48 protein-coding genes and 1 tRNA gene (1 of these 49 running past the window's edge) are annotated in these 57,000 nt (G+C 66.8%); 21 read left to right on the forward strand and 28 right to left on the reverse strand.

The window, feature by feature from the left end; all coding sequences use genetic code 11:
- Nucleotides 1-658 carry the 5' portion of an SDR family oxidoreductase gene (locus E3C22_RS20525; RefSeq protein ID WP_134763752.1) on the reverse strand. The gene continues 152 nt to the left of window position 1, outside the view, so only the first 658 of its 810 coding nucleotides appear in the window; it begins with the start codon at nt 656-658; the stop codon falls past the left edge of the window.
- Entirely contained in the window at nt 645-2,513 is a 1,869-nt protein-coding gene (locus tag E3C22_RS20530; RefSeq protein ID WP_245515111.1) for a glycoside hydrolase family 15 protein, read from the reverse strand. Before E3C22_RS20530 ends, E3C22_RS20525 begins: the two co-directional genes overlap by 14 nt.
- A 188-nt stretch (nt 2,514-2,701) precedes the next feature.
- Here E3C22_RS20530 and E3C22_RS20535 point away from each other — a divergent pair, with 188 nt between their 5' ends.
- The 8 genes from E3C22_RS20535 to phoB all read left to right on the forward strand — a co-directional run bounded on the left by E3C22_RS20535 (nt 2,702) and on the right by phoB (nt 11,738).
- Nucleotides 2,702-3,832, forward strand: a complete 1,131-nt coding sequence (locus tag E3C22_RS20535; protein WP_134763753.1) for a serine/threonine-protein kinase — start codon at nt 2,702-2,704, stop codon at nt 3,830-3,832.
- A gap of 143 nt (nt 3,833-3,975) precedes the next feature.
- A complete protein-coding gene (locus E3C22_RS20540; protein WP_134763754.1) occupies nt 3,976-5,235 on the forward strand; it encodes an ATP-binding protein in 1,260 nt (419 codons plus the stop codon).
- A 152-nt stretch (nt 5,236-5,387) separates the two neighbouring features.
- Nucleotides 5,388-6,440, forward strand: coding sequence for a PstS family phosphate ABC transporter substrate-binding protein (locus tag E3C22_RS20545; protein WP_134763755.1), 1,053 nt, complete (start codon nt 5,388-5,390; stop codon nt 6,438-6,440).
- 170 nt (nt 6,441-6,610) lie between these two features.
- Nucleotides 6,611-8,101: a phosphate ABC transporter permease subunit PstC gene (gene pstC / locus E3C22_RS20550; protein WP_134763756.1), complete on the forward strand. Its 1,491-nt coding sequence runs from the start codon at nt 6,611-6,613 to the stop codon at nt 8,099-8,101.
- Complete coding sequence (gene pstA, locus E3C22_RS20555) at nt 8,098-9,420, forward strand: phosphate ABC transporter permease PstA (RefSeq protein ID WP_134763757.1); 1,323 nt, start codon at nt 8,098-8,100, stop codon at nt 9,418-9,420. Before pstC ends, pstA begins: the two co-directional genes overlap by 4 nt.
- Before the next feature lie 9 nt (nt 9,421-9,429).
- Nucleotides 9,430-10,242 carry a phosphate ABC transporter ATP-binding protein PstB gene (gene pstB / locus E3C22_RS20560; protein ID WP_425364998.1) on the forward strand — a complete coding sequence of 271 codons (813 nt, stop codon included), beginning with the start codon at nt 9,430-9,432 and terminating at the stop codon, nt 10,240-10,242.
- A 25-nt stretch (nt 10,243-10,267) separates the two neighbouring features.
- Nucleotides 10,268-11,008, forward strand: a complete 741-nt coding sequence (gene phoU / locus E3C22_RS20565) for a phosphate signaling complex protein PhoU (RefSeq protein ID WP_134763759.1) — start codon at nt 10,268-10,270, stop codon at nt 11,006-11,008.
- Between the two features lie 4 nt (nt 11,009-11,012).
- Complete coding sequence (gene phoB, locus E3C22_RS20570) at nt 11,013-11,738, forward strand: phosphate regulon transcriptional regulator PhoB (RefSeq protein WP_134763760.1); 726 nt, start codon at nt 11,013-11,015, stop codon at nt 11,736-11,738.
- A gap of 20 nt (nt 11,739-11,758) precedes the next feature.
- Here phoB and E3C22_RS20575 read toward each other — a convergent pair whose 3' ends face one another.
- Nucleotides 11,759-13,426, reverse strand: coding sequence for an AMP-binding protein (locus E3C22_RS20575; protein ID WP_134763761.1), 1,668 nt, complete (start codon nt 13,424-13,426; stop codon nt 11,759-11,761).
- A gap of 210 nt (nt 13,427-13,636) precedes the next feature.
- Here E3C22_RS20575 and E3C22_RS24925 point away from each other — a divergent pair, with 210 nt between their 5' ends.
- Nucleotides 13,637-13,765, forward strand: coding sequence for a hypothetical protein (locus E3C22_RS24925; RefSeq protein ID WP_280988002.1), 129 nt, complete (start codon nt 13,637-13,639; stop codon nt 13,763-13,765).
- A 164-nt stretch (nt 13,766-13,929) separates the two neighbouring features.
- Nucleotides 13,930-14,175, forward strand: a complete 246-nt coding sequence (locus E3C22_RS20580; RefSeq protein WP_134763762.1) for a DUF2188 domain-containing protein — start codon at nt 13,930-13,932, stop codon at nt 14,173-14,175.
- A gap of 82 nt (nt 14,176-14,257) precedes the next feature.
- Here the strand turns inward: E3C22_RS20580 and E3C22_RS20585 are convergent, their stop codons facing one another.
- On the reverse strand, nt 14,258-14,968 hold the full coding sequence (locus E3C22_RS20585) for a P-loop NTPase family protein (RefSeq protein ID WP_134763763.1): 711 nt from the start codon (nt 14,966-14,968) through the stop codon (nt 14,258-14,260).
- Nucleotides 14,969-15,332: 364 nt separating this feature from the next.
- Between E3C22_RS20585 and E3C22_RS20590 the strand changes: the two genes are divergently transcribed.
- Nucleotides 15,333-17,240 (forward strand): ABC-F family ATP-binding cassette domain-containing protein, encoded by a 1,908-nt coding sequence (locus E3C22_RS20590; protein ID WP_134763764.1) that lies wholly within the window; start codon nt 15,333-15,335, stop codon nt 17,238-17,240.
- Nucleotides 17,241-17,304: 64 nt separating this feature from the next.
- On the opposite strand, the gene E3C22_RS20595 is transcribed toward E3C22_RS20590, so the two are convergent.
- From E3C22_RS20595 to tam, 8 genes are all read right to left on the reverse strand, one after another.
- Nucleotides 17,305-17,868: an NUDIX hydrolase gene (locus E3C22_RS20595; protein ID WP_134763765.1), complete on the reverse strand. Its 564-nt coding sequence runs from the start codon at nt 17,866-17,868 to the stop codon at nt 17,305-17,307.
- Between the two features lie 4 nt (nt 17,869-17,872).
- Nucleotides 17,873-18,166 carry a type II toxin-antitoxin system RelE/ParE family toxin gene (locus tag E3C22_RS20600; RefSeq protein ID WP_134763766.1) on the reverse strand — a complete coding sequence of 98 codons (294 nt, stop codon included), beginning with the start codon at nt 18,164-18,166 and terminating at the stop codon, nt 17,873-17,875.
- Nucleotides 18,163-18,420, reverse strand: coding sequence for a type II toxin-antitoxin system ParD family antitoxin (locus tag E3C22_RS20605; protein ID WP_134763767.1), 258 nt, complete (start codon nt 18,418-18,420; stop codon nt 18,163-18,165). Before E3C22_RS20605 ends, E3C22_RS20600 begins: the two co-directional genes overlap by 4 nt.
- Nucleotides 18,421-18,505: 85 nt before the next feature.
- Nucleotides 18,506-19,180 (reverse strand): DsbE family thiol:disulfide interchange protein, encoded by a 675-nt coding sequence (locus E3C22_RS20610; RefSeq protein WP_134763768.1) that lies wholly within the window; start codon nt 19,178-19,180, stop codon nt 18,506-18,508.
- Nucleotides 19,177-19,365, reverse strand: a complete 189-nt coding sequence (ccmD, locus tag E3C22_RS20615; RefSeq protein ID WP_134763769.1) for a heme exporter protein CcmD — start codon at nt 19,363-19,365, stop codon at nt 19,177-19,179. Before ccmD ends, E3C22_RS20610 begins: the two co-directional genes overlap by 4 nt.
- A gap of 20 nt (nt 19,366-19,385) precedes the next feature.
- Nucleotides 19,386-20,147 (reverse strand): heme ABC transporter permease, encoded by a 762-nt coding sequence (locus E3C22_RS20620; protein WP_134763770.1) that lies wholly within the window; start codon nt 20,145-20,147, stop codon nt 19,386-19,388.
- A 57-nt stretch (nt 20,148-20,204) separates the two neighbouring features.
- Nucleotides 20,205-20,660, reverse strand: a complete 456-nt coding sequence (locus E3C22_RS20625; protein ID WP_245515112.1) for a GNAT family N-acetyltransferase — start codon at nt 20,658-20,660, stop codon at nt 20,205-20,207.
- Between the two features lie 31 nt (nt 20,661-20,691).
- Nucleotides 20,692-21,465, reverse strand: coding sequence for a trans-aconitate 2-methyltransferase (gene tam / locus E3C22_RS20630; RefSeq protein ID WP_134763771.1), 774 nt, complete (start codon nt 21,463-21,465; stop codon nt 20,692-20,694).
- Between the two features lie 533 nt (nt 21,466-21,998).
- Between tam and E3C22_RS20635 the strand changes: the two genes are divergently transcribed.
- Together E3C22_RS20635 and E3C22_RS20640 are read left to right on the forward strand one after the other, a co-directional pair.
- Nucleotides 21,999-23,024, forward strand: coding sequence for a GGDEF domain-containing protein (locus tag E3C22_RS20635; protein ID WP_134763772.1), 1,026 nt, complete (start codon nt 21,999-22,001; stop codon nt 23,022-23,024).
- Nucleotides 23,025-23,196: 172 nt separating this feature from the next.
- Complete coding sequence (locus E3C22_RS20640) at nt 23,197-24,387, forward strand: APC family permease (RefSeq protein ID WP_134763773.1); 1,191 nt, start codon at nt 23,197-23,199, stop codon at nt 24,385-24,387.
- 364 nt (nt 24,388-24,751) lie between these two features.
- Here E3C22_RS20640 and ade read toward each other — a convergent pair whose 3' ends face one another.
- Together ade and E3C22_RS20650 are read right to left on the reverse strand one after the other, a co-directional pair.
- On the reverse strand, nt 24,752-26,566 hold the full coding sequence (ade, locus tag E3C22_RS20645; protein WP_134763774.1) for an adenine deaminase: 1,815 nt from the start codon (nt 26,564-26,566) through the stop codon (nt 24,752-24,754).
- 246 nt (nt 26,567-26,812) lie between these two features.
- Nucleotides 26,813-26,896, reverse strand: a tRNA-Leu gene (locus E3C22_RS20650).
- A gap of 160 nt (nt 26,897-27,056) precedes the next feature.
- Here E3C22_RS20650 and E3C22_RS20655 point away from each other — a divergent pair.
- Complete coding sequence (locus E3C22_RS20655) at nt 27,057-27,290, forward strand: hypothetical protein (RefSeq protein ID WP_134763775.1); 234 nt, start codon at nt 27,057-27,059, stop codon at nt 27,288-27,290.
- Nucleotides 27,291-27,617: 327 nt separating this feature from the next.
- Here E3C22_RS20655 and E3C22_RS20660 read toward each other — a convergent pair whose 3' ends face one another.
- Entirely contained in the window at nt 27,618-28,520 is a 903-nt protein-coding gene (locus E3C22_RS20660) for a class I SAM-dependent methyltransferase (protein ID WP_134763776.1), read from the reverse strand.
- Between the two features lie 14 nt (nt 28,521-28,534).
- Nucleotides 28,535-29,179, reverse strand: coding sequence for a pyroglutamyl-peptidase I (locus E3C22_RS20665; RefSeq protein ID WP_134763777.1), 645 nt, complete (start codon nt 29,177-29,179; stop codon nt 28,535-28,537).
- A gap of 291 nt (nt 29,180-29,470) precedes the next feature.
- Here E3C22_RS20665 and E3C22_RS20670 point away from each other — a divergent pair, with 291 nt between their 5' ends.
- Complete coding sequence (locus E3C22_RS20670) at nt 29,471-29,683, forward strand: cold-shock protein (RefSeq protein WP_134763778.1); 213 nt, start codon at nt 29,471-29,473, stop codon at nt 29,681-29,683.
- 525 nt (nt 29,684-30,208) lie between these two features.
- Here E3C22_RS20670 and E3C22_RS20675 read toward each other — a convergent pair.
- Entirely contained in the window at nt 30,209-31,342 is a 1,134-nt protein-coding gene (locus tag E3C22_RS20675; protein WP_134763779.1) for a site-specific DNA-methyltransferase, read from the reverse strand.
- A gap of 276 nt (nt 31,343-31,618) precedes the next feature.
- Here E3C22_RS20675 and E3C22_RS20680 point away from each other — a divergent pair, with 276 nt between their 5' ends.
- Both E3C22_RS20680 and E3C22_RS20685 read left to right on the forward strand, forming a co-directional pair.
- Nucleotides 31,619-32,299 (forward strand): HAD family hydrolase, encoded by a 681-nt coding sequence (locus E3C22_RS20680; protein WP_134763780.1) that lies wholly within the window; start codon nt 31,619-31,621, stop codon nt 32,297-32,299.
- Between the two features lie 238 nt (nt 32,300-32,537).
- Nucleotides 32,538-34,325 carry a methyl-accepting chemotaxis protein gene (locus E3C22_RS20685; protein WP_134763781.1) on the forward strand — a complete coding sequence of 596 codons (1,788 nt, stop codon included), beginning with the start codon at nt 32,538-32,540 and terminating at the stop codon, nt 34,323-34,325.
- A gap of 133 nt (nt 34,326-34,458) precedes the next feature.
- Here the strand turns inward: E3C22_RS20685 and E3C22_RS20690 are convergent, their stop codons facing one another.
- Nucleotides 34,459-35,031, reverse strand: a complete 573-nt coding sequence (locus E3C22_RS20690; RefSeq protein WP_134763782.1) for a hypothetical protein — start codon at nt 35,029-35,031, stop codon at nt 34,459-34,461.
- 129 nt (nt 35,032-35,160) lie between these two features.
- Between E3C22_RS20690 and thrC the strand changes: the two genes are divergently transcribed.
- The 4 genes from thrC (at nt 35,161) to E3C22_RS20710 (ending at nt 41,885) form a co-directional block, all read left to right on the forward strand.
- Complete coding sequence (gene thrC, locus E3C22_RS20695; RefSeq protein ID WP_134763783.1) at nt 35,161-36,582, forward strand: threonine synthase; 1,422 nt, start codon at nt 35,161-35,163, stop codon at nt 36,580-36,582.
- The gene (locus E3C22_RS20700) at nt 36,579-37,880 is read left to right on the forward strand and encodes a M16 family metallopeptidase (RefSeq protein ID WP_134763784.1); all 1,302 of its coding nucleotides are present in this window, start codon (nt 36,579-36,581) and stop codon (nt 37,878-37,880) included. The genes thrC and E3C22_RS20700 overlap by 4 nt, the downstream gene beginning before the upstream one ends.
- A gap of 330 nt (nt 37,881-38,210) precedes the next feature.
- Complete coding sequence (locus E3C22_RS20705; protein WP_134763785.1) at nt 38,211-38,855, forward strand: GNAT family N-acetyltransferase; 645 nt, start codon at nt 38,211-38,213, stop codon at nt 38,853-38,855.
- Between the two features lie 141 nt (nt 38,856-38,996).
- Complete coding sequence (locus E3C22_RS20710) at nt 38,997-41,885, forward strand: EAL domain-containing protein (RefSeq protein WP_134763786.1); 2,889 nt, start codon at nt 38,997-38,999, stop codon at nt 41,883-41,885.
- A 252-nt stretch (nt 41,886-42,137) separates the two neighbouring features.
- On the opposite strand, the gene E3C22_RS24590 is transcribed toward E3C22_RS20710, so the two are convergent.
- The 10 genes from E3C22_RS24590 to E3C22_RS20755 form a co-directional block, all read right to left on the reverse strand.
- The gene (locus tag E3C22_RS24590; RefSeq protein ID WP_167591848.1) at nt 42,138-42,314 is read right to left on the reverse strand and encodes a hypothetical protein; all 177 of its coding nucleotides are present in this window, start codon (nt 42,312-42,314) and stop codon (nt 42,138-42,140) included.
- A 304-nt stretch (nt 42,315-42,618) separates the two neighbouring features.
- Nucleotides 42,619-45,480 (reverse strand): DNA translocase FtsK, encoded by a 2,862-nt coding sequence (locus tag E3C22_RS20715; RefSeq protein ID WP_134763787.1) that lies wholly within the window; start codon nt 45,478-45,480, stop codon nt 42,619-42,621.
- Nucleotides 45,481-45,672: 192 nt separating this feature from the next.
- Nucleotides 45,673-46,950, reverse strand: coding sequence for an NAD(P)/FAD-dependent oxidoreductase (locus tag E3C22_RS20720; RefSeq protein WP_134763788.1), 1,278 nt, complete (start codon nt 46,948-46,950; stop codon nt 45,673-45,675).
- 2 nt (nt 46,951-46,952) lie between these two features.
- Entirely contained in the window at nt 46,953-47,105 is a 153-nt protein-coding gene (locus tag E3C22_RS20725; protein ID WP_134763789.1) for a DUF3096 domain-containing protein, read from the reverse strand.
- A gap of 297 nt (nt 47,106-47,402) precedes the next feature.
- A complete protein-coding gene (locus E3C22_RS20730; protein ID WP_245515113.1) occupies nt 47,403-49,319 on the reverse strand; it encodes a methyl-accepting chemotaxis protein in 1,917 nt (638 codons plus the stop codon).
- A gap of 29 nt (nt 49,320-49,348) precedes the next feature.
- The gene (locus E3C22_RS20735; protein ID WP_206026999.1) at nt 49,349-49,945 is read right to left on the reverse strand and encodes a hypothetical protein; all 597 of its coding nucleotides are present in this window, start codon (nt 49,943-49,945) and stop codon (nt 49,349-49,351) included.
- Nucleotides 49,946-50,174: 229 nt separating this feature from the next.
- Nucleotides 50,175-51,998, reverse strand: coding sequence for a methyl-accepting chemotaxis protein (locus E3C22_RS20740; RefSeq protein ID WP_245515114.1), 1,824 nt, complete (start codon nt 51,996-51,998; stop codon nt 50,175-50,177).
- A gap of 743 nt (nt 51,999-52,741) precedes the next feature.
- Nucleotides 52,742-53,521, reverse strand: coding sequence for a 3-hydroxybutyrate dehydrogenase (locus E3C22_RS20745; protein WP_134763790.1), 780 nt, complete (start codon nt 53,519-53,521; stop codon nt 52,742-52,744).
- 233 nt (nt 53,522-53,754) lie between these two features.
- Entirely contained in the window at nt 53,755-55,719 is a 1,965-nt protein-coding gene (locus tag E3C22_RS20750) for a methyl-accepting chemotaxis protein (protein WP_245515115.1), read from the reverse strand.
- 479 nt (nt 55,720-56,198) lie between these two features.
- The coding region (locus tag E3C22_RS20755; protein WP_245515116.1) for a methyl-accepting chemotaxis protein at nt 56,199-57,000 on the reverse strand (802 nt) is incomplete at its 5' end.

Consider the following 57,000-nt stretch of genomic DNA (forward strand, 5'->3'; position numbering starts at 1 on the left):
TCAGCATCTCCGCCTCGTTGTCCTTGCGCTCCTCGGCGTTGATCGCGGTGGCGATGGCGCCCGGCGCGACGGCATTCACCCGGATCCCCTCCTCGGCGACCTCCTGGGCGAGCGACTGCATCAGCATGTGGATGCCGCCCTTGGCGGCGGCGTAGTTGACGTGGAACGCCCAGGGAATGATCTGATGGACGGAAGAATCAAAGACCAGCTTGCCGAGCGCCCGGCTGACATCGGGCCGCCTCCCCTTGGCCCGGAAGCGCTTGATCGCCTCGCGGCCGACCAGAAAGCCGCCGGTGAGATTGACCGCGATGACGGCGTTCCAGTGGTCGAGGCTCATCTCGCCGATCCTGGCATCCTTCTGGATGCCGGCATTCGACATGACGATGTCGAGCGGCCCGAGCGCCTTCTCCGCCTCGTCGAACATCGCGGCGACCTCGTCTTCCTTCGAAACGTCGCCCTGCACCGCGACCGCCCGGCCGCCGGCCTTCTCGATCTCCGCGACCACGGCATCGGCCTCGTCGGGGCTGCCGCGATAGTTGACGGCGACGGCCGCGCCGGCGGCTGCGAACGCGATGGCCGAGGCCCGGCCGATGCCAGACGAGGCGCCGGTGACCAGCGCCGCCTGTCCGCCCAGCCGCGTCGGGTCAGTAGATGCCATCGGGATCCTCCATCATCTTGAACTCGAAATAGCCGGGATCGGCCTTGTCGCCGTTCAACGATCGATCGAGCCAGATGGCTGCAGAGATCAGCGAAAGATGGGTGAGCCCCTGGGGGAAGTTGCCGAGATGGTCGCCGGTCTCGGAGAGCTCCTCCGAGAACAGGCCGAGATGGTTGGCATAGGTGTGGAGCTTCTCGAACAGGAGCCGCGCGTCGGCGACGTAGCCGGTGCGCGCCAGCGCCTCGACATACCAGAAGGAGCAGATGGTGAAGGCCACCTCCTCACCGCCCAGCCCGTCGTCGTTCTCCGCGGTGTTGATGTAGCGCTTGACCAGGCAGTCGCGCACCAGATGGGTGCGCACCGCCTTCAGCGTCGAGGTCCACATCGGGTCGCGGGGGTTGATGAACTTGACCAGCGGCATCAGGAGGACGACCGCGTCGAGGGTCGAGGAGCCCTCGAACTGGGTGAAGGCGCCGACATCGGGGTTCCAGAAGTTCTCGAGGATGGTCTTCTGGATCTTGTCGCGCTCGCCCCGCCAGCGCAGGACGTCGGCCGGCAGCGAATGGACGTCGGCGATCCTCAGCGCGCGGTCGAGCGCCACCCAGCACATCAGCCGCGAGGAGAGATAGGCCCTCGGCTCGCCGCGGCTCTCCCAGATGCCGCGATCCTCAAGGTGCCAGTTGTGCGACAGCCAGTCGACGATGCGGGAGATCTTCTCCCAGACGGCATAGGCCGGCTTTCCCCGCGCCTTGGTCGAGATGTAGAGCGCGTCGAGGAACTCGCCGTAGATGTCCATCTGGCGCTGCTGGTACGCCGCATTGCCGACCCGCACCGGCTGCGAGCCGGCATAGCCCTCGAGGTGATCGAGGGAAGATTCCGGCATCTCGCCGCCGCCATCCATGCGGTACATGATCTGCAGGCCGGACTCGCCGGTCTCGACGGCCCTCTCCATCAGGAAATGGATGAAGGATTCCGCCTCGTCGTAGTAGCCGAGACGCGACAGCGAATAGAGCGTGAAGGCGGAATCGCGGACCCAGCAGTAGCGATAGTCCCAGTTGCGCTCGCCGCCGATGACTTCCGGCAGGCCGAAGGTCGCCGCCGCGGCGATCGAGCCGTATTGCGACGAGGTGAGCAGCTTCAGCGTCAGGGCGGAGCGCACCACCAGTTCGCGCCAGAAGGTCGGATAGCTGCCGCGGTTCACCCATTTGTGCCAGTAGTCGCGGGTCCGGTCGAAGGACCGGCGGACATATTTCGCCGACACCGCAGGCGCATCGGGGTGGCCCGGACACAGCACCACCCAGCACTCCTCGCCCTCGGCGAGCTCGATCTTCGCGTCGATGTCCTCGCCGACGATCGTCAGCGGCCGCGAGGCATAGAGGGTGACCTTCTGCTCGCTGCCGTCCTGGTCCGTCCAGGCGACGGCGACGCCGCCCTCGATCGGCGAGAGCGTCGGCCTGGCTCTCGCATAGTCCGGGCGGGGCGACACCGACAGGCGGAAGGTCTTCGTCCCGACGATCGCCTTGGCGCGCCGGACGATCCGCCCGAAGCCGTCGATCGGCATGTAGTCGCAGACTTCGCCGATGCCCTCGTCGCCGAGGAAGCGGCTGACCAGGATGTTGGTGTCGGGCAGATAGATCTGCCGGTAGGTGATCGTCCCGTCCTCGACATGGAAGGCGAAACGGCCGCCCCGCTCGGGATCGAGCAGCGCCGCAAACAGCGTCGGCGCGTCGATGTGCTGGTGGGACAGGAAGTCGATGGTCCCGTCCTGCGCCACCAGCGCGATGGTGTTCATGTCGCCGATCACGCCATGGGCGGATATTGGATTGGGCGGCTCGGGGGTCTGACGGTCGGGCATGAGCTTCCTGGCAGGGTGATCGGTCGTGCGAAGATTGGTCTTCGAGGCGGAAGGTGAAGGCCGGCGGCCGCCGGTGCAGCGCGCTCACCGCCCATCTGAACCATTTGCAACATCGCGTCCGACTGTTACATATCGCTGCAGTGCGGCGTAGCGGACGTGCGGCATCCGATTGAAAGGGATGGCAGTTTTTGGGAAGCGCGATCGAAAGGAGCCTGCGGCGTGCCCTTGCGAAAGGTGACGCCGCCGATCCGGACTTCCGCCTGCAGATCTATGAAGCCGCCGAACGGGCGCTGTTGCGCCTGGAAGCCGACAAGCAGACGCCGGAGGCTGCCAAGGAGGCCCATCGCCGTGAATTGATCGGCGCGATCGAAGCCATCGAGAACGACTTCGCCGAGGCCGGGCCGCCTGCGGAGGCTGAAGACGATGCGCCGCCGCTTGGCCCCGCCACGCCCGGCAAGACGCCGGCCGACGAGAGGCTGGAAGCCCCGGCGGCGGAGGACGAGGCGGCAGTGGAGGCGCAGGATGCCGGTCACGAGGCTCCCGAGCCGATGGCCGCCGACCTCCTCGAAGACAGATATTCAGACCGCGAGCCGCTGAACGCCGCAAGCGAGGACGAGGACGACGAGGCTCCCCGCCGGCGGTCGCGGGCGGGGCGCACGCTGGTCAGCCTGGTCATCGTTTTGCTTCTGCTGTTCCTGGTGGGCGCGGCCGTCTGGATCGTCCTGCCGATGCTGCCGTCCGACGACACGGCGTCGCGCGGCGCCCCCTCCACGGACGCCGGCGGCCTGTCGGTGGCGGAGGCGATCCGCGAAAATTCCGGCACGGCGCCGACGGCCGATGCGGCGCCGGAATGGGTCGAGGTCTACACGCCCGAGGCGTTGCGCGAATTTGCCGGCAGCGACGACGCCATCGAGGACGCGACGCCCGCCGGCGGCGAACCGGTCCTGAAGCTGATGCAGCCGGCGGATGCCGCCCAGCAGGATGGCAGCGGAGCGGGCGACGCCGGTTCCCGGGAGATCGAACTGCCGATCAGCGGCGATGTCGCACGGGGATTTGCCGGCAAGAAGGTCGAGGGCGAGATCGTCGTCGGCTCGCCGGACGGCAAGCCGCGGGAATTCTCGCTGCGCTGCCTGTTCGGCGGCGACAGCGCCTGCGGCCGCCAGCGCTTCACCACTTCGCTGCCGGAGGAGAATTTCCTCTTTCACCTGGAATTTCCGCCGGAGGCCGGCACCGGCGGCCAGATCGCCATCGATCCCTCCGTCGGGGCGGGCGGCAAGGACCTGATGTTCTACGGCCTGAAGCTGCGCCATGCCTCCTGAATCAAACCGGCAGAAGCCGCGTCCTGATCTTCACAATCGCATGGTAACGAGTTTCGAATAGGCCGTCTGATTCGCGTGTCGCAGCGGCATCTGCGGCGCGCCGGTCAAAGCCCCCGGCAACCCCGAACGGCGAAGAAGCCGCCATGCGCAGGAAACGCCTCACCTTCATCGCAGCCCTCGCGCTGCTGGCGCTCGCGGCATGGTATCCGCAGGCGGCCTTCGCCGCGGCCGGCGTCTTTGCGGTGATCGTGCTGGCGATCCTCTGGCCGAGCCGCGAGCGCACCAGGCGCAGCGAGGCGGACGGGCGCTCGGCCGACCAGATCTGGCCGGACCGCGGCATGAAGGCGGTCCTGGAAGCGCTGCAGGAGCCGGCGCTGATCGTCGATCGCGAACTCCTGATCCGCTACCGCAACCCGGTCTCGGCGGTCGCCTTCGGCAACATGGCGCTGGCCGATCCCCTGTCGCTGCGCTTCCGCTCGCCGGAGCTCCTCGCCTCGATCGAGGCGGCGATCGCCAATGCCGCGGCCACCACCGCGACCCTCGACGAGCGCCGGCCGATCGAGCGCCACTGGCTGATCGAGATCCTCCCCGTCCCGGCCTATCAGGGCATGCAGCCGAACTTCTTCCTGGTGCTGTTCCACGACCGGACGGCCGAGCGGCGGGTCGAGCGGATGCGCTCGGACTTCGTCGCCAACGCCTCCCATGAGCTGAGGACGCCGCTCGCCTCGCTCGCCGGCTTCATCGAGACGCTGCAGGGCCCGGCCCGCGACGATCCGCAGGCGCGCGACCGGTTCCTCGCCATCATGCGCGAGCAGGCGACGCGGATGTCGCGGCTGATCGACGACCTTTTGTCGCTGTCGCGGATCGAGATGCGCCGCCACGTGGCGCCTCAGGCCAGGGCCGATCTCGTTGCCGTCATCGCCAAGGTCCGCTCGCAGCTCGGGCCGCTCGCCGAGGATCTCGGCCTCAAGCTCGACTTCACCCCGCCCAACGAACGCTTCGTCGTCGTCGGCGACGAGGACGAGCTGATCCAGGTCTTCGCCAATCTGATTGAGAACGCCTGCAAATACGGCGCCGATGGCGGCAAGGTGGAAATCGCCCTCGAGCGATCGAGCGAACGCGGCGAGCCGGTCATCGACGCTTCGGTGCGCGATTTCGGGGCCGGCATCCCGGCCGAACACGTGCCGCGGCTGACCGAACGCTTCTACCGCGTCGATGTCGGCAATTCCCGGTCCAAACGCGGCACTGGGCTCGGCCTGTCGATCGTCCGCAACATCCTTCTGCGCCACAAAAGCCGCCTCATCGTCGACTCCGTCGTCGGCCGCGGCTCGACCTTCACGGTGCGCTTTCCCGCCCTGGCCCAAAATGACAAGGAATCTCCGAAGATTCTGGAAACGTCATAGTTTTCAATATCTTATACTGTCATACAACGGCAACAAGTTTGTCATAGAGCTTTCTTACGGAGCCTATAGCTAATGGACCCGAACCGCAGTCGCGCGTTGTGACTGAACAGCCAATGGTTCGTCCGAAAAACCTCCACAGGGAGAGCCAATCCATGAACAAGACCCTTCTTGCCGGCCTTGCGCTCGGCACCGCGACCGTGTTCGCCGGTCCGGCCTTCGCCCAGAGCAACCAGCAGATCCACGTCGCCGGTTCGTCGACGGTTCTGCCCTATGCGCAGATCGTTGCCGAGAACTTCGGCGAGACCTTCCCGGACTACCAGACGCCGATCATCGAGTCGGGCGGCTCGTCGGCCGGCCTGAAGCAGTTCTGCCAGGGCGTCGGCCCCGACACCATCGACGTCGCCGATGCCTCGCGCTCGATCCGCGAAAAGGAAATCAAGGCCTGCGCCGACGCCGGCGTGACCGAGATCTCGGAAGTCAAGTTCGGCTATGACGGCATCGTCTTCGCCTCTTCGGCTTCCGGCCCGGACTTCAAGCTGACCCCGGCGATGATCTTCACGGCGATGGCCGCCAAGGTCCCGCAGGACGGCAAGGTCGTCGACAACGCCGCCAAGTCGTGGAACGAGGTCGACTCCTCGCTGCCCGACCAGGAGATCACCGCCTTCATCCCGGCCTCCAACCACGGCACCCGCGAAGTGTTCGAGGAGAAGGTCCTGAAGCAGGGCTGTGAAGACTCCGGCGCGATGGAAGCCTTCACCAAGTCCGGCATGGACAAGGACGCGGCCGAAGAAGCTTGCATGAGCGTCCGCAACGACGGCTCGATCTCCGAGATCTCCGGCGACTACACCGAGACCCTCGCCCGCATCGAGGCCAACCAGAAGGCCATCGGCGTCTTCGGCCTGGCCTTCTACGAGCAGAACCAGGACAAGCTGAAGGTCGCCACGATCAACGACGTCGTCCCGTCGGCCGACACCATCGCCTCGGGCGAATATCCGGTCTCGCGTCCGCTGTTCTTCTACGTCAAGCGCGCTCACCTCGGCGTCGTTCCGGGCCTGTCGGAATACGTCCAGTTCTTCCTCTCCGAGCAGATGACCGGCGAAGGCTCGCCGACCGTCGAATACGGCCTGGTTCCGCTGCCGGCCGACGAGCGTGACGAGCAGGTCTCGAACTTCGAGAACGGCGTCACCCTCGGCTCGAAGTCGTAATCGACTTCGAAAGGCCCTTCTCTCCGGCCAAGGAGAGACACAGTCCGCCGACCGCTCACGCGGTCGGCGGCATCGCCGTACAAGAGCCCCTTGCCCGTCGCGTCCCCGTCGGCCACACGGCGACCTGACCGGCCCTTGTTCTCCCGAGCCCGGCGGCAGAAGTTTCCCCCGTGTCGACCTTCACGATCATCCTTGTCGTTCTCGCGATCGGCCTCGCCGGCGCGTTTCTCGGCTACCGGCACAGCCGGGCGCTGCAGGCGCCCGCGGGCGTCAAGCCGCATTCCCGGCCGGTCTACCATGCCTCCTACGTCGCTTCCTGGGCGATCATTCCGTCGCTGCTGCTGCTGGCGGTCTGGCTCATCGCCTCGCCGATCGTCATCGAGAGCCAGGTCCGCGGCAGCTTTCCCGAAGGCGTCCTCGCCGAGAGCCAGCTGACCGAGGACCTCGCCTACGGCATCGTCGAATCCCTCGGCAACGGCCTCTCGGTCCTGCCCGACGACGAGCGCGCGACCGTCACCGACGAGATGCCGGTCAAGGATCTCGCCGCCCTGTTGCGCAATCGCGGCCTGCCGGTCGCCTCTGCCAGCGCCGACTGGATGGTGCCGCTGGCGCTCGACATCGACACCATGCAGTTCTGGAGCCGGCTGGCGATGACGGTGGTCGTCATTGCCCTCGCTCTTGCCGGCGCCTACTGGGGCTACCGCCAGATCGCGCCGCGGCTGCGTGCCCGCAACAAGGTGGAGGGCGTCGTCAAGGGCGCGCTGATCGCGGCCTCCTCGATCGCCATCATGACCACCATCGGCATCGTCTTCTCGATGCTGTTCGAGACCATCGACTTCTTCTCGCGGATCTCGCCGGCGGAGTTCTTCTTCGGCACGGTCTGGGAGCCGCGCTTCTCCGCCGCGGGCTCGACCGGCAATGCCGGCAGCTTCGGCTTCATCCCGCTGCTCGCCGGCACGCTCTACATCAGCGCCGTCGCCATGCTGATCGCCGTGCCGATCGGCCTCTTCGCCGCGATCTACATGGCGGAATATGCCGACAACCGGACGCGGTCGGTGGTCAAGCCGCTGCTCGAGGTGCTGGCCGGTATCCCGACCATCGTCTACGGCTTCTTCGCCCTCGTCACGGTCGGGCCGTTCCTGCGCGACCTCTCGGCACAGATCAGCGGCATCGTCACCGGCGACTATGCCAGCTTCATCCAGGCCCAGAGCGTGCTGACCGCCGGCCTGGTGATGGCGATCATGCTGATCCCCTTCGTGTCGTCGCTGTCGGACGACATCATCACCTCGGTACCGCAGTCGCTGCGTGACGGCTCGCTCGGCCTCGGCGCGACCCGCTCCGAGACGGTGAAGCGGGTGATCCTACCGGCGGCGCTTCCGGGCATCGTCTCGGCGTTGCTGCTCACCGCATCGCGCGCCATCGGCGAGACGATGATCGTGGTGCTGGCGGCCGGCGTCGCCGCCAATCTCACCATCAACCCCTTCGATGCGATGACGACGATCACCGTGAAGATCGTCGCGCAGCTGACCGGCGACCTCGAATTCAATTCGCCGCAGACCCTCGTCGCCTTCGCGCTCGGCATGACGCTCTTCGTCATCACCTTGTGCCTCAACGTCTATGCGCTCTACATCGTGCGCAAATACAAGGAGCAGTACGAATGAGCGACGCCACCGCCAACGGCATCGCCGCAACGGCTGCCGAACGAAAGCCACGCCGCGACATCGGCATCGGCCGGCGCTATGCCGCCGAGCGCCGCTTCAAGGCCTATGGCATCATCGCCATCGCCATCGGCCTCGCCTTCCTGGTGATGCTGCTGACGAGCATCATCTCGAAGGGCTACACCGCCTTCTGGCAGACCGAGATCAAGGTGCCGATCACCTTCACGGAAAAGGTGCTCGGCACGCCGGAGCAGGCGGTCAAGAGCCAGACCAAGCTCTTGATGGCGAACTATCCGCAGCTCGCCCGCGACGGCCTCGTCCAGCTTCTCGGGATCAGCGCCGACGACAAGAAGGCGGTCTCCGCCGCCAACGGGCTGATCTCCTCCGGTACCCGCGTCACCCTGCGCGACATGGTGATGAACGACCTGTCGATCATCGGCACGACCGAGGACGTCTGGCTCTATGCGAGCTCCGAGCTCGACAGCGCCATGAAGGGGCAATACGACCTTTCGGTGCCTGAAAACCGGCGCCCGATCAGCGACCTGCAGCTGGAATATATCGACAAGCTGAAGTCGCAAGGGGCGATCGAGGAGCGCTTCAACTGGGGGCTCTTCACCTTCGGCGCCTCGTCCAGAGCCGAGACCGCCGGCCTCGGCGTCGCCATCATCGGCTCGTTCTACATGATGCTGATCGTGCTGGCTCTGGCGCTGCCGATCGGCGTCGCCGCCTCGATCTATCTCGAGGAGTTCGCGCCGAAGAACAAGTTCACCGACCTCATCGAGGTGAACATCAACAATCTCGCCGCCGTGCCGTCGATCGTCTTCGGCCTGCTCGGCCTTGCCGTCTTCATCAACTGGTTCGGTCTGCCGCGCTCGGCGCCGCTGGTCGGCGGCCTCGTCCTCACTTTGATGACGCTGCCGACGATCATCATCGCCACGCGGGCGGCGCTGCGCGCCGTGCCGCCGTCGATCCGCTGGGCCGCCCTTGGCCTCGGCGCCTCGCGCACCCAGACGATCTTCCACCACGTCCTGCCGCTGGCGGCGCCCGGCATCCTGACCGGCACGATCATCGGCCTCGCCCAGGCGCTCGGCGAAACCGCGCCGCTTCTGCTGATCGGCATGGTCGCCTTCGTCGCCGACTATCCGGCGACGCCGATGGAGCCGGCGACGGCGCTGCCGGTGCAGATCTACATGTGGGCCAACGAGGCCGAGCGCGCCTTCGTCGAGAGGACGTCCGGCGCGATCATCATTCTTCTCGCATTCCTGGCAATCATGAACCTCACGGCGATCTTCCTTCGCCGCCGCTTCGAACGCCGCTGGTAGGAGCCAGAGATGATGGAAAACATTCAAGCCACTCTGAACAGGGGCCCGGCCGTGCAAGCTGCCAAACCGATCAAGATGAAGACCAAGGACGTCACCGTCCATTACGGCGCCAAGCAGGCCCTCAACGGCGTCACGCTGAACATCCCCGAGAACCAGGTGACGGCGCTGATCGGCCCGTCGGGCTGCGGCAAGTCCACCTATCTGCGCTGCCTCAACCGGATGAACGACACGATCGACATCGCCAAGGTCGGCGGCGAGATCCTGCTCGACGGCGAGGACGTCTACGACCCGGACATCGACGTCGTGGAGCTCAGGGCCCGGGTCGGCATGGTCTTCCAGAAGCCGAACCCGTTTCCGAAGTCGATCTTCGACAATGTCGCCTACGGCCCGAAGATTCACGGCCTCGCCCGCTCCAAGCAGGAGCTCGACGAGATCGTCCATACCAGCCTGCGCCGCGCCGGCCTCTACAAGGAGGTTCACGACCGTCTCGACGAGCCGGGCACCGGGCTTTCCGGCGGCCAGCAGCAGCGCCTCTGCATCGCCAGAGCCATCGCCGTCTCGCCCGAGGTCATCCTGATGGACGAGCCCTGCTCGGCGCTCGACCCGATCGCCACGGCGACGGTCGAGGAGCTGATCGACGAGCTGCGCGAGAACTACACCATCGTCATCGTCACCCACTCCATGCAGCAGGCGGCGCGTGTCTCGCAGCTGACCGCCATGTTCCATCTCGGCGACCTCGCCGAGGTCGGCCCGACCGAGAAGATGTTCTCCAATCCGGACGACAAGCGGACCCAGGACTACATCACGGGCCGCTTCGGCTGACGGGAACCATCACGAGGAGACCAGAATGGCCGAACACATCGTCACGTCCTACGAGGACGAGCTGAAGTTCATCATCCGCCGCATTTCCGAAATGGGCGGCCAGGCCGAGCGCATGGTCGAACAGTCGGTCAGCGCCCTGATGCATTCCGACTGGGGGCTTGCCCAGTCGGTCGTCGCCGACGACGTGCTGCTCGACGCCGTGCAGCGCGAGATCGACGAACGGGCGATCCGCACCATCGCCAAGCGCCAGCCGATGGCCGTTGACCTGCGCGAGATCGTCGGCGCGATCCGCATTTCCAACGACCTCGAGCGCATCGGCGATCTCGCCAAGAACACCGCCAAGCGCGTCATCGCGGTTCACGAACACTCCCAGCCGATGCAGCTGGTGCGCGGCATCGAGCACCTCTCCGACCTCGCTCTGGCGCAGCTGAAGGAAGTCCTCGATGCCTATGCGACGCGGGACGAGAAGCAGGCGCTGGCGGTGCGCGACGGCGACGAGGCGATCGACGCGGTCTACACCTCGATCTTCCGCGAGCTCCTCACTTACATGATGGAAGATCCGCGCAACATCACCGCCTGCACGCATCTCCTGTTCAGCGCCAAGAACATCGAGCGCATCGGCGACCACGCCACGAACATCGCCGAGACCGTCTACTACATCAAGACTGGCGAGCAGATGGAAGCCGAGCGGCCGAAGGGCGACTCGACCCCCTCCCTCGCCCACACCGATCTGACGACGCCGCCGCCGGGCGGCCCGGGAGCCTGAGGGCATGAGCGCACGCATCGCGGTGGTCGAGGACGAGGAGGCGCTGGGCGTCCTCCTGCGCTACAACCTCGAATCCGAAGGTTATTCCGTCGACGTCATCGCCCGCGGCGACGAGGCGGACCTCCGGCTCAAGGAGGAGCTTCCCGACCTCCTGATCCTCGACTGGATGCTGCCAGGGCTTTCCGGCGTCGAACTCTGCCGACGGCTTCGCCAGCGCGAGGAATCGGAACGCCTGCCGATCATCATGCTGACGGCGCGGGGCGAGGAATCGGAGCGGGTGCGCGGCCTCTCGGTCGGCGCCGACGACTATGTGGTGAAGCCGTTCTCGACGCCGGAGCTGGTCGCGCGGGTGCGCGCCATGCTGCGGCGGGCCAAGCCGGAGAAGATCGCCACGCATCTGTCGGCCGGCGACATCGACCTCGACCGCGAGACCCATCGTGTCCGCCGCGCCGGCCGCGAGATCAAGCTCGGGCCGACGGAATTCCGGCTCCTGGAATTCTTCATGCAGTCGCCTGGCCGGGTGTTCTCCCGCGAGCAGCTGCTTGACGGCGTCTGGGGCCGCGACATCTATGTCGACGAGCGCACCGTCGACGTCCATGTCGGACGGCTGCGAAAGGCGATCAATCGCGGCCGCCAGCGCGATCCGATCCGCACCGTGCGCGGCGCCGGCTACGCCCTCGACGAGCAGTTCACCACGGCGAAGGCGGCGAAGGAAAAGGCGACGACCTGATCTTCGGCGCCCCCGCACCGTCAGCCGCGCAATTCGCGCCTCAGCACCTTGCCCACCGCCGATTTCGGCAGTTCCTCGCGGAACTCGATGATACGCGGGCGCTTGTAGCCGGTGAGGTTCTCCTTGCAGTAGGAGCGGATCGCCTCCTCGCCGAGCGCCTCGTCCTCGCGCACCACGAAGAGCTTGACCGCCTCGCCGGAGGCCTCGTCGGCGATGGCGATGGCCGCAGCCTCGACGACCCCGGGCATGCGCGTCACCACCTCCTCGATCTCGTTCGGATAGACGTTGAAGCCCGAGACGTTGATCATGTCCTTCTTGCGGTCGACGATCTTGAAGATGCCGTCGGGGCTCATCGTGCCGACATCGCCGGAGCGGAAGAAGCCGTCCGGCGTCATCACCGCGGCGGTCTCCTCGGGACGGTTCCAATAGCCGGCCATCACCTGCGGCCCGCGAATGGCGACCTCGCCGACCTCGCCCGCAGCAAGATGGCTGCCGTCCTCGGCGAGGATGGCCAGCTCGGTCGACGGCAGCGGCACGCCGATCATGCCGGTATATTCGGAGCGGTCGGTCGGGTTGCAGCAGGCTGAGGGGGAAGTCTCCGACAGGCCGTAGCCCTCGCAGATCGACACCCCGGTCAGCTTCTTCCAGCGCTCGGCCGTCGCCGCCTGCACCGCCATGCCGCCCCCCACGGAGAGTTTCAGCGACGACCAGTCGACGCTTTTCGCCTCCGGATGCAGCGCGATGGCGTTGAACAGCGTGTTGACGGCCGGGAAGGAGTGGAAGCGGAACGGCTTGATCGCCTTCAGCGTCGCCGGGATGTCGCGGGGATTGGGGATGAGTATCGCCGCACCGCCATTGCGCATCGACAGCATCAGATTCACCGTGAAGCCGAAGATGTGGTAGATCGGCAAGGCGCAGATCGTCACCGACTGCTCGCCGGCCGGGATGTTGTCGAGGGCCGGCGCATTCCACATCTGCGACTGCAGCACATTGGCGACGATGTTGGCATGGGAGAGCATCGCGCCCTTGGCGACGCCCGTGGTGCCGCCGGTATATTGCAGGACGGCGATGTCCCCCGGCGCGACGTCGACCTTTTCGAGCTTGCGCTTGCCGCCGATGGCGAGCGCCCGCTTGAACGTCACCGCGCCGGGCAGGTCGTAGGCCGGCACCATCTTCTTCACCCGCTTCAGGACGAAATTGACGATCGTGCCTTTGACGAAAGGCAGAAGGTCGCCGAGGCCGGTGACGACGACGTGCTCGACGTCGGTCTTCGTCCGGCAGGCGGCGAAGGTCGCTGCCATGTTCTCGAGGACGACGATGGCCTTGGCGCCGGAATCCTTCAGCTGATGGGCGAGTTCGCCTGGCGTGTAGAGCGGATTGGTGTTGACGATGGTGAGCCCGGCCTTGGCCGCGCCGGCAATCGCCACCGGATATTGCGGCACATTGGGCATCATCAGCGCGATGCGGTCGCCCTTCTTCAGCCCCAGCGACTGGAGATAGGCGGCGAAATCGCCTGCGAGCTCGCCGAAGCGGCGATAGCTGTAGGCTGCGCCCATGAAATGCAGGGCATTCAGATCGGCAAAGCTTTCGAAGGCATTGTCCAGAAGGTCGGCGAGCGATCGATAGCCGATCTCGCCGAGCTCGGACGGCACCCCTTTCGGGTAGTGCGCGAGCCAGGGTTTGTTCATGCAAAATTCCTCCCGTTTTGACGTTAGCGTAAAGGTCAGTCGCCGCCAAGCCGGCGCGTCCGATCCTCGCTCGCCTGCTGCCGGTCCCAGCCTGCACAGCCTGGAGGTGATGCTCGTCGCACCGTCCCGGGTCGAACGGCACGATGAGGCAGGGCATGCAATCGACGTCGCCGATCTACCGCTCGCTCGGCACAGCGGTGTTCTCCCGGCATGCTCGGCGTGACAGTGGTGGGGCTGTTCCCGAAGCCGGTCTTCTATGTCGAGATCCGCCGGGCCTTCAATCCGAGGAAGCTGGCATTGGAGGAGGTGCAGACCGGAAAAGTCGCGCCGGCGCCCTAAGCCGGGCGGGCGACTGCGACGGGCGGTGGGCGGTGGGCGGTGGGCGGTGGGCGGTGGGAAAGGCATTGCTCCCGGCGCGTTCGGTGACAATTGTCGGCGGCCGGTCTTTGCGAATCCCGCCGGCCGTTTATCTGCCGGACAAAAGCTCAACGATGGACGCTTCGATGGCCAAGATCACCTACCACATCGTCGAACATGACGGCGGCTTCGCCTACCGGCTGAACGACGTCTATTCGGAAACCTTCAGGACCCACGACGAGGCCTTCCTCGCTGCCAGGCGCGCCGCGGTGCGGCAGCAGCGCCCCGGCGAATCCGCCGGCATCGTCTGGGAGGATGCGGGCGGCCACTGGCATGCGGAGGTCTCCTCCGGCTCAGATCGCCCGCAGACGGAAATTTCCGACGACACCTGACAGGGTCTCGCCGGTTTCCATCGTCACGGGTCGGAGCTTCGCGAGGCGGGTTTCGCCCCGCGAAAAGAGTTTTGCGAGATCCTCAGGCAGCCTTCGGCAGGGTCTCGCGCGGCGCTGCAACCGGCGCGACGCTCTCGCTCCGGCGGCCGAGAATGCCGATCTCATAGGCAAGGCTGGCGGCTTCGGCCCGGGCCCGGTCGAGGCCGGGGGCGGCGGCGTCCTCGAGGGTGAAGATCGTGCCGCCGAACAGGAAGGGCGCCTCGTAGGCGGCCCGCTGGACGAGGCCGATAGGCAGGCGCGGCGTCTGGCTGGCCTCGATGATCGCCTCGACGCCGCGGGCAATGCGGCTCGGGATGGTTGCGACGGCGCTGGCGACGAAGCACCAGTCGCGGGCGCGGCGGCCGCGGCCGGCATCCTCGTTGAGCAGCCGGTCCGTCTCGACGGCGTAGAAGGCAGAGGCCGGCGAGAAGCGGACCGGGATCACCGCCCGGTCGGCCAGCCTGGCGCCGGCGCGGATCGTCGCGGCCTCGTCGCCGGCGTCGATGACCACGAGATCGCCCCGCCGACGGCCGGCACGCACCAGCTTTTCGATCGTCGCCTCGTCGCGGGCGCGCTCGACCCAGAGCTTGGTCGGGACGGCGTTGCGCGTCGCCCAGTCGGCGATGTCGCCGTCGCGGGCCGCGTCGATGAGAAGGACGGGAATGTCGGCGGCGGCGGCGACGCTCGCCAAGGTCAGCGCCATGGTCGAGGAGCCGGAGGTCTTGAGGGAGCCGACGGAAACGACGGAGATCATTGAAAAGCCTTTCTGCGGTCCCTGGCGGAGCGCGTGTTTGCGTTGGACGATGCCGGCGCCTCGTGAAAAGCGGGCGCGGCTGCGGTCGAGAGTCCTGCCTGCGCTGCCGCAGGTCGCGATCGAAACCGTCGCGACGGCGGTGCGGATCGTCCTCAGCATAGGGACAGCCAGCTTGGCCGAAGCTTAAGAGTTCGGTAACCAATTCGCTGAAGCCGCTGCAGGCGCCCTTGGGCAGCGACCGCGATGGAAAGCGCCGCTCCCGGCGCATGGCGGCGTCACGGGCAACGCTGACCCGCTCGCCAGCCGCGTCGATCGATCGACGCGGCCCCTTTCCCCAGATCGCGCCGCGTGGCAAAAGGCCGCCATGCTTCAGATCACCGACCTTACCGCGCGCGTTGCCGGGCGCCTGCTCATCGACCATGCGAGCCTCACCTTGCCGGCTGGCACCAAGGCCGGGCTCGTCGGGCGCAACGGCGCCGGCAAGTCGACGCTGTTCCGCGTCATCACCGGCGACCTCGCACCGGAGACCGGTTCGGTGTCCTTCCCGAAGAACACCCGGCTCGGCCAGGTCGCCCAGGAGGCGCCCGGTACCGAGGAGTCGCTGATCGAGATCGTGCTCAAGGCGGACACCGAGCGCCTTGCGCTGCTCGAAGAGGCCGAGACGGCGAGCGACCCGACGCGGATCGCCGACATCCATATGCGACTTGCCGACATCGAGTCCCATTCGGCCGAGGCGAGGGCCTCTTCGATCCTTTCCGGCCTCGGCTTCGACATGGCGGCGCAGGCGCGCCCCGCCTCGTCCTTTTCCGGCGGCTGGCGCATGCGCGTCGCGCTGGCGGCGGTCTTGTTCTCGCGGCCGGACCTCCTGCTCCTCGACGAGCCGACCAACTATCTCGACCTCGAAGGCACGCTGTGGCTGGAGAATTTCGTCCAGCGCTATCCCTACACCGTGCTGGTCATCTCCCATGACCGCGACGTGCTCAACAATGCGGTCTCGTCCATCGTCCATCTCGACCAGAAGAAGCTCAACTTCTACCGCGGCGACTACGACCAGTTCGCCCGCCAGCGGGCCGAGAAACTGGAGTTGCTTCAGAAGTCGATCGCCAAGCAAGACGCCCAGCGCAAGCACATGGAAGCCTTCGTCGAGCGCTTCCGCGCCAAGGCCTCGAAGGCGCGGCAGGCCCAGTCGCGGCTGAAGGCGCTGGAAAAGATGGGCCCGCTACAGTCGATCGTCGAAGAAAGCGTCACGCCCTTCTCCTTCCCGGCGCCGGAAAAGCAGCCGGCCTCGCCGATCATCCGGATGGAGAAAGTCTCGGTCGGCTACCAGCCCGGCCGCCCGATCCTGAAGAACCTCGATCTGCGGATCGACACCGACGACCGGATCGCGCTCCTCGGCCAGAACGGCAACGGCAAGTCGACCTTCGCCAAGCTTCTCGCCGAGCGGCTTGGCGCCGAGACCGGCGCGATCACCCGGGCGCCGGGGCTGAAGATCGCCTTCTTCGCCCAGCACCAGATCGACGATCTGCGCCCCGCCGAGAGCGCCGTCCAGCATGTCCGCCGGCAGATGCCCGATGCGCCGGAGGCCAAGGTCCGCGCGCGGGTCGCCCAGATGGGCCTGCCGACGGTGAAGATGGACACCGCGGCCGAGAAGCTCTCCGGCGGCGAGAAGGCGCGGCTGCTGATGGGTCTCGCCACCCTCGACGCGCCGAACCTTCTGATCCTCGACGAGCCGACCAACCATCTCGACATCGAGGCGCGCGAAAGCCTCGTCCATGCCCTCAACGACTTTCCGGGCGCGGTCATCCTGATCAGCCACGACCGCCACATGGTCGAGGCGACGATGGACCGGCTGTGGATCGTCGGCGAGGGCACCGTCTCGCGCTATGACGGCGACCTCGAGGACTACAAGAAGCTGATCCTTTCCGGCGCCCGCTCGGGCGGCGGCGCGGCGGGCGGGGCGGGCACAGAGCCCGTCGAGGCCGAGCCGCAGGTCTCCAAGGTCGACCAGCGCCGCCAGGCGGCGGAACGGCGCGAGGCGCTTAAACCGTTGAAGAAGAAGATCTCGCAGCTCGAGATCCAGATCTCCCGGTTGCAGAAGACGCTGGCGGAGTTCGACCAGAAGCTCGCCGACCCGGCGCTCTATACGAAGGAGCCGGCGAAGGCTTCGGCCCTTGCCAAGCAGCGCGCCGATGCGGCGAAGACGCTGGAATCCTGCGAGGAGGACTGGCTGGCGCTGACCGAGGAGCACGATTCGGCGATGGCCGCGGAATAGCCTGGCCTCCTCCCCGATCGCCCCGGCCGCTTTTCGACGGTAGGGGCTTGATCTCCCTCTCCGCTCAACCCTCGCCGGGCGCGATCGACCGCCCGTCCGGCATCCGGTTGCCGGTCTCGCCCGGCGGATTGGCGAAGGGGACCGGCGGCGCGCCGTTCTTCGCCTCGGCGTCATGGGCGAGCGCCCAGTGCACCGAGGGAAAGGCGAGTTCGCCATAGGGGATTTCGGCTGGCGCGAAGAGCGCGACATCGAGGCTTTCGGGGCCCGGCGCGAAATGCGAGGTCTTCAGCTGCGCCCGGTAGATCAGCTGCACCTGGCTGATCCGCGGCACCGAATAGACCGCCAGCAGACGCTCGATCGAAAGTTCCGCCTCGGCCTCTTCCCGCGCCTCGCGGCGGGCACCGTCCTCGGGGGTCTCGTTCAGTTCGAGATAGCCGGCGGGAATCGTCCAGAAGCCCCGGCGCGGCTCGATCGCCCGGCGACATAGCAGGATCCGCCCCTCGTGGCGCACGACGGAGCCGACGACGATCTTGGGATTCTCATAGGCGACAAAACCACAGCTGTCGCAGATCCTGCGGGGGATGTCGTCGTCCTCGGGCGTGCGGAGGGAGAAGGAAGGCTCGGCCATGGGCCTATAGATGGTCGTCGAGACGCATCCGGGAATGGAGGATGCGGACGACGAGGAGCTCGCCCCGACCGCTGTCGAGATGAAAAACGATGTGGCTTCCCGTCCGATGGCTCCTCAGACCCTTGCGATATCGCGAGGCGTCACGGCTCGGCAGCCGACCCGATGCGACCGCTTCACACCGCCGAACGATCTCGGTGACGTAGCGATCGGCCTGGGCCTGTCCGAAGCGGGCGTAGGAATAGATGTAGATGGCCGCCAGGTCGCGATCCGCCGCCGGGGTGAAATGAAGGCGGCTCACCGATCCCCGTTACCGACGCGCAGATGCATCCGATGCAGGAAATCATCGAGTTCGAACGGCAGGGGGTCGCCGCTGGCAAGCCCCTCCTCGATCGCCGCGCGGATCCGCGCCTCCTCGTCGGCATCCTCGCGCTCGAGCAGCGAGAGCCCTGCGCGGATCACCTCGTCGGCGCTGGCGAAATTGCCGGCTTCGACCTGGGCGTCGACGAAGGCGCCGAAATGGTCGCCGAGATCGATGGTCTTCATGGCGCTCATCGCCGATCTCCCGGGGTCGCTGGACTTGCCACAAAGCTAGGCCGTACCGGGCCTGACGGCAACCTGATCTGGCGGCTGCAGAGCCTCAGCTCGTCTTCGCCCGATCCTTCGGCTCGCGCTGCAACGCCTTTTCGACGGCCGGCATCAGGCCGTTCTCGATCGTCTCAGGCGTGAAGGGGCCGGTCTGCTTGTAGAGGATCTCGCCGTCGGGGGCGACGAGGAAGCTCTCGGGCACGCCGTAGACACCCCAGTCGATGGTCGCGGCGCCCTTCTCGTCGACGCCGATCGCCGCATAGGGATCGCCGAGATTGGAAAGGAAGGCGCGGGCGTTGCCCGGCTTGTCCTTGTAGTTGATCGCCACCAGCCGGAAGCGCTTGTCCTTCGCAAGCTGCATCAGCAGCGGATGCTCCTCGCGGCAGGGCGCGCACCAGGAGGCAAAGACGTTGACCAGCACCGGCCGGCCGTCGCCGGGGCCGGAAAGGTCGAGACCGGGCGTCGGCGAGCCGTCGGGGAGCGAAGCGCCCTGAAGCGCCGGCAGCACAGTCATCGGCGCGGTCTTGCCGACGAGGACGGAAGGGATCTCCTTCGGGTCGTGGCCGGAGACCAGCTGATAGAGGAAGACCGCCGCAAGGCCGAGGAAGAGGAGGAGCGGCAGGACGACGACGAGACGCACGCCGCCGCGCCGGCTGCCGGCCGCCGTCTGCGGCTCGTCTGTGGATGCGGTCGCAAGCAGCGTCTCGTCCCTCTCCTCGACGCTCATCGGGCGCTCTCCGCATTGCGCGGCGCAGCCACGTCGGAGCGCCGGCGCACGCCGCGGGCCTCGAGCCCCTTCAGGGCCTTTCGCTGCGCCCGCGCGTCGAAGAAGATCCAGACGAAGAGGGCAAGGATGGCGACTGCCGAAATGCCGTAGGCGGCAGCGATGAAGGCGGAATATTCGGCCTGCATGGTTCTCTCCGGTGACCGGCTCAGGCTTCCGCCCGCCGGGCGGCGAGCCGCGACAAGGCGGCGACGCGCCGGCGCAGGATCTCGGTCCGCATCGCCGTCAGATGCAGAGCGAAGAACAAGAGCGTGAAGCCGACCGCCGAGACGAGCAGCGGCGTCAGATAGGCCGCCGGCATCGCCGGCCCGCCCATCCGCATGACGCTCGCCGGCTGGTGCAGCGTGTTCCACCAGTCGACCGAGAACTTGATGATCGGGATGTTGACGAAGCCGACGAGAACGAGGATCGCGGCTGGCCTTGCCGCCTTGCCCGGCTCCTCCAGCGCGCGGGTGAGCGCGATCAGGCCGAGATACATCAGGAACAGCACGAAGACCGAGGTGAGCCGCGCATCCCAGACCCACCAGGTGCCCCACATCGGCCGGCCCCAGATCGAGCCGGTGATCAGGCAGAGGGCGGTAAACACCGCGCCGATGGGCGCCGCCGCCTTGATCGACACGTCGGCCAGCGGATGGCGCCAGACCAGCGTGCCGAGCGCCGAAAGGCTCATCACCGTCCAGATCATCATGGCGAGCCAGGCGAAGGGCACGTGGATGAACATGATCTCGACCGTCGCGCCCTGCTGATAGTCGGCCGGGGCGGTCAAGCCGAGAAAGACGCCGGCCGCCACCGCGACGAGCGCGACGCCGTAGAGCCAGGGCTGAACCTTCCCGGACAGGTCGAGGAACCGCGTCGGATTGGCGAGGAGGCTGAAGCGCGACGGCTTGGCGCTGGCGGAAAGGTCGGTCATGGCGGTCAACTTAGAGCCTCTCGAAGCCGGCCGCAAACGGATGATGCCGCGACCGGATCACCTTTTCGCCGGGTCGCCGCGATAGAACCGCGCCATGCCGATCGAGGCCGGCATCACCGGTTCGAAGCCGAACTTGGCGTAGAGATGCCTGGCGTCGCCGTCGGCGATCAGGCTGACATAGGCCGTGTCCGGCACCGTCCGCTGCAGCCAGGCCTCGAGCGCCGAAAAGATCGCCTTGCCGATGCCCCTGCCCTGGTGCTTCGGCTCGACCGCCATGTCGACGATCTGCATGTGGCAACCGCCGTCGCCGACCACCCGGCCCATGCCGACCGCCCGGCCGTCCTGCCGGACGACCACAGAATGAAGCGTGTTCGGCAGGGCGATCCGTGCCGCCTCCTCGCTCTTTTCCGACAGGCCCGAGACTTTCCGCAGCCAGCGGTAGTCGTCGAGCGTCGGGGTTTCTTCGGCCATGTCGTAGCCGGCAGGAATGGCGATCGGGCATGTGGGGGACATGGAAAGGCGAGATCCGTCTTCGAAAATGAATTCAGCGCCGAGCGACGATGAACAGGCGCGGGAAAGGCAGGATCACCCTTCCATCGATGCGCGGCGGATAGGCGGCGGTGATCTCCCGCTCATAAGCCGTCAGGAAGGCTGTGCGTTCGGCGTCGTCCAGAGGCTCGAGGAAGGGCCTGAGGCCCGTCGCGCGGACCCACTCGACGATCGCCGGCGCGTCGGCCAGGACGTGACAATAGGTCGTGCGCCAGATGTCGATCGACGACGCGAGGGGCGCAAGAAGGTCGTAATAGTGTTCGGCGGAGAGAATTTGCGCGCGGACCTTCTCCGCGGCGCCGATTTTGGCGACGAAATCCGGCCGGGAGGCGACCTCGCGCATCAGCCGGTGCGACGGCTGGTCGAGATTGTCCGGCATCTGCACCGCGAGGACGCCGCCCGGTGCGAGGCTCTCCATCAATCGCGGAAGCAGGCTCTCGTGATCCGGCAGCCATTGCAGGGCGGCATTGGCATAGAGAAGGTCGGCCGCAGGCTCGGCGCGAAAGTGCTCGATGTCGCCGAGAATGAAGGAAACGCCCGGCAGCCGCGCCTTCGCCTTTTCCAGCATGTCCGGCGAGGTGTCGACGCCGGCAAGGCTCGCAGCCGGATAGCGCCTGGCGATCAGCTCGGTCGAATTGCCGGGGCCGCAGCCGAGATCGACGGCGCGGCCGGGACTTTCGAGCGGCACCCGTGCGAGCAGCTCGGCGGCGGGCCGCGTCCGCTCCTCGGCGAAGCGGAGATAGAGGTCGGCGTTCCAGTCGGTGGTCATGGGAGGCCCTGCGTGATTCCTGTCGGCGCGATATAGCACCAAGCGGCGCCGACGGCTGCCCGGAACCTCAGCGCCCCGTCCCGAAATTCAACCCGAGGATCGGCGCCCGCGAGTTTGAGCAGCCGCTACGTCAAGAAGCAAACCAGCCTTTCGGCGACGAACAGATGTCGCCGCCGGCGATGGCAGTGAGTGCGGCCATCGCACTTGCCGGACGAAGATGTCGCAATGGTCCGGCGACGGACATCGCGCCCAGGAATGGACATCGCGCACAGGAATGGACGTCGGTGACGCAGCGAAGGCCCGCGGGATGCAACGCCGCCCACTCGCCCGGATGCCGGGGCTGGCGTGACCGTCGACCGCATGATTAAACCAGAATTCATAATTCACGCTTAAGAAAACCCTCAGTCAACGCAGCGAAGGCAATCTTGAGGCGGCTCGACCCCTGTCGTTCGATAGTCATGGCCCGACGGCCGGAGCATCGGCATTTCACAGGGCGCCGGACCGATTGAACCGTGAAGCATGAGCGTCGCATCTTGGCGAAGAAGACGAGCCCATTCGACAATGTCGACGCGTTCCGCCGCTCCGTCCTCATCGTCCTGTTGCTGTTCACCTCCAGCTTCGGCGCCAGCTTCGCCGTCCTCAACTACCTGAACGATAACTACAAGGCGATGTTCGGCGAGATCGCCATGGGGACCTTCGCGCTCGTCATCATCCCTCTCGTCAGGAAGACGCCGCATCTCATCCGCTGGTCGCTCGTCTATCTCGTCCTGTTCAATACGACGATGATGCTGATCCTCGCGACGCCGCAGTCGGCGCCATCGGTCTTCGCCTGGGTCCTGCTGATCCCCATCCTGTCGCATATGCTGCTCGGCCGGGCCCTGGGTGGCGGCGTCACCGTCGTCTTTCTGGTGACGGCCTTCCTCATCTACTACATGCGCTTTGCCGACAGTGCGGTCCACGGCAACGCCCGGGCTCTCCTGAACGTCGCCGGGGTCGCCCTCTGCATCTTCGGCTTTTCCTTCGTCTATGAGACGTCGCGCTCGCGCGCGGAAAAGGCCCTGCAGCGCCAGGCCCTGACGGATCCCCTCACCGGGCTCGGAAACCGCGCCTTGCTGCAGCTCAGAGCCGAAGAAGAGGAGGCGCGGCACGAGCGCTACGGGACGTCTCACGCCCTGCTGCTGCTCGACATCGACTACTTCAAGAAGATCAACGATTCCCATGGCCACGACGCCGGCGACAACGCGCTGAAGGCGATGTCCGCGCTGCTCAGCGACAACGTCCGCACCAATGACGACGTCTTTCGCTATGGCGGCGAGGAGTTCTGCCTGCTGCTGGCCAACGCCTCGGCAAGGGATGCGAGAGAGGCGGCGGAGAAGCTGCGCCACCTCATCGAGGCGTCATCCTTCGAGGATGCCGGCAAGACGCTGTCCTTCACCGCGAGCATCGGCGTTGCGGCCTGCCCCGAAGACGGCTGCGATCACCAGACGCTGCTGGGGATCGCCGACAGGCGCCTCTATGCGGCAAAGCTCGGCGGGCGCAACCGGGTGGAGTGGGCCTGAGCCGCCTCATCGCCGGCACGGCCGGCGCGGGCTGCATGAATCGGCGTTGAGGGGAGACGGCCGGCACCGGCTGCGGTAAGCCGGCAAAAGCCGACCGAAAAATGCGAATCGGACGGGCGTCGGCCCGAAACTCTCCCCGCCTCCTCCTCCGGGAAATCCAGCGAATATCCGCATGACTGATCTCATCGTCGTCGCCGCCGTCCTTGCCGCGGTCGCCGTGCTGCTCCTGCCGGCGGTGCGGCGAAGCACGCTCTGGCGGGCGACGGTGACGCCGCTCGCCTCGATCATCGGCAGCGGCTTTCTCGTCCTCGGGCCGATCCTGACCACGGAATATGGCGGCTACGCCCCCATGGTCATGGCGCTGCTGTGCCTCGCCGCCTACGGCTTCGGCGCCGCCGTCAGGGCGAACATCGCCGCAATCGAGGCGGCGGGCGACCGCTCACGGGCGGAACGCTGGCTGGAGGACGCGGCCTCCTGGGCGCTGGCCTTCGCCTATGTCGTCTCGGTCGCCTACTACCTGAACCTCTTCGGCGCCTTCGCCCTGCATCTGACGCCCTTCGACACGCCGTTCGAAGCCCGACTTTTGACCAGCGCCATGCTCATCCTGATCCTCCTCGTCGGCTGGGGCTGGGGCTTCAAGGCGCTGGAGCGGATGGAGACGGTATCGGTCAGCCTGAAGCTGGCGATCATCGCCGGCCTCCTCGTCGGGCTCGGCCTGTTCTTCTTCGGCCTGTGGCGGGGCGGCGCGCTCTACGACAATCCCGAGCCGACATCGGCCTGGCGCAGCATCACGCTGGCCTTCGGCCTGATCGTCACGGTGCAGGGTTTCGAGACCTCGCGCTATCTCGGCCGGAGCTATGACGCCCGGACCCGCATCGCCTCGATGCGCCTTGCCCAGTGGATCTCGGCGGCGATCTATCTCGTCTACATCCTGTTCCTGACGATGAGCTTTCCAGCCAGCGAAACGCATCTCAGCGAGACCGCGATCATCGACATGATGGGCGTCGTCGCGCCGATCCTGCCGGCGATGCTGGTGCTGGCGGCGCTTGCCGCGCAGTTCTCGGCGGCCATCGCCGATACCGGCGGAGCCGGCGGGCTGACCGTCGAACTGACCGGCGGCAGGCTGTCGCAGCGCCAGGCCTATGCGGTTCTGTGCTCGCTCGGCCTTGCCATCACCTGGACATCGGGGGTCTTCGAGATCATCGCCTACGCCTCGCGGGCCTTCGCTCTCTATTACGGGCTCCAGTCGGCGCTCGCAGCCGTCGCCGCGCACCGGGCCGGCCGGAACATCCGCGCCGCGCTGTTCCTGCTGATGGCCTGTCTCGGCGTCGCGATCGTCCTCTTCGGCGTTCCGGCCGAGTGAAAGAGGGGCGAAAAAGCCTGTTTCACCGATTTTCGCACTCAGTGAACATTGTCGAAACGGTGACGAAACATTGGCAAATCTTCACGCCATCGCGACGAAACATAGTCAGACTAACCTCTGACACATCGCAGCCACGGCACCGCAGACGGCGCCACCAAATGACTGAAAAGGCTGCCACAATCTACCCGGCTCACATGCCGCTGTGATCCGGGTTGGACGGCTCCGACGATCAACGCCCCAAATCGTCGGAGCCGCCGCCTTTCCGGCTTCCCCCACGCTCCCATCGATATTCTGCCGGCGCAGCGACGCTCTCGAGACCGTGCTCGTGTCCCGGCCTCGCGCGTCGGGATCCTGAAGCTTCGGCTCAGACGAAGAGGTCGACGATCCGGAAACCGGCGCTGTCGACGATGCCCTTGTCGGAGATCCTGAGAGCCGGGATGACGACGAGGGCCAGGAGCGAGTGCTGCATATAGGCATTGTTCAGCGTGCAGCCGCCCTCGCGCATCGCGGCGATCAGCCGGTCGGCCTTTTTGGCGACGATCTCGGCGCGCTCGTCCGACATCAGCCCGGCGATCGGCATCTCGATGAGGGCCTTCTCCTTGCCATCGGCGAAGAACACCACCCCGCCGCCGGCCTCGCCAAGCCGGTTGGCGGCGAGCGCCATGTCCGTTTCGCTGGTGCCGACGACGATCATGTGATGGCTGTCATGGGCGACGGTGGAGGCCATGGCGCAGGCGCCACGATAGCCGAAGCCCGAGACGAAGCCGTTGGTGACGTCGCCGCTCGCCCGGTGCCGCTCGACAAGGGCGATGCGGCAGATGTCGTTGTCGGGATCGGGCATGGCGACGCCGTCCTGCACCGGCACCCGCGCCGTCAGTGCCTTCGTCGGCGCCTGGTTCTCGACGACGCCGATCACCCGTGCCTCGACGCTGCCCTCTGCGCCGGCGGGGGCCGCGACGCGAAAATCCTCGGCGGTCAGCCGGCGGCCGAGCCGCACCGTGTTGCGCACGCTCTCCGGATAGGCATGGGCCGGCATGTCGGCCTCGAGACGGCCGCCTGACGCCAGACGCATGCCGCGGGCATAGACCGCGTCGATCGACAGTTCGGCAAGGTCGGAGACGATCAGGAAGTCGGCCCGCCGTCCCGGCGTGACCGAGCCGATCTCGCGCTCCATCTTGAAGTGTTCGGCGGTGTTGATCGTCGCCATCTGGATCGCCGTCATCGGCTTAAGTCCCTGCGCGATCGCATGGCGCACCACCCGGTTCATGTGGCCGTCGCGGACCAGCGTGCCGGAGTGGCAGTCGTCAGTGCAGAGGATGAAGTGGCGGGAATCGAGCCCCATCTCGGTGATCGCCTTCACCTGCTCCGCGACATCGTACCAGGCCGAGCCGAGCCGCAGCATCGCCTTCATGCCCTGGCGCACCCTGGCCGCTGCATCCTCCATCCGCGTGCCCTCGTGGTCGTCCTCGGGCCCGCCGGCGACATAGCCGTGGAAGGCAAGGCCGAGATCGGGGGAGGCATAGTGGCCACCGACCGTCTTGCCGGCGCCCCGCGTCGCGGCGATCTCGCCGACCATCGTCGGGTCGTTGGCGGCGACGCCCGGAAAGTTCATCACCTCGCCGAGCCCGACGATCTGCGGCCAGGTCATCGCTTCGGCGACGTCGGCCGGACCGAGTACCGCGCCGCCCTCTTCCAGCCCCGGCGCGGAAGGCACGCAGGACGGCATCTGCACGAAGACGCTGACCGGCTGCTTCACCGCCTCGTCATGCATCAGCCTGACCCCGGACAGGCCGAGGACATTGGCGATCTCGTGCGGATCGACGAACATCGAGGTGGTGCCGTGGGGGATGACCGCCCGGCAGAACTCGGTGACCGTCACCATGCCGCTCTCGACATGCATGTGGGCGTCGCAGAGGCCGGGCATGACGTAGCGCCCGACGGCGTCGACCACCTCGGTGCCAGGCCCGATCGCGTGGGAGGCGTCCGGCCCGCAATAGGCGAAGCGGCCGGCGGCGACGGCGATGTCGGTCGAAGGGATGATCTCGCCGGAGTGAACGTTCACCCACCGGGCGTTCCGCACCACGAGATCGGCCGCGGCGCGGCCCATGGCGACGTCGACGAGGCGGCTCGCCACCGCCTCGAAGGGCGCAATGCGCCATTGGTCGTTGGTTTCGGGCATGGCGCACTCCTCACTCCTGTCGGCGCGAATGTCGCATCTGGGCCCGGCAGGGGAAAGCCGCATTTTGCCGGAACGGCGCGGCGGGCGAAGCGGCCTGCCGATCGGCGATCGCCGGAAGGCGGCAGTTGAACCGGTGGACTCCATCCGGCGATCGGCTGCCGGCGCTTGGCGGATCGCTGCCGGGCATCAAGAGCCTCGGGCGTTTTGTCGCAGGCTGGCGGGTTTTAGGGCAAAGCTGTGCCGATCTGGTACGGGCGGCGGGACTCGAACCCGCACGGCCAAAGCCCAGGGATTTTAAGTCCCTTGCGTCTACCATTCCGCCACGCCCGCGCCCGGCGCGACCTGAGCGAAAGGCCGGCGTCCTGTCAAGTTTTGTTGAGGTCGTGCAACATCGGCAAGAAAAGCGCTTAGCAACGGCCCCGAAATGGGGTATTGTCCGATCGTGCCTTGGAAGTGCCGGATTCACAGATTTCGGACAGGAGGGTTAGCCGTGGCATTGAGGGGTTATGGCGATGTGCAGTCGGGCGAAAGGGCCGCTTGGTCCTGGGTCGATGCTCCCGATGTGCTTGAGGACGAAGGGCTTTTGCATCGTCTGCGTGCCAACAACGATGCTCTCGAAAGCCTACGGCAGGCCCTCGACGACGAAGGCCAAGTTTTCGCCCGATTCATCCGGCGCGACCCGGAGGCGAGCGTCACCGAAGAGCCGGAACCGGTCGGTTTCTGACCGACTGTTGCCTGGGAACAATCGCCGCCTTTACTGTTTCACAATGAATCAGTGCATCGCCCGCCGACGAGCCGATCGGCGGGTTTCGTTTATCGGTGCGGTTCCGCATCCCGGCAGGCAGGCATAAGCGACGTTTAACCATCGCCGCCCATCCGCCGGTCGGGCCGGGACCTTGCAGCGCGCTCATGGATACCGGCAGGAGTGGCGCCTCGCTGTGCTCTTTGCGAGCGCCGCGCCTCCAATGGGGCGAGCCGGCGACGCGCAATCCGCTTGCGTCGACGCATGATACCTTTTCGACGATCGGTGCCGATTTTAGATCCGATGCCTTCAGAGCGAGCGCCGGGCAACGAAGAGATGGCCCGGCGCCGGGCGCCCCTCCTGCATGCGCACGATAATCGGCTCGGCCTGAAGGACCTCGAGCCCCGCCGCCTCGAAGGCCTTGCGGACATAGTCCTCGCCATGATGGAAGCGGTGGTCGCGGCCGACGGCAAAATCCGCGCCGCCGGCGCGGCCCGCATGCCGCTGCGCCCCGCCTTCCGGCCTGCCCGGTTCGCCTGGCGCGCCCGGCCCGTCAGACCCGCCGGCCCCGTCTGTGGCGAACGTCTCCGTCGAGGCGACGAAGACCCCGCCCGGTGCCAGCCGCGCAAAGACCGCTTCGAGCAGCGGCGAAAGCTCGCCGAAATAAGGCAGGACGTCGGCCGCCGCGATCAGATCGAAGGGCTCGTCCTCCTCGAAATCGCCCAGAAAGCCGAGCGCCTCGCCGATATAGAGATGGTCGTAGGCGCCGGAATCGAAGGCGATCTCGACCATGTTCTCCGAGAGGTCGACCCCCATCATCGTGTCCGCCCGCCCGTCGAGGGCGAGGCCGACGAGGCCGGTGCCGCAGCCAAGATCGAGCGCCCGCTCGAAATGATGAAAGCCGAGCCGCGTCAGCGCCTCGCCGATCAGCGCCGGTACGCCATAGCCGAGCTGGCGAACGAGAATGTCCTCGAACATCTCGGCCTGCTGGTCGAACAGCGTCGCCACATAGGCGTCCCCCGCCGTCTCCGGCGTCTCGCCGAGGCCGAGCGCGGCGAGGCGCAGACGGGCACCGACATGGTCGTCGGGATCGATCTCAAGACAGGCACGATAGGCCTTCGCAGCCGCATCGAACCGGCCGGCCTTCTCCTCGGCGAGCGCCTCGCCATAGACGCCTTCGAGGGCGTCCTCGTCGAATTTCGGTCCGGACATGGCGGTCAGATCCTTCAGGCGGCGGGCACGGCGTCACTGCCTGTCGCGGCGCTCATTTGCAAGAGCGCCAGCGCCGCCGCCTCGAGCCGCGCCATCGGCACGGTGAGAAAGACCTCCGGCAGCGGCGGATGGGCGATCAGGTCGGCGACGCCCTCGTCGCTGGAGGGGAGGTGGAAGAAGCCGAAGCGCGAGACGCCGAGGCCGCTCGCGGCAAGAGCGAGGTGGTAGAGCGTGTCGTTGCAGAGATAACCGCCGGCATTGGTCGACCATTCGAAGTCGATCGGGGCGCTCCGCAGCGCTGCCGCCACGGCGGTAAAGTCGAGCCGGCATGGCAGCGCCGCCGGCCCGTCGCCGACGGAGGGCCCGGCTGCGAAGGCGCCGAGCGCGTCCTGCCGGCCGAGCTCGCGATGATTGCGGGCCTGCAGCTCGACCCGGAAGCGCTCGGCGCGAAGATGCGCCCCGAACATCAGCACCGTCGTCGCCCGGCGCTCCCTGATCGCCGCCTCGAGCTGCGGCCAGCTCTGGTCCCAGCTGACCGGCAGGACGAGGCTGGTCGCCCGGAACGCCTCCAGACGCCCGGACAGCGCCTCGACGAGGTCCTGCGACGGATTTCGGGCAACCCCCGGAAAGGCTGCGAAGCCAACGACGAGAATCGACATAGTCGAACGAATTCCGCTACTTGGTGATGAGGGGGTACTGACGGGGAAGCTGTGCCGTAATGAAACGTGAAGCGCGTCAGAAATCTTTCACTTGCAATGATGGCGGGAAATTAGCATTCTTCCCCGCGTTCGGGCAAATTCGCGAACACGGGTAATGGACGAATTGCGTATCGGGAGCGCCTCTCCCGGGTGGGCCCTTCGGTCTACGATGAGTCGGTTCCTAATCCTAATCAAGACTTGCCTGCCGCTGCCCCATGGGCGCCCATACATGCCAGGATGAGGATTCCGACAATGGCACAGACCGGCACGGTCAAATTCTTCAATACCGAAAAGGGTTTCGGTTTCATCAAGCCGGACAATGGCGGAGCCGACATCTTCGTCCATATCTCTGCCGTTCAGGCATCCGGCCTTCCCGGCCTGCAGGAAAACCAGAAGGTCTCCTTCGACACCGAGCCGGACAAGCGCGGCAAGGGCCCTAAGGCCGTCAACCTGCAGCCTGCCTGAATTCCCGATCCGGCCCGGGTTTCGCCGCAGCCTGATTTGCGGCGCGACGCCGCGTTCCGACGAGACGAGCATCCGGCCCGCGCGGAGGAGTAGCGCTGGCCGGTGACGAAGTCATGACGGCGCGCCATGTGCCGGCTTTATCGCGACGACGATCTGCCGCCGTTCCTCGGCTTCCGGGGGACGGTTTTACTGTGTGTGCGGGTTGACGTGCGGGTGCCGAAGATCGGCGGCGGCGGCGCGGCGGGTGTGGCTCACCAGCCTGCACCTGTGCAGAGCGCCGCGCGTCCGGTCGGATGCGCCAGGGACGCGCCAAGGACGATCTCAGTCATTGAATGACTGCATCGTGCTTTGTCGCGCGCCGTGCGCCCGATAGGACGCACAGAGGATGCTATAAGTTACTGCATCACCGCATCGATCTTTTCCGAAAATCGATCCCGATTTTCGGGCCGATGCTGCAGAAGATCGAGGCCGATCTTCCGGCGATGCTGTAGCCCATCCCTCTTGCGCCCTGCCCCAACGACCGCCTCAGGCCGGGCGCTGGGCCATCCGCTCGCGGACCAGCCGACGCAGCTCGTCGATCGGCCGCAACTCGCCTTCCGCCTCGACATGCCAGAAGGTCCAGCCGTTGCAGGCGGAAAGGCCCTGCACCTTGGCGCCGACGCGGTGGATCGAGGCCGCCTCGCCGGCGACCGCCACTGTGCCGTCCGCCCGGACATGGGCGACATGGCGCCGACCGGCGTCGGTGAGGCGCGTGCCCGGCTCGATCAGCCCGGCCTCGAGCAGGCTCGCAAAGGGCACCCGCGGCTCGGCCCGCTTGCCGCCGAAGATTTCCAGGCTCTCCGCCCCGAGCGGCTCGACGGCGGCGATGCGCCGCTCGGCCGCCTCGATATAGTCGACATCCCGCTCGATCCCGACGAAATGCCGGCCGAGGCGCCTTGCCACCGCGCCGGTGGTGCCGGTGCCGAAGAACGGGTCCAGCACGGTGTCGCCGGGCTTCGTCGAGGCGAGCAGGATGCGGGCAAGCAAAGCTTCCGGCTTCTGGGTCGGATGCAGCTTCTGCCCCTCCTCGTCCTTCAGCCGCTCGCCGCCGGTGCAGATCGGGAACAGCCAGTCGGAGCGCATCTGGACGTCGTCATTGGCCGCCTTCAGGGAATCGTAGTTGAAGGTGTAGCCCTTGGCCCCGCTGTCGCGGGACGCCCAGATCAGCGTCTCGTGGGCATTCTGGAACCGGCGGCCGCGAAAATTGGGCATCGGGTTGGTCTTGCGCCAGACGACGTCGTTGAGGATCCAGTAGCCGAGGTCCTGCATCGAGGCGCCGACGCGGAAGATGTTGTGGTAGGAGCCGATCACCCAGATCGTGCCGTTCGGCTTCAGCACCCGGCGGGCGGCGAGCAGCCAGGCCCTGGTGAAGGCGTCATAGGCCTGAAAACTTTCGAACTGGTCCCAGGCGTCGTCGACGGCATCGACCTTCGACTGGTCCGGCCGGTGCAGATCCCCCGCGAGCTGCAGATTGTAGGGCGGGTCGGCGAAGATCACGTCGACCGAGCCTGCCGGCAGCATTTCCATCTGCGAAACGCAGTGCCCCTGAAGGATCTGGTCCCTGAAGGACGGAGCCGGAACGGCCGGCGTTGTCAGGAGAGCGGAGCGGGAACGAGCCATGGAAAAACACCGAATACGCCGGAACAGTTTCGCCGACATGGTTACCGAGCGAGGTAAACAATCGATAAAATCGTCAGATTATTTCGCCGCCCATCCCGGCGAGCCGACCACGAGCCCCTGGATGTCGCCGGCCCGCTGCCCGGCATCGCCGGCAGAAACGTTTGCGCCGGCGTCCCGGCGTGCTACCGCACGGTTCGCATGAAGATGGCGGACCCGCCTCCGGCAGGCCCCGCCGATCGCGCCCGCACGAACCGACCCATGGGGACAGGCCAGAGAATGCCACAGCCACTGCTTCTGATCTTCGATTGCGACGGCGTGCTCATCGATTCCGAGGTGATCGCCGCCAGGGTCCAGTGCGAGCTGCTGCTCGAGGAAGGCATCGAGCTCGACGCGGGAGATCTGGCGGCGCGCTTTGCCGGCCTCACCTGGCCGGCAATCGTCGAGCGCCTCAGCGAGGAGACCGGCCAGCGCTTCTCCAAGGCTTTCATGAAGCGGGTCGACGACGAGATCGACCGGCGGCTCGGCACCGACGCCGAGGAGATCGCCGGCGCCCACGACATGCTCGACCGGCTGGAGCTGCCCCGCTGCATCTGCTCGAACTCGAGCGCCGCGCGGCTCGAACTCGAGCTCGATCATGTCGGCCTCTGGGACCGTTTTCGGCCTTACGTCTTCAGCGCCATGGATGTCGGCAAGGCCAAGCCTGCGCCCGACGTCTTCCTGCATGCGCTGAGGGTCTTCGAGGTCGCCGGCGAGCGGGCGGTCGTGCTGGAGGATTCGGTCCATGGCGTTGCCGGCGCGAAGGCCGCCGGCTGCCGGGTCGTCGGCTTCACCGGCGCCGCCCACAGCTATCCCGGCCATGCCGATGCGCTGACCGAGGCCGGCGCCGAGACGGTGATCAGCCGCCTTGCCGACTTTCCCGCCATCGTCGAGGTGCTCGGCAGCTGGCAGGACATCTGATCCGGATCGCCACCCGCAGAAATAGAAGCCTGCCAGAATATCAAGCTTACATCTGAATAGAACTTGTTGCAGAAGAAACCTGCAGAGAGAAATACATGAAAACCGCCCATGGCAAAGGCTTTCTTAAGGTGTTTCGCGACATTTGAGGGACGAAAGTCTTCGAGCTGGCGAGAAGGGGCAGACACGTCCCGCTTGACGGGTTCGACGACGAGACCAGTCCCCATTGCGAGAGCGCCCGATGTCGATGCCTTTCCGTCGCCCCAGCCTTGCCACCCAGAAGATCGCCGCGATGGACGCGCTCCGCGCCAACGTGATGATCGCCGACGCCAAGCTCAACATCGCCTATCTCAATCCCGAGCTCGAACGTCTGCTGCGCGAGGCTGAGGCCGAGTTGAAGCGGGAGCTTCCCCGCTTCAACGTCGACACGCTGATCGGCAGCAACATCGACATCTTCCATAAAAACCCCAGCCACCAGCGTGGCATGCTGGCAGCGCTGCAGCGTCCCCACAGCGCCACCATCAAGGTCGGTAAGCGCGTCTTCGATCTTCTCGTCACGCCGCTGCGCGAGGGCAATACGACGACCGGTTTCGTCGTCGAATGGGCCGACGCCAAGGAGCGCCTCCTGAACCTCGACTATGCCGGCCAGATCGCCGCAGTGCATCGCTCCCAGGCGGTCATCGAGTTCCAGACCGACGGCACGATCACGGCTGCCAACGGGAACTTTCTCACGACGATGGGCTATTCCCTCGACGAGATCGTCGGCAAGCACCACTCGATGTTCGTCGAGGCGGCCCACCGCGACAGCGCCGACTACACAGCCTTCTGGGACGGCCTGCGCGCCGGCCGCTTCCAGGCGGCGGAATTCCGCCGCGTCGGCAAGGGCGGCCGGGAAGTGTGGATCCAGGGCTCCTACAACCCGATCCTCGACGAGAAGGGCAAGGTCACCAAGGTCGTCAAATACGCCGTCGACGTCACCCAGCGCGTCAAGGCGGTGGCCGAGATCGGCGCGGCGCTGTCGGCGCTTGCCGAGGGCAAGCTCGACCGCCGCATCGACGTGCCGCTGACGCCCGAACTCGACAAGCTGCGCGTCGACTACAACGAGGCGCTTTCCAATCTCGAGTCCGCCATGGGCCAGGTGAAATCGGCCACCTCGACCATCGGCGAGGGCATGAGCGAGATCCATACCGCGGCGAACGACCTCTCCCAGCGCACCGAACAGCAGGCCGCCTCGCTCGAAGAGACCGTCGCGGCGCTGTCGGAGATCACCCGCGGCATCAACGAGACCGCCGCCGATGCTGTGAAGGCGAATCAGACGACCGCGACCGCGCTGCGCGACGCCGAGAATGGCGGCCAGGTTGTCGCCAAGGCGATCGACGCGATGAGCCAGATCGAGGCCTCGTCCCAGCAGATCAACCAGATTATCTCGGTGATCGACGAGATCGCCTTCCAGACCAACCTCCTGGCATTGAACGCCGGCGTCGAGGCGGCGCGGGCGGGCGAGGCAGGCAAGGGCTTCGCGGTGGTGGCGCAGGAAGTGCGGGCGCTCGCCCAGCGTTCGGCCGAGGCCGCCAAGGAGATCAAGGGCCTCATCACCACCTCGTCGGAACAGGTCGAGAGCGGCGTGCAGCTCGCCCGCGCCTCCGGCAAGTCGCTGGAGGAGATCGTCGCCCGCGTGCAGGAGGTGAGCCAGCTCGTCTCCGAGATCGCCCGCAGCGCCGACCAGCAGGCGGGAACGCTGCGCGAGGTCTCGACGGCCGCCGACCAGATGGACAAGGTGACCCAGCAGAATGCCGCGATGGTCGAGGAGACGACGGCGGCCGCCAGCAATCTCAGCGTCGAGACCGAGCAGCTGGCAACGCTGATGCAGCGCTTCCGCACCGCCTCCGACGCCAAGGCATCGGCCCGCAAGCCGGCCAAGGCCGCCGCGCCGGCAAGGCCCCGCGCGGCGAACCAGGCCCGTCCCGCGACCGCGGGCAACACGGCGCTGAAGCAGGCCCCGAGCCAGGAAAGCTGGGCGGAGTTCTGAGGGCGAAAGTCCACGGAGAGCTCGCGGGGCCGATGGCGGCTCCGGCGTGCCTGACCGCCATCGTCCGGCAAACGCGAGGCCTTACGCCTGAACGGCCGGCGACGGGCGGACCCGTCGCCGCTGCGCCTTACCCTCAGCCCTGTTTCGGCGGGCCCTCGTCGAAGCCGGTATAGACGATCATGCCGCCCGAGGCCGGCGGGATGACGATCTTCTCGTCGACATAGCGGAAGCTGCGGGAGGTCGCGCCCTTTTCGACCGCGACCTTGATCTTGCCGAGATTGGAATAGACGACGCCGTCCTGGCCGACGACGGCGACGCGGACCGGCAGCTCGACGGTGCGGCTCTTCGCCGCCCGGCCGGGCATCAGCCGGCCCTCGACGCCGACGGTGATCTTCAGCTTGCCGTCGACGATCCGACAATCGCGCTTTGCATTGACGAGCACCGCCTGATAGTCGAGCGCGTCGCCCTCCTTCTTGGAAAGGGTGGAGGTGCCCTCGCGGATCGAGGCCTGCGGACAGAAGCGCGCTTCCGTGCCTTCGGCGACCCGGACGGGCGTATCGGTGGCACCCGTGTCCGAGCCCGTTTCGGAAGCTGCGGCCGGTGGCCCGAGATCGGTGTTCTCGATGTGATCGGCCGTCGTGCAGGCTGCGAGACTGGCCGCGAGTGCTGCGACGATGAGGTTCCGGATGGCCGGCACGGTATGCATCGCTGGGTTCTTCCCTTACTGTGACGGGCCGTTCTATATCAGCCCGGTCCGGGTTAGGCGACACGGCCTGAGACCGTCGGGACGGACCGCGACATTTCCGCCGCAGGTCCGGCAGGGAGTTTGGAAAACGTGAGGTATGTGAGTACGCGCGGTGAGGCCGAGCCCCTCGGTTTCGCCGATGCCCTCCTCAAGGGGCTTGGCGCCGATGGCGGTCTCTATCTGCCCGAAACCTGGCCGCAACTTGCCCCCGACGTGATCGAAGGTTTCGCCGGACGCCCCTATGCGGGCGTGGCAGAGGCGGTGTTCCGCCCCTTCGTCGGCGACGACATCGCGCCGGACGCCTTGAGGGCGATGATCGACGAGGCCTATGGCACCTTCGCCCATCCGGCGGTGGCGCCGCTGGTGCAGATCGGCCCCCGCCACTTCGTCCTCGAACTCTTCCATGGCCCGACGCTCGCCTTCAAGGACGTCGCCATGCAGCTGATCGCCCGGCTGATGGACCACGTGCTGAAGGAGCGCGGCGAGCGCGCCACCATCGTCGGCGCGACGTCGGGCGATACCGGCGGCGCCGCGATCGCGGCCTTCGCCGGCAGCCGGCGGACCGATCTCTTCATCCTCTTCCCCCATGGCCGGGTCTCGCCGGTGCAGCAGCGCCAGATGACCACCTCTGGCGAGGCGAATGTCCATGCCGTCGCCGTCGACGGCCATTTCGACGACTGCCAGGCGCTGGTGAAGGCGATGTTCGCCGACCGCCGCTTCAACGAAGAGGTCGGCCTCTCCGGCGTCAATTCGATCAACTGGGGCCGGATCATGGCCCAGATCGTCTACTATTTCACCGCCGCCGCCAGTCTCGGCGCGCCCCGCCGCAAGATCGCCTTCACGGTGCCGACCGGCAATTTCGGCGACATCTTCGCCGGCTATGCGGCGATGCGCATGGGGCTGCCGGTCGAGAAGCTGGTGATCGCCACCAATTCCAACGACATTCTCGCCCGCACCCTCGCCACCGGGCGCTACGAGACCGGCGCGGTCCACGCGACCATGTCGCCGTCGATGGACATCCAGGTCTCGTCGAATTTCGAGCGGCTGATCTTCGAGGCGAGCGGCCGCGACGCCCCCCTGGTCCGCCGGCTGATGGGAAGCCTCTCCCAGTCCGGCGGCTTCGAATTGCCGGAAGCCGTGCTGACGGCGATCCGCGGGATCTTCGAGGCCGGCGCCACCGACGAGGCGGCCACCGCGGCGACGATCCGCAAAGTACTCGAGACCAATGCCTATCTCCTCGATCCGCATACGGCGGTCGGCGTTGCCGTCGCCGAGACGATGCTCGGCGAGACGGCGGAGGGCACCGCGATGATCACCCTCGGCACCGCCCATCCGGCGAAATTCCCCGCCGCGGTGGAACAGGCGAGCGGCACGGCGCCGGCGCTGCCCCCGGCCCATGTCGGGCTGATGGAACGCACCGAGCGCTTCGACCGGCTGCCTGCCGATCTTGGCGCAGTCGAAGACTATATCAGGGCGCGCACGCGCGCCGAACTGGCGGGAGACAGGGCATGAGCGTCGAGATCACGCGGCTCGCCAACGGCCTCACCATCGCGACCGAGACGATGCCGACGCTGGAAAGCGCCGCCCTCGGCATCTGGGTGAAGGCCGGCGCGCGCGACGAGATGGCGAACGAGCACGGCATCGCCCATCTCCTCGAACACATGGCCTTCAAGGGCACCTCGCGGCGCTCCGCCCGCCAGATCGCCGAGGAGATCGAGGATGTCGGCGGCGACCTCAACGCCGCGACCAGCGTCGAGACCACCTCCTACTACGCACGTGTCCTGAAGAACGACGTGCCACTGGCGATCGACATCCTTACCGACATCCTGGTCGATTCGCGCTTCGACGAGGCCGAACTCGAGCGCGAGCAGCAGGTGATCCTGCAGGAGATCGGCGCCGCCGAGGACACGCCCGACGACATCGTCTTCGACCATTTCCAGGCGGCCGCCTTCCGTGACCAGATCATCGGTCGGCCCATCCTCGGCACGCGGCAGACGGTGAAGTCCTTCACCCCCGACGATCTCAGGGCCTATCTCTCGCGCCATTACGGGCCGGACCGGATGATCGTCTCGGCGGCGGGCGCGGTGTCCCACGAGGCGATCGTCCGGCAGGTCGCCGAGGCGCTCGGCTCCGACGCCACCCCGGCGCCGGCGGAGACCGAGGCGCGCAGTCCGGCCACCTATGTCGGCGGCGAATTTCGCCAGAACCGCGAACTCGCCGACGCCCAGATGGTGCTCGGCTTCGAGGGCCGCCCCTATTACGCCCGGGACTTCTATGCCAGCCAGGTTCTGTCGCTGATTCTCGGCGGCGGCATGTCGTCGCGGCTGTTCCAGGAAGTGCGCGAGCGGCGCGGCCTCTGCTACGCCATCTATGCCTTCCACTGGAGCTTCTCCGACAGTGGCGTCTTCGGCATCCATGCGGCAACCGGCGAAGAAGAGCTTGCCGAGCTTGCCCCGGTGATCGCCGACGAGCTCGTCGAGGCGGCGAACGGCATTTCCGAGGCCGAGGTGACGCGGGCCCGGGCGCAGATGCGCGCAAGCCTTCTGATGTCGCAGGAAAGCCCGGCCTCGCGCGCCGGCCAGATCGCCCGGCAGCTGATGTTCAACGGCGAGGTGATCCCCAATGACGAGCTGATCGCCCGGCTCGACGCGATCACCGCGCCGCGGCTCGCCGATCTCGCGGGCCGGCTCTTCACCGGGTCGGTGCCGACGCTGGCGGCGATCGGCCCACTGTCGCGCCTGCCCGGCCTCGACGAGATCTCCGGCCGCCTCGGCGCGGCGCCGCCTCGCCTTGCCGCATCCGGGCGGTAGGCCGTCGCCGGCCACAGCCCCGATCGACTCCGACCATTCGGCCCAGACCATCCGGCCACGGCCCGTTTGGCGAAGGGGTCGGCAGGCTGGTCGACGATGGCGAGGGGCCGTCTCCCTCCTCACGATCCGTGGGAAACTCCGGATCGGCGTTGCAACGGTGGACGCCGCGGGCAAAGATCAATTGTCGAACTCGGTCCACTTGAGCATGATCCCGGAACGTTGCGCGTCCCTTGAACGAATCCGCCCGCTCTGCCGGCGCCCTGGAGCGCGATCGGACCTGTTCCCGCCGGGCCGGCTGCCGCTCAGGCCCGCATCGAAGCAACCGCAGCCATGGGCCTGATCGACCATTTCAGCCAGCCGCATGTTCCCGTCCTCGCCGGCGAGGATGTGATGCTGCGCCTGCCGCGCCGCTCCGACTATCCGGCCTGGCGGGCGTTGCGGGGCGACAGCCGCGCCTTCCTGACGCCCTGGGAGCCGGTCTGGACCGAGGACGAGCTCGCCTGGCCGTCCTTCCGCCGCCGCATCGCCCGCTGCAACCAGGACGCCCGCGAGGGCAGCGGCTACGGCTTCTTCGTCTTCGACGCGCCCGGCAACACGCTGCTCGGCGGCATCACCGTCGGCCACATCCGCCGCGGCGTTGCCCAGTCGGCGACGCTCGGCTACTGGATGGGCGAGCGTTTCGCCGGCAGGGGCCACATGCGCCATGCCGTCGAGGCGGTGAAGCTGTTCGCCTTCGAGGTCGAGGGCCTGCATCGCATCGAGGCGGCGTGCCTGCCGAAGAACCAGCGGTCGATCCGGCTTCTGGAGCGCTGCGGCTTCACCCGCGAGGGCCATCTTCGCGGCTATCTCAAGATCGCCGGGAAGTGGGAAGATCATTGTCTCTACGCATTGCTTGCGGAAGATTGGCTGCGGTCGGCGGATCGGCCGTCGCAGCCACGGACGTCCTCGCAGGATCCCGTTGCGCTGGACGGCTGATTACAACTTCACCACGGCGCCGAAAACTGCGACAATCCTTCGCTACGGGGCATGCGGTGACAACGAAACTTGGCGGCCGCCCCGTCATGCGGCCCACCGACGGGACGGCGTGACGTGGCCAAAAGGAAAGCGCCGGAGGGTATGCGGTTCATCATTCTGCGTTGGCTGATCGTCATTGTCGCCTTCGCCCCGTTTCTCGGCGAGATCTCGCCGGCCTTCGCGCTCGAACCGGTGAGCGTCTCGCGGGACGACGTCGCCATCGACCTGAAGCCGGCGACCGACCTTTATTTCGGCCAGGGCCGCAATTTCCAGGTGACCACCGTGCCGGGCGCCGACGGCATCGTGCGCCGCATCGAGGTGGAGGCGAAATCGCCTGCGGCCTCCGGCAACTGGGCGGTCTTCGCCCTCGCCAACAACACCGACGAACAGCTCGACCGGCTGGTGGTCGCCTCGCATTTCCGGCTCGTCGGCTCCGGCATCCTGTCGCCCGACCTCGGCTCGCAGCGCATCGCCTCGATCACCCCCAGCCAGGGTTTCGCGCTGGAGCGGCAGGCGAGCACCGACGCCGACGTCTTCCTCGTCACCCTCGATCCCGGCTCGGTGGTGACCTTCGTCGCCGAGCTGACCAGCCCCAGGCTGCCCGAGTTGCGGCTCTGGGAGCCGAACGGCTACAAGGACACGATCAACGCCTTCACCCTTTATCGCGGCATCGTTCTCGGCATTGCCGGCCTGCTCGCGGTGTTCCTGACGATCCTCTTCGTCGTCAAGGGATCGGCGATGTTCCCCGCCGCAGCGGCGCTCGCCTGGGCGGTGCTCGCCTATATCTGCATCGACTTCGACTTCTGGCAGAAGCTCCTGCCGCTCGCCCCCGGCCAGGAGCGGATCTGGCGGGCCGGCACCGAAGTCGCCCTCGCCTTCACTCTGGCGATGTTCCTGTTTGCCTATCTCAACCTCAACCGCTGGCACCGGGCGCTGTCGATCACCCTCCTCGTCTGGCTGACGCTGCTCGCCGGCCTCGGGGCGCTCGCCGCCTTCGAGCCGGTGGTCGCCTCGGGCATCGCCCGTCTGTCGCTGGCGGCGACCGCCGGCATCGGCCTCGCGCTGATCGCCGGCCTCGCCTTCCAGGGCTTCGACCGGGCGGTGATGCTGATCCCCACCTGGTGCCTGATCATTCTCTGGCTGGTGGCCAGCTGGATGACGGTCACCGGCCGCATCGACAACGACATCATCCAGCCGGCGCTCGGCGGCGGCCTGGTGCTGATCGTTCTGCTGATCGGCTTCACGGTGATGCAGCACGCCTTTGCCGGCGGCAGCTTCGCCCAGGGGCTGCTCTCCGACATGGAGCGCCGTTCGCTGGCGCTCGCAGGGGCCGGGGACGCGGTGTTCGACTGGGACGTGCCCCGCGACCGCATCTTCCTCGGCGCCGACGGCGACACCCTTTCCGGCATGCCGATCGCCGCGATGAACGGCGCCGCCCGGGACTGGCTGCCGATCCTCCATCCCGACGACCGCGACCGCTTCAAGCTGACCTTCGACACGGTGATCGAGCATCGCCGCGGCCGCATCGTCCAGGAATTCCGGGTTTCCGACGAGGACGGCCATTATCACTGGATGCAGCTGCGGGCCCGCCCCGTGCTCGGCTCCGACGGCGAGGTGGTGCGCTGCGTCGGCACGATGAAGGACGTCACCGACCTGAAGAAGGCCGAGGAGCGCCTGCTCCACGACGCGCTGCACGACCAGCTGACGGGCCTGCCGAACCGCGAGCTCTTCGGCGACCGGCTGGAGGCGATCGGCGTTCTTGCCGCCACCCGCGACGACGTGCGACCGACGATCTTCGTCATCGACATCGACCGCTTCAAGCAGGTGAACGACGACTTCGGCCTGGCGGTGGGCGACACCATCCTCCTCACCGTCGGCCGGCGGCTGAAGCGCATCCTGAAGCCGCAGGACTCCCTCGCCCGTCTCGGCAGCGACCAGTTCGGCCTGATCCTCGTCTCCGAAAGCGACGTCGGCGCCGTCGCGGCCTTTGCCGAAACGCTGCGCGAGGCGATCAAGGCGCCGATCTCGCTCGCCGGCCGGGAGATCGTGCTGACCGGCTCGATCGGCCTCAGTGGCTGGGCGGAGGGCGCCACCAGCGAGGAGACGCTGAAGGAAGCCGAACTCGCCATGTATCAGGCCAAGCGCTTCGGCGGCGACCGGATCGAGCCGTTCCGGCCGGCCTACAAGACCATCGGCTCGGGGCGCCTGCAGCTGGAATCGGATCTGCGCCGGGCCTTCGAGCGCTCGGAACTGTCGCTGGCGTTCCAGCCGATCGTCGACCTCGAAACCGAGAAGGTCGCCGGCTTCGAGGCGCTCCTGCGCTGGGAGCATCCGCGCCGCGGCACGATCTCGCCGGCGGAGTTCATCCCGATCGCCGAGAATACCGGCCTCATCGTCACCCTCGGCCAGTTCGCGCTGGAGGAGGCGGCCAAGCGGCTCTGCGACCTGCACCGGGCGACCGGCGACGACAGCTTCTTCATGTCGGTGAACATCTCCAGCCGCCAGCTGATCCGCCAGGACCTGATCGCCGACGTCAAAAGCGTGCTCGATCGCTACAAGCTGTCGCCCGCCAGCCTGAAGCTCGAACTGACCGAGTCGATGGTGATGGACAATCCCGAGCGTTCGGCGAAGCTCCTGGCCCGGCTGCGCGACCTCGGCATCGGCCTGTCCCTCGACGATTTCGGCACCGGCCACTCCTCGCTCGCCTATCTGATGCGCTTTCCCTTCGACACGCTGAAGATCGACCAGTCGTTCCTGAGGAACAACGACCGGCCGCAGCGGCCGATCATCCTCCATTCGATCGTGACCATGGCCCACGATCTGGAGCTGAAGGTCGTCGCAGAGGGCGTCGAGACCGAGGGCGACATCGTCCAGCTGAGGCAGCTGAACTGCGAATACGCCCAGAGCTTCGCCTTCTCGCCGCCCTTGAACTTCGAGATGGCGCGGCGACTGCTGGTCGACCGCTCGGCGAGCCTGAAACGGGCGAGCTGATCGCCGCGACGCGGGCTCTGGCGCTTCCAATGACTGATCGATCGCAACCACGAAGGATCAGTCCGATGGCCCCGCTCGTCCAGATCGCCAACGCCAAGCGTTTCCTCATCACCCGTCCGGCCCAGCCGAAGCAGTGACCCGTCAACCGGCCCAGCCGAAGCGGTGATCCGTTTACGGTCGCTGCAAGCGGCCAGATGAACCGGTGCGGCGCAATGCCGAGGTCGATCGCGGCCGGCCAAAAAGGCTCGCGGCCTATCCGGCGACGACCGCGTAGATCGCCTGGATGACGCTGGCGCCGCCGATCGGCGCAATCACCAGCGAGACGACGAAGGCGCCGACCGACCACAGGATGATCGTCTCGTCGCGCTCGGACAGCCGCCTGCGCCCTGGCTCCGGCGGGCTCCACTCGTTCTTCTCGTCGAGAAACATCGCCTGCCTCCGGAGAAACGCTGAGATCGCGTTCAAGCAGAGGCCTCGGCAGGGCAAGTGTCAAGCTGGCCCGACGCCGCAGAGGTCACGGGCGACAGGGAGGCCGGCGCGTTCCCGCCAGCGCGCCGTGCGTCCGATAGGACTGACGAAGGACGCGCTATCTCTTTGATGCTGCGCATCGAGCTTTCCGAAACTCGATTGCGATTTTCGGGCCGATGCCGAAACGGGCAGGCTCTGGCCCCGCAACCACGATGCCTTCCCTTGTCGGCGTGCCACAGACGATTCGTTCAAAAGCCTGCGGGCCTCACATCTCGTCTTCGGTCGGCACCAGGATCTCGCGCTTGCCGGCGTGGTTGGCCGGGCCGACGATGCCCTCCTGCTCCATCTTCTCGATGATCGAGGCGGCGCGGTTGTAGCCAATGCCGAGCCGGCGCTGGATGTAGGAGGTGGACGCCTTGCCGTCCCGAAGCACGACCGCCACCGCCTGGTCGTAGGGATCGTCGGAATCGTCGCCCATCCCGCCGGAGGAGCCGCCCGACCCCGACGCCCCGCCGCCGGCGGAGCCGCCGTCCTCGTCCTCGTCCTCGAGGATCGCATCGAGATAGTCGGGCACGCCCTGCGACTTCAGGTGATTGACGATCTTCTGGACTTCCGGATCGTCGACGAAGGGGCCGTGGACGCGCTGGATGCGCCCGCCGCCGGCCATGAACAGCATGTCGCCCATGCCGAGCAGCTGCTCGGCGCCCTGTTCGCCCAAGATGGTGCGCGAGTCGATCTTCGACGTCACCTGGAAGGAGATACGGGTCGGGAAGTTCGCCTTGATCGTGCCGGTGATGACGTCGACCGAGGGGCGCTGGGTCGCCATGATCACGTGGATGCCGGCGGCTCGGGCCATCTGGGCGAGGCGCTGGACGGCGCCCTCGATGTCCTTGCCGGCGACCATCATCAGGTCGGCCATCTCGTCGATGATGACGACGATATAGGGCAACGGCTCGAGATCGAACTCCTCGGTCTCGAAGATCGGCTCGCCGGTCTCCCGGTCGAAGCCGGTCTGCACCGTTCGGGACATCGTCTCGCCCCGCTCCATCGCCTGTTTGACGCGGGAGTTGAAGCCGTCGATGTTGCGCACGCCCACCTTCGACATCTTGCGATAGCGGTCCTCCATCTCGCGGACCGTCCATTTCAGCGCGACGACGGCCTTCTTCGGATCGGTGACGACCGGCGAGAGGAGATGCGGGATGCCGTCATAGATCGACAGTTCCAGCATCTTCGGATCGATCATGATCAGCCGGCATTCGGCCGGGGTGAAGCGGTAGAGCAGCGACAGGATCATCGTGTTGATCGACACGGATTTACCGGATCCCGTGGTGCCGGCGACGAGAAGATGCGGCATCTTGGCGAGATCGGCGATCACCGCCTCGCCGCCGATGGTCTTGCCGAGGACCAGCGGCAGCTTGCCCTTGTTCTGGTTGAACGCCTCGGAGGCGATCATCTCGCGATAATAGACCGTCTCGCGGCGCTGGTTCGGCAGCTCGATGCCGATGGCGTTCTTGCCGGGGATGACCGCGACGCGGGCGGCGATCGCCGACATCGAGCGGGCGATGTCGTCGGCAAGGCCAATGACGCGGGAGGACTTGATGCCCGGCGCCGGCTCGAGCTCGTAGAGGGTGACGACCGGTCCCGGCCGCACCTCGATGATCTCGCCCTTGACGCCGAAATCTTCCAGAACGCCTTCGAGCAGCCTGGCGTTTTCCTGCAGCGCCTCGGGCGACATCGAGGAATCGCGGCCGGTCGCCTTGGCCGGCGAGAGAAACTCGATCGAGGGCAGCTCGAAGGTCGCCGAATCGGCGACGGTCATCGGCTGCGGCGCGGATTTCATCGCGACGGCCCGGCCGGAGCCGGTGCGCAGCCGCTGCTGGTCGGCGGTCACCGTGCGCTGGGGGACGACGCGGGTGTCGCCGCCGCCGGACGCCTCGGCCGGGTTCGAACGGGCGGGCGAAGGCTGCGGGCGCGAGGGCTGGCCGGCCGCCGGGCGATCCATGTCCGGTTCGCTGCGCTGCTTCTCGCGGGCCGCCTTGCGTCCGGGAAAGGCGACGATGTTGCCGGAGAGAAGGCCGCGCCAGCCGCCGCCCTCTTCCTCGCGGGCCTCGCCGCGGCCGGTGGTCACCCGGTCGTCGGGGCTGAGCGACATCGCGTCGCCGACTTGCGGAGCGGGGTTTGCCGCCGCCGCGCGGATCTCGGCGTCGAAGCCGTCCTGCTCGGCCGCCTGCCAGTCGCCCTCCGGCTGCCAGTCGGTGAAGTCCTCGTCCTCGTCGTCCTGCCAGTCGGTCGGATCGACGAAGCTCTGGCTGTTGTTGGCAGGCATCGAGACGCGGATCGAGCGGCTGGACGGGTCGACGAGAGCCGGGGCCGGCGGCGCGAAATTGCCGTCGTCCTCGTCGTGCCAGTTCTGGAAGCGCTCGCCGAATTCCGGCTCCTTGACCTTGCGGCGCTGCTCGCTGTGGCGCTGCCAGGCGGCCTTGGCGGAAAACAGCATGTGGGCGCCGGCGCCGATGAGGAGCGACAGGCGCCCCTCGCCTTCGTCCTCGGCATCGAGGCTGCGGGGCTTTTCGACATAGCGGCCGATCAGCGCGGCGCCGTTGAGATAGAGCCAGGCGGCGGGAGCTGCGAGGATCGCGGCCAGCGGCAGCGCCCAGACGCCGCTCGGATAGCCGCCGAAAATCCCGGCCGGAATTTTTAGAAGAAGATCGCCGGCAACGCCGCCGATGCCGATCGGCAGCGGCCAGCTTTCCGGCGCCGGCAGGCAGCCGAGGGCGGCGCAGGCGACGACGATGCCGCCGACCGCGTACCAGCCGCGCTTCCAGACATGGTCGACGCTGCGACCGCTGATCAGCCGCAGGGCCCAGATCACCGGCAAAGCGATCACCAGCGCCGCGCCGATGCCGAAGATCTGCATCACCAGATCGGCGACGATCGCCCCGGTGGCGCCGGCGGCGTTCTCGATCATGTTCTGGTTGGACTGGCTGAGCGAAGGGTCGGTGACCGACCATGTGGCGCAGGCAAGGCCAAGATAGGCCGCAAGCAGCAGAAGGCCGATCGCCCCCGCCACCTCGATGCCGCGCCGAAAGAAGGAACTCTGCTGCTCGCCGACCGCTAGATACGCCATTACCCGACCCGTCAGGAATTCTCGGATCAGAGGGCCGCCCGGTCATCGGTCCGGCATCCTCCAAACTGCCGGCAGCCTACGGTCATTGAGGTTAAGAGTGACTTAAGATTAAGACGCCGTTAGGAAAATTTGCTCAATTGCCAACGCCGGTGTCGCAAAAACGGCGCATCCGGACAGCGGCTCGCCGAGAGCTCAGCCATGCAGCTTCAGCTGCGCGCCCTTGGCGGGCGACAGCCAGTCCGCAAAGATCGCGACGCCACCGCGCAACGGGCCGAGCAGCGTCCATTGATGGCGGCGCTGCAGGCTCTGATAGGCGGCAAGGGCGAAGCGGCCCTTGACCAGAAAGTCGTTCTTGCGACCGAAGCCGATCTGCCCGACCGATCCGGCCCTTGCCAGCGACAACAGGCGTCCGCGATCGGAATAGACGAAGGGTTCGGGCTGCTCGCCGCCAAGCAGCTTCGGGATCGCCGTGGCCAGATAGTCGGCCTGCTGGCTGGCGCATTGCGCCGTGGGCGGCAGCGGCGCGTCGGCGCCCTCGGGCGTGAAGGCGGCGGCGTCTCCCATCACCTGGATCGCCGGGTCGAGAAAGGTGCAGAGGCGCTGGTCGACGACGATGCGGCCCTTCTTGTCGGTCTGAAAATCGGCAAGCTTTGCCAGCGCCGGATTGCCGACGAGGCCGGCCGCCCAGACGGTGATATCGGCGGGGTGGCGGGTGCCGTCCTTTGCAACCACCTCGTCCGGCGTCACCTCGGCGATCTGCGCACCGGTGAGCGTGTCGATGTCGAGCGCTTCCAGCCGCGCCGCGACGTTGCGGCGAAGGTCGTCGCCGGCTCCCGGCATCAGCTCGGGGGCCGCCTCGGCGATCAGGATGCGCAGCATGTCGCGCGGGCCCCTGCCGCCCGATCGGAAGAAGCCGCCCTCGACCTCGCGCAGATGCGCAGCGAGTTCGGTGCCGGTGGCGCCCGAGCCGACGATGACGACATGGGCCGGCCTGCCGCTCTCGCGGGCAGTGATCATCAGCGCGATGAAGCGCGCCCGGAAGCGGTCGGCGTCGGTGCGCTCGTCGAGCCGCACCGCATGTTCGACGACGCCCCTTGTGCCGAAATCCGGCGTCACGCCGCCGAGCGCCACCACGAGATGGTCGTAGGAGATGTCGCGCGGCGCGGCCCCGCGCCCGTCAGGGGCGGTCGGGCCGGTGAGGTGCACCGACTTTCGGGCCGTGTCGATCGTCTCGACATTGCCCTGCTCGAACTCGAAGCCGCGCATGCGCGCGACCATGTAGTAGCTGAGCTCTGACAGCGTCGAATCGATCGTCCCGGCGGCAAATTCATGCAGCCGCGGCTTCCACAGATGCGAGGCCTGACGGTCGACCAGCGTCACCGTCATGTCGCTCCGGGTGCCGAGCCGCGCCGCGAGCTCGGAGCCGCCGGCTCCGCCGCCCAGGATGACGACGCGGGGCAGATCGGCCACGGTCAGCCCGGCAGATGGATGAGATTGGGAAACAGCCCCATCAGTCCGACGACGATGAGATAGATGGCGACGATGATGTTGAGCAGCCGCGGCACGACGAGGATCAGGATCCCGGCGACGAGGGCGACGAGCGGCTGAATGGCGATGACTTCCATGGGGGGCCTCCGATAGAGGCCGGTAATTAGGGGAGCCGGATGGACATGTGAGTCCTCGCCGGAAAATCCGTCGCATCCCATACAAAGTTTCGGAATGCCGCCCTCGCGCAGGAGATTTCGTTGCCTTCGGAGCCAGCCGATTGCGGCTGGGGCAAGCATGCAAAGGGCGACGGCCGGATGCGGCGATGCGGCGTCCCTAGCCCCCAAAAGAAGGGGGCGGCCATGGCCGCCCCTTCCGGATTGTCTGGAGATCAGGCTTGCCGACGGGGCGAGACCGCCCACGCTTGTCCGTTCCGGTCAGAACTCTTCCCAGCTGTCCTGCGCATCGGCGGGCTTTTTCGCCGCGCCGCCGCTGCCGGTCGCCTTCATCTGCGCCACCGGCCTGGCAGCCGGCTTCGGCGGAGAGGCTTTGGGCTGCGCGGGTTTGACAGCGGCCGGGCGGGCGGTCGACGCGGCGCCGGCGCCGCCTTTCACCCTGAACCGCCCGATCGTCTGGGCAAGACCGTCGGTCTCGGCAGACAGCGTCTGCGCGGCCGCGGTGGACTGTTCCACCATCGCGGCGTTCTGCTGGGTCACCTTGTCCATCTGGTCGGCGGCGCCTGACACTTCCCGAAGGCTCGTCGCCTGTTCGCGGGCATTGTCGGCGATCTCGGCGATCACCTCGGCCATGCCGGCGACTTCCGCAAGGATCTCGTCGAGCGACTTGCCCGAGGCGGTGACGAGGCCGACGCCCTTTTCGACATGTTCCGACGAGGCGTTGATCAGGCTCTTGATCTCCTTCGCCGCCTCGGCCGAGCGCTGGGCGAGAGCCCGCACTTCCTGGGCGACGACGGCAAAGCCCTTGCCCGCCTCGCCGGCCCGCGCCGCCTCGACGCCGGCATTCAGCGCCAGGAGGTTGGTCTGGAAGGCGATCTCGTCGATGACGCCGATGATCTGGTTGATCTGCTGGGACGAGGCCTCGATGGCGGTCATCGCGGTCACCGCCTCGGCGACGATCTCGCCGCCGCGGCTCGCCTTCTGGCGGGCCGATTCCGCCGTCTGGCGGGCCTTGCCGGCGCCTTCCGCCGTGCGGTTGACGCCGCTCGTCACCTCGCCGAGCGCGGCGACGGTTTCCTCGAGGCTCGCCGCCTGCTGCTCGGTGCGGTGGGCGAGATCGTTGGACGCCACGGTGATCTCGCCGAGCCCGGTGCGGATCGTGCCGACGGCGCCGACCACCTGGCCGATGGCGCCTTCGAGCTCTTCCACCGAGGCATTGAACTTCGCCTTGATCGGCTCGAATTCAGCCGCCACCTTCTCGCTCATGCGGACGGTGAGATCACCCGAGGACAGCCTGTCGAAGCTCGCATCGACGACCCCCATGAAGGCCCTCAGATCCTCCGCCTTCGCATGTTCCAGATCGGCCTGGCGCTGCTTGGCAGCCTCCTGGTCGATGCGGGCGGCGTCCGCCTCGCGCTGCATCTCTTCCTGACGGACCGCGGCGTCCTTGAACACCCCGACGGCCGCCGCCATCTCGCCGATCTCGTCGCGGCGCCCGGCATGGGGGACCGCGACCGAGCGGTCGCCGGCGGCAAGCGCCGACATGACGTCGGTCACCTGCCGGATCGGCCTGGTGACGCTGCGCTTCAGGAAGAAGGTGACGATGCCGACGACGACGCCCGCAATGATCAGGCCGAGGACGACGGCAAAGAGCATCTGCCGGTTAACGGCCGCCGCGACGCGGGAAGTGTCCGTCGCGGTGACCAGCGTTCCGACTGGCTTTTCACCGCCGCCGACGGGAACGGCGACGACCACATGGTCGCCGGCCCATTCGCTGCGCATCTCCTTGACGTCCTTCGCATAGACCGACAGGTCCTCGACCTTCGGCAGCTTGGGCGAGGCGAAGCTCGTCAGCGGCTTGCCCTCACGGTCGAGCACCAGCACGTTGGAGAGCGCGTTGGTCGGCGATTCGATGAGATCGGCATAGACCGCCTCGACCACCTCGGCCTTGCCCCATTTCACGCCCCCGGCCATCTGGTCGGCCATCAGGTCGGTCTCGATCGACGCCTTGGTCTTCGCCGTCTGATAGAGCATCGCCTGCATCTGCTGCATCTGGACTGCAACGAGCACGATGATGCCGACGACGATCGGAACGGCCGTCACGAGGGCCGCCTTCAGGCTGAGAGACAGGGTCTTACCTGCAATCGGGCCAGCGGCCGGGGTCGTGTGTCTGGGCATGGGGCAAGGCCTCTTCTGAGGTGAGGTGATCAGAGATCCAGCATGTCGAGATTGATGCCGACGGTGGCCGCGCCGATGGGCTTGCCGGTGTCGGGATCGACGATGGTGAAGCTCGCCTGCGACTGCAGCATCTGGGTCGACTCGTCCTGTTCGATCTCGTCGACGAACACCGTGTCGGCGCCGCTGCCATAGGTCTTCTGCCACTTGGCTTCGTCGCCCTGCCAGTAGTCCGAGGTCGGATCGCTCTGGGCGACGTTGAGACCATGGGCGTCCATCACGAAGACTTCGGTGATGAGGCCGCCTGCGCCGTCGCGGACCGTCTTCAGATAGCCCGAGGCGGGCGAATTGAGGGACTTGTCCATCATCTCGCCGCCGCCGGCTTCGACTTCCGACCGCCATTCGGTGTCGAGGGCGTCGACGTCGCTCTGGCCGAGATTCTGGTTGGCCTCGTTCTGCGCCTTGATGGCGGCGATGATCTTCGGATCGTTCAGCGCCGGCTTCAGCTTGGACGTGACGAGTTCCTTGATCGGCGCGACATGCGGCTCTTCGGCGACGGCCGGGGTGGCGAGAACGAAGCCGGCGAGTGCGAGCGCCATGGCGCCCTTGATCAGACCGTTGGTTTTCATGAGCGTTTCTCCGTGTCCTGTTGGTTTCGTTGACGAGACGAATAACCGGTTGGCTATCCGACAATGAGCAGCAATAGAAGAAAAATCCATTAACATATATTTCGAGTCGCCAGTATTTCCGAATATCGTATGGCGCATGGAAAAGATGCCGCAGTGATTATTATCGACGGTTACAATGCGGCATCTTGGTCGAGCTGGGGCGCCAGGCTTTTCGCCGACGCGCCTTCTCTCAGGCGGCTCTGGCGACCGTCTGCGGGGCAGCGGCTCTGGCGGCAGGCGCCTGCTTCACCTTGAAGCGGCCGATCGTCAGAGCGAGGCCGTCGGTCTCCTCCGACAGCGTCCGGGCGGCGGCGGTCGACTGTTCGACCATCGCGGCGTTCTGCTGCGTCACTTTGTCCATCAGGTCGGCAGCGCCGGAAACCTCGCGAAGGCTCGTTGCCTGTTCGCGGGCATTGTCGGCGATCTCGGCGATCACCTTCGCCATGCCGGAAACTTCCGCGACGATCTCCTCGAGCGACCGGCCGGAGGCGGTGACCAGTTCGACGCCCTTTTCGACATGCCCCGACGAGGCGTTGATGAGACCCTTGATCTCCTTGGCCGCTTCCGCCGAGCGCTGGGCGAGAGCCCGCACCTCCTGCGCCACAACCGCGAAGCCCTTGCCGGCCTCGCCGGCGCGTGCCGCCTCGACGCCGGCATTGAGGGCGAGTAGATTGGTCTGGAAGGCGATCTCGTCGATGACGCCGATGATCTGCGAGATCTGCTGCGAGGAGGCCTCGATGGCGTTCATCGCGGTCACTGCCTCGGCGACGATCTCGCCGCCCTTTTCTGCCTTCTGCCGCGCCGAATTGGCCGTCTGGCGAGCCGTTCCCGCGCCTTCCGCCGTGCGGTTGACGCCGCCGGTCACCTCGCCGAGCGCCGCGGCAGTCTCCTCGATGCTGGCCGCCTGCTGCTCGGTGCGCTGGGCGAGATCGACGGAGGCGGTGGTGATCTCGCCGAGACCGGCACGAATCGTGCCGACCGCGCCGACCACCTGGCCGATGGCGCCTTCGAGCTCTTCCACCGAGGCGTTGAACTTTGCCCGGATCGGCTCGAATTCCGGCGCCACCCGATCGCTCATGCGGACCGTCAGGTCGCCCGAGGACAGCCGGTTGAAGCCCGCCTCGATGCCGGCGACGAAGTCCTGCAGGGCGCCGCTGCGCTCGCGCTCGGTCTCGATGCCGGCCTGGGTGCGCCTGTCGTTCTCGCCGCGCTCGCGCTCGCTCGCCTCGGAGAGCTGCCGCCGCGAAACCTCCGCCTCGCGGAACTTGTCGAGGGCCCGGGCCATCTCGCCGATCTCGTCCGGGCGGCCGGCAAAGACCGGCTCGTCGTCGAGATTGCCCTCGGCGAGACGGTTCATGTTGCGGGTGAGGAGCGCCAGCGGCGAGATCATCTTCCGGCGCAGCGACCAGGCGCCGGCGAGCACGATCAAGAGGGCGAGCAACGCCGAAAGGATCTGCAGCATGGTCGCGAGTTCCACCGTGCCCGAGGCCGACGTCTCGAGATCCGTCGCCATTGCCACCGAGCGCTCGACCAGCGCGTCGATGACCTTGCGGTGGGCGGCATAGAGATCGCTGATCCTGTCGTAGGCGGCGGCGATCGCCGTCGCATTGCCGGAGTTGAGCGCGGGCAGGAAGGAGGTCTCGATTTCGCTCCAGATGGACGCGACGGACGCATCGGACTCTTCGACCAGCGCCTTGATGTCCGCCGGCATCGCCGAATTCCGCCAGTGGTCCCGGCGCTCGGCATATGCCTGCCGCAAGGTTTCCAGCTCCTGCTTCGCCGTCTCGGCGCTGACCCTGCCCTCCTTTGCCAGGGTGACGTCGAGATAGGATTCGATGACATAGGCCGGCGGCGGCAGGATATCGGCGAGGAGATCCTTCGACTCGACGATCTGGCCGTAGATGGCGCCGGTGACCTTCGATTCATCGAGCGCATACCAGCCGACAAGACTGGAGACGAACACGGCGGCGCAGGTCGATATCGAGACTGCGCCTAAGCGGGTGGACAGACGCATTGGTTGAGTGCTCCAAAAACAAAATCAATCTGGTTTATCTATTACACCGATTAACAGATTGTTGCTTTGGAATATCAATGCGCCAAAACACTTGAGCAGAACTTAACTTGGAAAATCTTCCGCTACGGTTGTACAGCAATATTTCTATGTTTGGCAGACTGATGTTTTGCAAAGGCCAGAGGTTTCAGGGCAGAGCCGGGAAGACGAGTGGTTCGGTTCCGACATTTGCGTTCGTCCGGGATCAGCCTCGCGGCAAATGTCGGAATTCAAGAGGCACTCGGTAAATCTCTGTCTCTTTTGAAGATTTCGAATTCGACATTGGATGGCAAGCCCACGTCGGCCGGGACTTGAATGTCGAATTCGCTCCACCAGAGGCCGTCGTCACCGTCGCATCCGCTTCCATCGCAGACGGGGGAGACGCACGGAAGGCCGCGACAACTTCTGCAAGAACGTCAAGAACGAGTCGAAGCGCAGCCGGCCGGGCATATCGCCGGCCAAGCCGGCCAGGCGTCGCGGCGACGATTGCCGGGTCCTGGAGCGCAGATCGCGGACGCGGCGACCGCCGGCGATCTCACCCCGGGGAGCGGCGCCCATCGCGGGATGATCGAAAGGCAGTGCAGGCCCGGCATCAAGCCCGCAGCCATCGAATCCTCCGGCCGGGAAGCCCCGGCCGGCGGCAGAGCGGCCCCTTGCCGCTGGAAACCTCGGTTGCGCCGGGGGTGTTGCGCCCGGCGCAAAAGGCTTCAGGCCATGTACCAGCCGTGGCTCGGCACGATCGACTGTCCGGTCAGGGCATTCGACTTGAAGCTGGCCAGGAACAGCGCGACCTCGGCGACATCTTCCATGGTCGTGAAGGTCTGGTCGACGGTCTCGCCGAGCATGATCTTGTTCACGACGTCTTCTTCGGAGATGCCGAGATTCTGTGCCTGTTCGGGGATCTGCTTTTCGACCAGCGGCGTCTTCACGAAGCCGGGGCAGATGGTGTTCGACCTCACGCCGTGCTTGGCGCCCTCCTTGGCCATCACCCGGGCAAGGCCGAGTATGCCGTGCTTGGCCGCGACATAGGCGGTCTTCAGGGCGGAAGGCTCGTGGCTGTGGACCGAGCCCATATAGATCAAGGATCCGGACTTGCGCGGATACATGTGCTTCACGCAGGCCTTGGTCAGAAGAAACGAGCCGTCGAGATGAATCGTCACCAGCTTGCGGAATTCCGCATAGGGAAATTCCTCGATCGGATGGACGATCTGGATGCCGGCATTGGAGACCATCGTGTCGATGCGGCCGTAGCGATCGGCGACCGCATCGACGCCGCGATTGACGGCGTCCTCGTCGGTGACGTCCATCTCGACCGCCATCGCGTCACCGCCGGCCGCCTTGATCTCGGCGACGGCCTTTTCGGCGCCGCCCATGTTGATGTCGCAGATCGCGACCTTGCCGCCCTCGCGGACGAATGTCTCGGCGATGGTCCGGCCAATTCCCGAACTCGCACCGGTGACGACGGCGACGTTTCCTTCGAGCTGCATGGCACTCATCCTTTGCTGTTCGCTCCTGCAGCAAATGGATGGGCGGTGGCGGACAGCAAGGTCGTCTGCGTCCATGACGAAAGTTTAAGTCGAGGGTGACGGCAGTTCCCCGCGGAGGCCTGCGAGGGCGAGGCGGAACGTGGAAAGAAAAGGGGCAGCCATGGCCGCCCCTTCCGGATTGTCTGAAGATCAGGCTTGCCGACGGGCGATCCGCCCGTCGGTCGTCCTTCCGGTCAGAACTCTTCCCAGCTGTCCTGCGCATCGGCGGGCTTTTTCGCCGCGCCGCCGGGGCCGGTCGCCTTCATCTGCGCCACCGGCCTGGCAGCCGGCTTCGGCGGAGAGGCTTTGGGCTGCGCGGGTTTGACAGCGGCCGGGCGGGCAGCCGACGCACCACCGGCGCCGCCTTTCACCCTGAACCGCCCGATCGTCTGGGCAAGACCGTCGGTCTCGGCAGACAGCGTCTGCGCGGCAGCGGTGGACTGTTCCACCATGGCGGCGTTCTGCTGGGTCACCTTGTCCATCTGGTCGGCGGCGCCTGACACTTCGCGAAGGCTCGTCGCCTGTTCGCGGGCATTGTCGGCGATCTCGGCGATCACCTCGGCCATGCCGGCGACTTCCGCAAGGATCTCGTCGAGCGACTTGCCCGAGGCGGTGACGAGGCCGACGCCCTTTTCGACATGTTCCGACGAGGCGTTGATCAGGCTCTTGATCTCCTTCGCCGCCTCGGCCGAGCGCTGGGCGAGAGCCCGCACTTCCTGGGCGACGACGGCAAAGCCCTTGCCCGCCTCGCCGGCCCGCGCCGCCTCGACGCCGGCATTCAGCGCCAGGAGGTTGGTCTGGAAGGCGATCTCGTCGATGACGCCGATGATCTGGTTGATCTGCTGGGACGAGGCCTCGATGGCGGTCATCGCGGTCACCGCCTCGGCGACGATCTCGCCGCCGCGGCTCGCCTTCTGGCGGGCCGATTCCGCCGTCTGGCGGGCCTTGCCGGCGCCTTCCGCCGTGCGGTTGACGCCGCTCGTCACCTCGCCGAGCGCGGCGACGGTTTCCTCGAGGCTCGCCGCCTGCTGCTCGGTGCGGTGGGCGAGATCGTTGGACGCCACGGTGATCTCGCCGAGCCCGGTGCGGATCGTGCCGACGGCGCCGACCACCTGGCCGATGGCGCCTTCGAGCTCTTCCACCGAGGCATTGAACTTCGCCTTGATCGGCTCGAATTCAGCCGCCACCTTCTCGGTCATGCGGACGGTGAGATCGCCCGAGGACAGCCTGTCGAAGCTCGCATCGACGACCCCCATGAAGGCCCTCAGATCCTCGGCCTTGGCATGCTCCAGATCCGCCTGGCGCTGCTTGGCCGCCTCCTGGTCGATGCGCGACGCCTCGGTCTCCTCCTGAAGCCGCTGCTGCTCGATCGCCGCCTGCTTGAAGGTCTCGACTGCCCCTGCCATGTCGCCGATCTCGTCGCCGCGACCTCGCGCCGGCACGTCGACCGACCGGTCGCCCGAGGCGAGCTTCAGCATCGCGTCCCTGAGGCCGCTCAGTCCGCCGACGATAGAGCGGCTCGTCAGAAAGGTCACCGCCCCGACCAGCAACAGGCAGGCAAGCGTCGCGGCCAGCTGGGCGTAAAGGCTCGTCCCGACATCGTCGCGGGTGCGCTGCAGCGTGGCGGCCAGCGCCTGGTGGGCCCGGGTCTCCAGCGTCTCGAGCGCCTTGGTGATCTTGTCGCCGCTGTCGTCGATGGCATCGTCGATGGCCGCGAAATCATCGAGAGGCGCGCGCTGCTCGATCAGCCGCGGCAGGGTTTCGCCGATCGCCTTGCTGACCCCGTCAATGTCGGCGGCAAGGGTCGTCACTTCGCCTTCGACGCCGAGCGATTTCGCCAACGCCTCGGCGCTGGCGACATGACCTGCCAGATAGGCCGTGTTGGTCCGGATGATGTCCATCCGCTCGTCGTTGATCTTGCCTTCGTCCCGGTCGATGATCGAATCCATCGCCGCAAGGACCAGTTCGATATTGGCAAGCCGCATCGCACCGGCGGTGCTGAGATTGTCGCGCACCGTTTCCGCCTCGGCCATGCTGGCCTCGATGGCCCGTCCCGAAGCGAAGGCGATCGCCGCCACGACGGCGAAGGCCGCGATCGTGATGACCAGCGTCGCACGGAGCTTGCCGGCGACCGACAGATTGAGAGGAGAGCGCGCCATTTCGGCCATCGGTGTCTCACATCGCTTGATCCAGGCATCGGCGATCCGACGATCGCGTCACCACGAGGATTGTTTCAGAACAATATGTTGGAGGACATAACCTTCGCAGACCCTCCATGACTTCGGCTCGGTCGTGACGAAGATGAATAAAATAGTTTAAGAAAATACGAGGCGTTACTTTGTTAAACTGAACAGACGATCCAGGTGTAGCCGAGTAAAGATCGATACGGTTATTATATGAAATTGACTCGAGCGGATACAAGTCGTGATGGTCGGACGTGACGCCCGCGCGGGCCCGCCGATCTTCGGACACAGACGGATGTGCTACGAACAGCATCCAGACGACCTGCCGGGATAGCCACGCGGCCGACGCGGCCTGATCCCGTCGGGGCTACGCGCCGGCAGGCGCAGGCCAAACGAAAATGGGGCGGCCGAAGCCGCCCCATTTTCCGTCGCTGGTCGAGACAGGCAGGCGCCGGTCAGAACTCTTCCCAGCTCTGGTCCTCGGCGGCCGGCTTCCTGGCGGCGCCGCCGGTGCCGGTGCTGCGCATCTGCGCAACCGGCTTGGAGGCAGCCTTCGGCTGAGCGGGCCTCACTGCCACCGGGCGGGCCGGCGCCACGGCAGCGGGTTTGGCGCCCTTCACCGTGAAGCGGGTGATCGCCTGGGCAAGGCCGTCGGTCTCGGCCTGCAGCGTCTGCGCGGCGGCGGTGGACTCTTCCACCATCGCGGCGTTCTGCTGGGTCACCTTATCCATCTGGTCGGCCGCACCGGAGACTTCGCGAAGGCTGGTCGCCTGTTCGCGGGCCGAATCGGCGATCGCCGCGACGATCTCCGCCATTCCGGCGACCTCGGCGAGGATCTCGTCGAGGCTCTTGCCGGACGCGCTGACGAGCTCGACGCCCCTGCCGACCTGCTCCGAGGAGGCGGTGATGAGGCCCTTGATCTCCTTCGCAGCCTCGGCAGAGCGCTGGGCGAGCGCCCTGACTTCCTGAGCGACGACGGCAAAGCCCTTGCCGGCCTCGCCAGCGCGTGCCGCCTCGACGCCGGCATTCAGCGCCAGGAGGTTGGTCTGGAAGGCGATCTCGTCGATGACGCCGATGATCTGCGAGATCTGCTGGGACGACCCCTCGATGGCATTCATCGCGGTGACCGCCTCGGCAACGATCTCGCCGCCCTTCTGCGCCTTGACCTTCGCCGAATCCGCCGTCTTGCGGGCCTGGCCGGCATTGTCGGCCGTCCGGTTGACGCCGCCGGTCACCTCGCCGAGGGCCGCGACGGTT

The organism is Jiella endophytica, assembly GCF_004519335.1.
In the GTDB taxonomy this organism is placed as follows: Bacteria; Pseudomonadota; Alphaproteobacteria; order Rhizobiales; family Rhizobiaceae; genus Jiella; species Jiella endophytica.

Coding starts and splice junctions, on each gene's coding strand:
- E3C22_RS20530 (WP_245515111.1), bottom strand. CDS start 2,513: ATGCCCGACCGTCAGACCCCCGAGCCGCCCAATCCAATATCCGCCCAT.
- E3C22_RS20540 (WP_134763754.1), top strand. CDS start 3,976: ATGCGCAGGAAACGCCTCACCTTCATCGCAGCCCTCGCGCTGCTGGCG.
- E3C22_RS20545 (WP_134763755.1), top strand. CDS start 5,388: ATGAACAAGACCCTTCTTGCCGGCCTTGCGCTCGGCACCGCGACCGTG.
- pstA (WP_134763757.1), top strand. CDS start 8,098: ATGAGCGACGCCACCGCCAACGGCATCGCCGCAACGGCTGCCGAACGA.
- pstB (WP_425364998.1), top strand. CDS start 9,430: ATGATGGAAAACATTCAAGCCACTCTGAACAGGGGCCCGGCCGTGCAA.
- phoU (WP_134763759.1), top strand. CDS start 10,268: ATGGCCGAACACATCGTCACGTCCTACGAGGACGAGCTGAAGTTCATC.
- phoB (WP_134763760.1), top strand. CDS start 11,013: ATGAGCGCACGCATCGCGGTGGTCGAGGACGAGGAGGCGCTGGGCGTC.
- E3C22_RS20575 (WP_134763761.1), bottom strand. CDS start 13,426: ATGAACAAACCCTGGCTCGCGCACTACCCGAAAGGGGTGCCGTCCGAG.
- E3C22_RS24925 (WP_280988002.1), top strand. CDS start 13,637: ATGCTCGGCGTGACAGTGGTGGGGCTGTTCCCGAAGCCGGTCTTCTAT.
- E3C22_RS20580 (WP_134763762.1), top strand. CDS start 13,930: ATGGCCAAGATCACCTACCACATCGTCGAACATGACGGCGGCTTCGCC.
- E3C22_RS20585 (WP_134763763.1), bottom strand. CDS start 14,968: ATGATCTCCGTCGTTTCCGTCGGCTCCCTCAAGACCTCCGGCTCCTCG.
- E3C22_RS20590 (WP_134763764.1), top strand. CDS start 15,333: ATGCTTCAGATCACCGACCTTACCGCGCGCGTTGCCGGGCGCCTGCTC.
- E3C22_RS20595 (WP_134763765.1), bottom strand. CDS start 17,868: ATGGCCGAGCCTTCCTTCTCCCTCCGCACGCCCGAGGACGACGACATC.
- E3C22_RS20605 (WP_134763767.1), bottom strand. CDS start 18,420: ATGAGCGCCATGAAGACCATCGATCTCGGCGACCATTTCGGCGCCTTC.
- E3C22_RS20610 (WP_134763768.1), bottom strand. CDS start 19,180: ATGAGCGTCGAGGAGAGGGACGAGACGCTGCTTGCGACCGCATCCACA.
- ccmD (WP_134763769.1), bottom strand. CDS start 19,365: ATGCAGGCCGAATATTCCGCCTTCATCGCTGCCGCCTACGGCATTTCG.
- E3C22_RS20620 (WP_134763770.1), bottom strand. CDS start 20,147: ATGACCGACCTTTCCGCCAGCGCCAAGCCGTCGCGCTTCAGCCTCCTC.
- E3C22_RS20625 (WP_245515112.1), bottom strand. CDS start 20,660: ATGTCCCCCACATGCCCGATCGCCATTCCTGCCGGCTACGACATGGCC.
- tam (WP_134763771.1), bottom strand. CDS start 21,465: ATGACCACCGACTGGAACGCCGACCTCTATCTCCGCTTCGCCGAGGAG.
- E3C22_RS20640 (WP_134763773.1), top strand. CDS start 23,197: ATGACTGATCTCATCGTCGTCGCCGCCGTCCTTGCCGCGGTCGCCGTG.
- ade (WP_134763774.1), bottom strand. CDS start 26,566: ATGCCCGAAACCAACGACCAATGGCGCATTGCGCCCTTCGAGGCGGTG.
- E3C22_RS20660 (WP_134763776.1), bottom strand. CDS start 28,520: ATGTCCGGACCGAAATTCGACGAGGACGCCCTCGAAGGCGTCTATGGC.
- E3C22_RS20665 (WP_134763777.1), bottom strand. CDS start 29,179: ATGTCGATTCTCGTCGTTGGCTTCGCAGCCTTTCCGGGGGTTGCCCGA.
- E3C22_RS20670 (WP_134763778.1), top strand. CDS start 29,471: ATGGCACAGACCGGCACGGTCAAATTCTTCAATACCGAAAAGGGTTTC.
- E3C22_RS20675 (WP_134763779.1), bottom strand. CDS start 31,342: ATGGCTCGTTCCCGCTCCGCTCTCCTGACAACGCCGGCCGTTCCGGCT.
- E3C22_RS20680 (WP_134763780.1), top strand. CDS start 31,619: ATGCCACAGCCACTGCTTCTGATCTTCGATTGCGACGGCGTGCTCATC.
- E3C22_RS20685 (WP_134763781.1), top strand. CDS start 32,538: ATGTCGATGCCTTTCCGTCGCCCCAGCCTTGCCACCCAGAAGATCGCC.
- E3C22_RS20690 (WP_134763782.1), bottom strand. CDS start 35,031: ATGCATACCGTGCCGGCCATCCGGAACCTCATCGTCGCAGCACTCGCG.
- E3C22_RS20700 (WP_134763784.1), top strand. CDS start 36,579: ATGAGCGTCGAGATCACGCGGCTCGCCAACGGCCTCACCATCGCGACC.
- E3C22_RS20705 (WP_134763785.1), top strand. CDS start 38,211: ATGGGCCTGATCGACCATTTCAGCCAGCCGCATGTTCCCGTCCTCGCC.
- E3C22_RS20710 (WP_134763786.1), top strand. CDS start 38,997: ATGCGGTTCATCATTCTGCGTTGGCTGATCGTCATTGTCGCCTTCGCC.
- E3C22_RS24590 (WP_167591848.1), bottom strand. CDS start 42,314: ATGTTTCTCGACGAGAAGAACGAGTGGAGCCCGCCGGAGCCAGGGCGC.
- E3C22_RS20715 (WP_134763787.1), bottom strand. CDS start 45,480: ATGGCGTATCTAGCGGTCGGCGAGCAGCAGAGTTCCTTCTTTCGGCGC.
- E3C22_RS20725 (WP_134763789.1), bottom strand. CDS start 47,105: ATGGAAGTCATCGCCATTCAGCCGCTCGTCGCCCTCGTCGCCGGGATC.
- E3C22_RS20730 (WP_245515113.1), bottom strand. CDS start 49,319: ATGCCCAGACACACGACCCCGGCCGCTGGCCCGATTGCAGGTAAGACC.
- E3C22_RS20735 (WP_206026999.1), bottom strand. CDS start 49,945: ATGAAAACCAACGGTCTGATCAAGGGCGCCATGGCGCTCGCACTCGCC.
- E3C22_RS20740 (WP_245515114.1), bottom strand. CDS start 51,998: ATGCGTCTGTCCACCCGCTTAGGCGCAGTCTCGATATCGACCTGCGCC.
- E3C22_RS20745 (WP_134763790.1), bottom strand. CDS start 53,521: ATGCAGCTCGAAGGAAACGTCGCCGTCGTCACCGGTGCGAGTTCGGGA.
- E3C22_RS20750 (WP_245515115.1), bottom strand. CDS start 55,719: ATGGCGCGCTCTCCTCTCAATCTGTCGGTCGCCGGCAAGCTCCGTGCG.